At 61.7% G+C, this 55297-nt stretch carries 59 protein-coding genes and 2 tRNA genes (1 of these 61 cut by a window edge); 32 read left to right on the top strand and 29 right to left on the bottom strand.

Annotated elements, in window-relative coordinates; genetic code table 11:
- The 4 genes from KVQ74_RS18035 to KVQ74_RS18050 all read right to left on the bottom strand — a co-directional run.
- Positions 1–684, bottom strand: a 684-nt coding sequence (locus KVQ74_RS18035; protein WP_217832534.1) for a collagen-like triple helix repeat-containing protein, incomplete at its 3' end; no start/stop codon positions are given.
- Positions 677–955 carry a DUF1145 domain-containing protein gene (locus tag KVQ74_RS18040; protein WP_217832535.1) on the bottom strand — a complete coding sequence of 93 codons (279 nt, stop codon included), beginning with the start codon at positions 953–955 and terminating at the stop codon, positions 677–679. The genes KVQ74_RS18040 and KVQ74_RS18035, both read right to left, overlap by 8 nt.
- A 163-nt stretch (positions 956–1118) precedes the next feature.
- Positions 1119–1841, bottom strand: coding sequence for an OmpA family protein (locus tag KVQ74_RS18045; RefSeq protein ID WP_217832536.1), 723 nt, complete (start codon positions 1839–1841; stop codon positions 1119–1121).
- A gap of 89 nt (positions 1842–1930) precedes the next feature.
- Complete coding sequence (locus KVQ74_RS18050) at positions 1931–2626, bottom strand: OmpA family protein (RefSeq protein WP_217832537.1); 696 nt, start codon at positions 2624–2626, stop codon at positions 1931–1933.
- A 190-nt stretch (positions 2627–2816) separates the two neighbouring features.
- Between KVQ74_RS18050 and KVQ74_RS18055 the strand changes: the two genes are divergently transcribed.
- The 4 genes from KVQ74_RS18055 to KVQ74_RS18070 are packed head-to-tail and all read left to right on the top strand — an operon-like array spanning position 2817 to position 4552.
- The gene (locus KVQ74_RS18055) at positions 2817–3314 is read left to right on the top strand and encodes a DUF6231 family protein (RefSeq protein ID WP_217832538.1); all 498 of its coding nucleotides are present in this window, start codon (positions 2817–2819) and stop codon (positions 3312–3314) included.
- A 4-nt stretch (positions 3315–3318) separates the two neighbouring features.
- On the top strand, positions 3319–3795 hold the full coding sequence (locus KVQ74_RS18060; RefSeq protein ID WP_217832539.1) for a YchJ family protein: 477 nt from the start codon (positions 3319–3321) through the stop codon (positions 3793–3795).
- Between the two features lie 59 nt (positions 3796–3854).
- Positions 3855–4340, top strand: coding sequence for an LEA type 2 family protein (locus KVQ74_RS18065; protein ID WP_217832540.1), 486 nt, complete (start codon positions 3855–3857; stop codon positions 4338–4340).
- A gap of 5 nt (positions 4341–4345) precedes the next feature.
- Positions 4346–4552 (top strand): SEC-C metal-binding domain-containing protein, encoded by a 207-nt coding sequence (locus tag KVQ74_RS18070; protein WP_217832541.1) that lies wholly within the window; start codon positions 4346–4348, stop codon positions 4550–4552.
- Between the two features lie 131 nt (positions 4553–4683).
- Here the strand turns inward: KVQ74_RS18070 and KVQ74_RS18075 are convergent, their stop codons facing one another.
- Complete coding sequence (locus KVQ74_RS18075; protein ID WP_217832542.1) at positions 4684–5241, bottom strand: cysteine hydrolase family protein; 558 nt, start codon at positions 5239–5241, stop codon at positions 4684–4686.
- A gap of 215 nt (positions 5242–5456) precedes the next feature.
- On the opposite strand from KVQ74_RS18075, the gene KVQ74_RS18080 reads away from it, so the two are divergent.
- From KVQ74_RS18080 to pdeM, 10 genes are all read left to right on the top strand, one after another.
- On the top strand, positions 5457–7907 hold the full coding sequence (locus KVQ74_RS18080) for a penicillin acylase family protein (protein WP_217832543.1): 2451 nt from the start codon (positions 5457–5459) through the stop codon (positions 7905–7907).
- Between the two features lie 177 nt (positions 7908–8084).
- Positions 8085–9119: a ligase-associated DNA damage response exonuclease gene (locus KVQ74_RS18085; protein ID WP_217832544.1), complete on the top strand. Its 1035-nt coding sequence runs from the start codon at positions 8085–8087 to the stop codon at positions 9117–9119.
- Positions 9116–10804: an ATP-dependent DNA ligase gene (locus KVQ74_RS18090; RefSeq protein ID WP_217832545.1), complete on the top strand. Its 1689-nt coding sequence runs from the start codon at positions 9116–9118 to the stop codon at positions 10802–10804. The genes KVQ74_RS18085 and KVQ74_RS18090 overlap by 4 nt, the downstream gene beginning before the upstream one ends.
- Before the next feature lie 201 nt (positions 10805–11005).
- Positions 11006–11788 (top strand): transporter substrate-binding domain-containing protein, encoded by a 783-nt coding sequence (locus KVQ74_RS18095; protein ID WP_217832546.1) that lies wholly within the window; start codon positions 11006–11008, stop codon positions 11786–11788.
- Positions 11789–11846: 58 nt separating this feature from the next.
- A complete protein-coding gene (locus KVQ74_RS18100; protein WP_217832547.1) occupies positions 11847–12575 on the top strand; it encodes an ABC transporter permease in 729 nt (242 codons plus the stop codon).
- A complete protein-coding gene (locus KVQ74_RS18105) occupies positions 12572–13282 on the top strand; it encodes an ABC transporter permease (RefSeq protein WP_217832548.1) in 711 nt (236 codons plus the stop codon). The genes KVQ74_RS18100 and KVQ74_RS18105 overlap by 4 nt, the downstream gene beginning before the upstream one ends.
- A gap of 12 nt (positions 13283–13294) precedes the next feature.
- Positions 13295–14413 (top strand): succinylglutamate desuccinylase/aspartoacylase family protein, encoded by a 1119-nt coding sequence (locus KVQ74_RS18110; protein WP_217832549.1) that lies wholly within the window; start codon positions 13295–13297, stop codon positions 14411–14413.
- Between the two features lie 13 nt (positions 14414–14426).
- Positions 14427–15191 (top strand): ABC transporter ATP-binding protein, encoded by a 765-nt coding sequence (locus KVQ74_RS18115; RefSeq protein WP_217832550.1) that lies wholly within the window; start codon positions 14427–14429, stop codon positions 15189–15191.
- A 125-nt stretch (positions 15192–15316) separates the two neighbouring features.
- The gene (locus tag KVQ74_RS18120) at positions 15317–17803 is read left to right on the top strand and encodes a ligase-associated DNA damage response DEXH box helicase (protein ID WP_217832551.1); all 2487 of its coding nucleotides are present in this window, start codon (positions 15317–15319) and stop codon (positions 17801–17803) included.
- On the top strand, positions 17803–18459 hold the full coding sequence (pdeM, locus tag KVQ74_RS18125; protein ID WP_217832552.1) for a ligase-associated DNA damage response endonuclease PdeM: 657 nt from the start codon (positions 17803–17805) through the stop codon (positions 18457–18459). The genes KVQ74_RS18120 and pdeM overlap by 1 nt, the downstream gene beginning before the upstream one ends.
- A 46-nt stretch (positions 18460–18505) precedes the next feature.
- On the opposite strand, the gene KVQ74_RS18130 is transcribed toward pdeM, so the two are convergent.
- Together KVQ74_RS18130 and dcd are read right to left on the bottom strand one after the other, a co-directional pair.
- On the bottom strand, positions 18506–18715 hold the full coding sequence (locus KVQ74_RS18130; RefSeq protein ID WP_217832553.1) for a hypothetical protein: 210 nt from the start codon (positions 18713–18715) through the stop codon (positions 18506–18508).
- Positions 18716–18822: 107 nt separating this feature from the next.
- Positions 18823–19389, bottom strand: coding sequence for a dCTP deaminase (gene dcd / locus KVQ74_RS18135; RefSeq protein ID WP_007954988.1), 567 nt, complete (start codon positions 19387–19389; stop codon positions 18823–18825).
- A gap of 352 nt (positions 19390–19741) precedes the next feature.
- Between dcd and KVQ74_RS18140 the strand changes: the two genes are divergently transcribed.
- Positions 19742–19951 (top strand): cold-shock protein, encoded by a 210-nt coding sequence (locus tag KVQ74_RS18140; RefSeq protein ID WP_002554837.1) that lies wholly within the window; start codon positions 19742–19744, stop codon positions 19949–19951.
- 132 nt (positions 19952–20083) lie between these two features.
- Here KVQ74_RS18140 and KVQ74_RS18145 read toward each other — a convergent pair whose 3' ends face one another.
- Positions 20084–21091 carry a DUF481 domain-containing protein gene (locus tag KVQ74_RS18145; RefSeq protein WP_217832554.1) on the bottom strand — a complete coding sequence of 336 codons (1008 nt, stop codon included), beginning with the start codon at positions 21089–21091 and terminating at the stop codon, positions 20084–20086.
- A gap of 175 nt (positions 21092–21266) precedes the next feature.
- Here KVQ74_RS18145 and KVQ74_RS18150 point away from each other — a divergent pair, with 175 nt between their 5' ends.
- The 4 genes from KVQ74_RS18150 to KVQ74_RS18165 all read left to right on the top strand — a co-directional run bounded on the left by KVQ74_RS18150 (position 21267) and on the right by KVQ74_RS18165 (position 26039).
- Entirely contained in the window at positions 21267–21620 is a 354-nt protein-coding gene (locus KVQ74_RS18150) for an MGMT family protein (protein ID WP_217832555.1), read from the top strand.
- Positions 21621–21663: 43 nt separating this feature from the next.
- Entirely contained in the window at positions 21664–23223 is a 1560-nt protein-coding gene (locus KVQ74_RS18155; protein WP_217832556.1) for an AmpG family muropeptide MFS transporter, read from the top strand.
- Positions 23224–23352: 129 nt separating this feature from the next.
- The gene (locus tag KVQ74_RS18160) at positions 23353–25068 is read left to right on the top strand and encodes a proline--tRNA ligase (RefSeq protein WP_217832557.1); all 1716 of its coding nucleotides are present in this window, start codon (positions 23353–23355) and stop codon (positions 25066–25068) included.
- A 17-nt stretch (positions 25069–25085) separates the two neighbouring features.
- The gene (locus tag KVQ74_RS18165; RefSeq protein ID WP_217832558.1) at positions 25086–26039 is read left to right on the top strand and encodes a hypothetical protein; all 954 of its coding nucleotides are present in this window, start codon (positions 25086–25088) and stop codon (positions 26037–26039) included.
- 132 nt (positions 26040–26171) lie between these two features.
- On the opposite strand, the gene dinB is transcribed toward KVQ74_RS18165, so the two are convergent.
- A complete protein-coding gene (gene dinB, locus KVQ74_RS18170) occupies positions 26172–27233 on the bottom strand; it encodes a DNA polymerase IV (protein WP_217832559.1) in 1062 nt (353 codons plus the stop codon).
- 281 nt (positions 27234–27514) lie between these two features.
- Here dinB and KVQ74_RS18175 point away from each other — a divergent pair.
- From KVQ74_RS18175 to KVQ74_RS18190, 4 genes are all read left to right on the top strand, one after another.
- Positions 27515–27591 (top strand) — tRNA-Met (locus tag KVQ74_RS18175).
- A 216-nt stretch (positions 27592–27807) separates the two neighbouring features.
- Positions 27808–27884, top strand: a tRNA-Met gene (locus KVQ74_RS18180).
- 279 nt (positions 27885–28163) lie between these two features.
- Positions 28164–30803: a bifunctional lysylphosphatidylglycerol flippase/synthetase MprF gene (mprF, locus tag KVQ74_RS18185; RefSeq protein ID WP_217832560.1), complete on the top strand. Its 2640-nt coding sequence runs from the start codon at positions 28164–28166 to the stop codon at positions 30801–30803.
- Complete coding sequence (locus KVQ74_RS18190; protein ID WP_217832561.1) at positions 30803–32098, top strand: virulence factor family protein; 1296 nt, start codon at positions 30803–30805, stop codon at positions 32096–32098. The genes mprF and KVQ74_RS18190 overlap by 1 nt, the downstream gene beginning before the upstream one ends.
- Before the next feature lie 265 nt (positions 32099–32363).
- Here KVQ74_RS18190 and KVQ74_RS18195 read toward each other — a convergent pair whose 3' ends face one another.
- Complete coding sequence (locus KVQ74_RS18195) at positions 32364–34205, bottom strand: potassium transporter Kup (protein WP_404822702.1); 1842 nt, start codon at positions 34203–34205, stop codon at positions 32364–32366.
- Between the two features lie 349 nt (positions 34206–34554).
- Here KVQ74_RS18195 and rimO point away from each other — a divergent pair, with 349 nt between their 5' ends.
- The 6 genes from rimO (at position 34555) to tsaA (ending at position 39568) form a co-directional block, all read left to right on the top strand.
- Positions 34555–35892: a 30S ribosomal protein S12 methylthiotransferase RimO gene (rimO, locus tag KVQ74_RS18200; protein ID WP_217832563.1), complete on the top strand. Its 1338-nt coding sequence runs from the start codon at positions 34555–34557 to the stop codon at positions 35890–35892.
- A 151-nt stretch (positions 35893–36043) separates the two neighbouring features.
- On the top strand, positions 36044–36517 hold the full coding sequence (locus KVQ74_RS18205) for a GNAT family N-acetyltransferase (protein ID WP_217832564.1): 474 nt from the start codon (positions 36044–36046) through the stop codon (positions 36515–36517).
- A gap of 99 nt (positions 36518–36616) precedes the next feature.
- Positions 36617–37327 carry an rRNA pseudouridine synthase gene (locus KVQ74_RS18210; RefSeq protein ID WP_217832565.1) on the top strand — a complete coding sequence of 237 codons (711 nt, stop codon included), beginning with the start codon at positions 36617–36619 and terminating at the stop codon, positions 37325–37327.
- A gap of 64 nt (positions 37328–37391) precedes the next feature.
- Positions 37392–37859: a YehS family protein gene (locus tag KVQ74_RS18215; RefSeq protein ID WP_217832566.1), complete on the top strand. Its 468-nt coding sequence runs from the start codon at positions 37392–37394 to the stop codon at positions 37857–37859.
- Positions 37860–37986: 127 nt separating this feature from the next.
- Entirely contained in the window at positions 37987–38757 is a 771-nt protein-coding gene (locus tag KVQ74_RS18220; RefSeq protein WP_217832567.1) for an SDR family oxidoreductase, read from the top strand.
- A gap of 112 nt (positions 38758–38869) precedes the next feature.
- Positions 38870–39568 carry a tRNA (N6-threonylcarbamoyladenosine(37)-N6)-methyltransferase TrmO gene (gene tsaA / locus KVQ74_RS18225; protein ID WP_217832568.1) on the top strand — a complete coding sequence of 233 codons (699 nt, stop codon included), beginning with the start codon at positions 38870–38872 and terminating at the stop codon, positions 39566–39568.
- A 95-nt stretch (positions 39569–39663) separates the two neighbouring features.
- Here tsaA and fpr read toward each other — a convergent pair whose 3' ends face one another.
- Positions 39664–40443, bottom strand: a complete 780-nt coding sequence (gene fpr, locus KVQ74_RS18230) for a ferredoxin-NADP reductase (RefSeq protein ID WP_007908723.1) — start codon at positions 40441–40443, stop codon at positions 39664–39666.
- A gap of 144 nt (positions 40444–40587) precedes the next feature.
- Between fpr and KVQ74_RS18235 the strand changes: the two genes are divergently transcribed.
- A complete protein-coding gene (locus KVQ74_RS18235) occupies positions 40588–41514 on the top strand; it encodes a LysR family transcriptional regulator (RefSeq protein WP_217832569.1) in 927 nt (308 codons plus the stop codon).
- On the opposite strand, the gene KVQ74_RS18240 is transcribed toward KVQ74_RS18235, so the two are convergent.
- The 3 genes from KVQ74_RS18240 to KVQ74_RS18250 form a co-directional block, all read right to left on the bottom strand.
- Positions 41511–41873: a diacylglycerol kinase gene (locus tag KVQ74_RS18240; protein WP_042607041.1), complete on the bottom strand. Its 363-nt coding sequence runs from the start codon at positions 41871–41873 to the stop codon at positions 41511–41513. The genes KVQ74_RS18235 and KVQ74_RS18240 overlap by 4 nt on opposite strands.
- 75 nt (positions 41874–41948) lie before the next feature.
- Positions 41949–42599 (bottom strand): response regulator transcription factor ErdR, encoded by a 651-nt coding sequence (erdR, locus tag KVQ74_RS18245; protein WP_217832570.1) that lies wholly within the window; start codon positions 42597–42599, stop codon positions 41949–41951.
- A 222-nt stretch (positions 42600–42821) separates the two neighbouring features.
- Entirely contained in the window at positions 42822–43568 is a 747-nt protein-coding gene (locus KVQ74_RS18250) for a tRNA-uridine aminocarboxypropyltransferase (protein ID WP_217832571.1), read from the bottom strand.
- A gap of 189 nt (positions 43569–43757) precedes the next feature.
- Here KVQ74_RS18250 and KVQ74_RS18255 point away from each other — a divergent pair, with 189 nt between their 5' ends.
- Positions 43758–44183: a PA3611 family quorum-sensing-regulated virulence factor gene (locus KVQ74_RS18255; protein WP_217832572.1), complete on the top strand. Its 426-nt coding sequence runs from the start codon at positions 43758–43760 to the stop codon at positions 44181–44183.
- On the opposite strand, the gene KVQ74_RS18260 is transcribed toward KVQ74_RS18255, so the two are convergent.
- Positions 44184–44378, bottom strand: coding sequence for a hypothetical protein (locus KVQ74_RS18260; RefSeq protein WP_217832573.1), 195 nt, complete (start codon positions 44376–44378; stop codon positions 44184–44186).
- Between the two features lie 353 nt (positions 44379–44731).
- Here KVQ74_RS18260 and KVQ74_RS18265 point away from each other — a divergent pair, with 353 nt between their 5' ends.
- Entirely contained in the window at positions 44732–45850 is a 1119-nt protein-coding gene (locus KVQ74_RS18265; RefSeq protein ID WP_217832574.1) for an LOG family protein, read from the top strand.
- 59 nt (positions 45851–45909) lie between these two features.
- Here the strand turns inward: KVQ74_RS18265 and recX are convergent, their stop codons facing one another.
- The 14 genes from recX to KVQ74_RS18335 form a co-directional block, all read right to left on the bottom strand.
- The gene (recX, locus tag KVQ74_RS18270; RefSeq protein ID WP_217832575.1) at positions 45910–46380 is read right to left on the bottom strand and encodes a recombination regulator RecX; all 471 of its coding nucleotides are present in this window, start codon (positions 46378–46380) and stop codon (positions 45910–45912) included.
- Positions 46381–46388: 8 nt separating this feature from the next.
- Positions 46389–47447, bottom strand: a complete 1059-nt coding sequence (gene recA, locus KVQ74_RS18275) for a recombinase RecA (protein ID WP_217832576.1) — start codon at positions 47445–47447, stop codon at positions 46389–46391.
- A gap of 83 nt (positions 47448–47530) precedes the next feature.
- Positions 47531–48031 (bottom strand): CinA family protein, encoded by a 501-nt coding sequence (locus KVQ74_RS18280; RefSeq protein WP_217832577.1) that lies wholly within the window; start codon positions 48029–48031, stop codon positions 47531–47533.
- 68 nt (positions 48032–48099) lie between these two features.
- Complete coding sequence (locus KVQ74_RS18285) at positions 48100–48618, bottom strand: lysis system i-spanin subunit Rz (RefSeq protein ID WP_217832578.1); 519 nt, start codon at positions 48616–48618, stop codon at positions 48100–48102.
- Entirely contained in the window at positions 48597–49163 is a 567-nt protein-coding gene (locus KVQ74_RS18290; protein ID WP_217832579.1) for a glycoside hydrolase family 19 protein, read from the bottom strand. The genes KVQ74_RS18285 and KVQ74_RS18290 overlap by 22 nt, the downstream gene beginning before the upstream one ends.
- A gap of 33 nt (positions 49164–49196) precedes the next feature.
- Positions 49197–49451 carry a hypothetical protein gene (locus tag KVQ74_RS18295; protein WP_217832580.1) on the bottom strand — a complete coding sequence of 85 codons (255 nt, stop codon included), beginning with the start codon at positions 49449–49451 and terminating at the stop codon, positions 49197–49199.
- Positions 49451–50611, bottom strand: coding sequence for a glycine-rich domain-containing protein (locus KVQ74_RS18300; protein ID WP_217832581.1), 1161 nt, complete (start codon positions 50609–50611; stop codon positions 49451–49453). The genes KVQ74_RS18295 and KVQ74_RS18300 overlap by 1 nt, the downstream gene beginning before the upstream one ends.
- Positions 50612–50639: 28 nt before the next feature.
- Positions 50640–51080, bottom strand: coding sequence for a phage tail assembly chaperone (locus KVQ74_RS18305; RefSeq protein ID WP_217832582.1), 441 nt, complete (start codon positions 51078–51080; stop codon positions 50640–50642).
- A gap of 2 nt (positions 51081–51082) precedes the next feature.
- Entirely contained in the window at positions 51083–52003 is a 921-nt protein-coding gene (locus tag KVQ74_RS18310; RefSeq protein WP_217832583.1) for a gp53-like domain-containing protein, read from the bottom strand.
- Between the two features lie 26 nt (positions 52004–52029).
- The gene (locus KVQ74_RS18315; RefSeq protein WP_217832584.1) at positions 52030–52485 is read right to left on the bottom strand and encodes a phage tail assembly chaperone; all 456 of its coding nucleotides are present in this window, start codon (positions 52483–52485) and stop codon (positions 52030–52032) included.
- A complete protein-coding gene (locus KVQ74_RS18320; RefSeq protein WP_217832585.1) occupies positions 52485–53411 on the bottom strand; it encodes a glycine-rich domain-containing protein in 927 nt (308 codons plus the stop codon). Before KVQ74_RS18320 ends, KVQ74_RS18315 begins: the two co-directional genes overlap by 1 nt.
- A gap of 21 nt (positions 53412–53432) precedes the next feature.
- Positions 53433–53999, bottom strand: coding sequence for a tail fiber assembly protein (locus tag KVQ74_RS18325; RefSeq protein WP_217832586.1), 567 nt, complete (start codon positions 53997–53999; stop codon positions 53433–53435).
- Positions 54000–54006: 7 nt separating this feature from the next.
- Complete coding sequence (locus KVQ74_RS18330; protein ID WP_217832587.1) at positions 54007–55101, bottom strand: phage tail protein; 1095 nt, start codon at positions 55099–55101, stop codon at positions 54007–54009.
- Positions 55102–55237: 136 nt separating this feature from the next.
- Positions 55238–55297: the 3' end of a phage tail protein gene (locus tag KVQ74_RS18335; RefSeq protein WP_217832588.1), read on the bottom strand. It continues 456 nt past the right edge of the window; only the last 60 of its 516 coding nucleotides appear in the window; its start codon lies off the right edge, out of view; its stop codon occupies positions 55238–55240.

A 55297-nucleotide genomic window follows, 5' to 3' on the forward strand; every position in this document is an offset into this window, starting at 1 on the left:
CTTGCCGCCATCGGCCTGATACACCAGGCAGCCCTTGGCCTTCCCTCCCGCCCCCGGTTTACCGCCAGGCCCTGCCGCGCCACCGGCACCGCCGGCCACTTCGACCTTGATCAGCTCGGCCGGAAACTCACGCGGCACCTCGAGACGCACCAACGCTCCCGGCGCGCCCGGCTGGCCGTTGCTGCCGTCGCTGCCATCAAAACCGCGCCCGGCCTGGCCCCAGGTGCAGCCCGGCGCCTCGCCATTGGCCCCGTCGAGGCCGACAAACCCTGGCGCGCCAGTGCCGCCACGGGCATCGACCAGCAATTTCGGTGCATTCAGCGCCTTGAACTGCAGATTCAGATTACGTCCGGCACGCGCCGCCTTTTCGTAAGTGCCCGGTGCACCGCGCGCGGTGATCTGGCTGCCTTCGGCCAGTTGCGCGCGGCTGACTTTGAGGTCCAGAGGCTGTTCGCTCGGCACGATGGCGATGCGCGCCTCACGCCCCAGTTGCAGCTCGCCCACACTCAGTTCGGTGACGTTCGAGGGCACCAGCAAGGTGCCGTAATCGGCGACCACCAGTTTTTCCAGCTGCAAGGTGCTGGCGGTGTTGGGCAGGCGCATCAGGGAGTTGGTTTCGACGCTGACCACCTGGGCGCAGGCCAAAGGACTGATGAATGCAGCGAGCAGGCAGAGTTTACGCATGGGAAGCCTCCGGAGCGGCCGGGGCCGGGATGGTTTGCAGGTGGAAAACGCCGAACAGCAGGATACGGCCACGGTCACGCCACGGGTGCGGACGGCCCTTGAGGCTGCGATTGCACAGCAGCACTTCAAGTACATGGATGCTCAGCAACAACACGCCGGCCAGATTGACCAGCAGATGCAGCGGATGGACGAACGGCACCAGTTGATTGGCCAGCACCACACAGCAGAACAGCAGGGTCAGCAACCGCCCCAGCCCCCAGAAAACCTTCATACGTGCCCCCGTGTTGCGAATTATTCTTTGGGCGCACAGTAACGGCTTCCGCACGAGATAAGCCAGAGGGGCAAATGAAATATTTGCACCCGACCGCCGGATGGCTGCCGGCGCGACGCCCATCGTCACCCGGCAGCTCTAGTCTGCGGACTACAGACACTTCCTAGCGGTTGATGTGCAACTCCACACGACGGTTCTGTGCACGCCCCTCGTCGGTGTTGTTGTCGGCAACCGGTTCGCGCTCGCCACGTCCTTCGCTGGTGAGTTTGTCCGGCGCCAGCCCCTGGCTCAGCAGATACTCCGCCACGCTGCTGGCGCGACGCTCTGAAAGTGCCTGGTTGTAGGAATCAGAACCCTTGCTGTCGGTGTGGCCGATGACTTTGATGCTGACCACATCGGCGTTGCGCAGCTTGTCCATCAGCCCGTCGAGCTGGCTCTTCGCCGCCGGGGTCAGGTTGGACTTGTCGAAGTCGAACAGCACGTTGCCGGCGTCGTTCAGGGTGATGACTTCGGTTTGCGGGGCCGGTTCGGCGGCTTTTTCCGTGACCGGATATTGTGGCAACGGGCAACCACGGTGGTCGACCGGGGTATTGGCCGGGGTGTCAGGGCAACGGTCGCGGCGGTCGAACACGCCATCGCCGTCTTCATCGCCATCCTGGGCGTAGCAGATCAGTCCGCCGGTGAGGATCCCCAGCGCCGCGCCGCCTCCGGCCCAGCCGCCACTTTCAATGGCGCCAAGACCGCCGCCGACCAGTCCGCCAATAAGGCTGCAGATCGGCCACGTACGTTGATTGAGGGGGGCAGTGCCATCGCTGTGGGTGGCGCAACCGGTGAGCACGCTGCCAAGCAGCAACACCGGCAAGACGGACCTTGTGAAAACACTCATCGTGAAAGCTCCTGTGTCACCGGGCCATACCGGTTACACAGGAGTAAAGACCCGCATCCGCGACTGCACAAGCCGCGGATGCGAGGGGACTAGCGGACGATTTTGATTTCCGTGCGACGGTTCTGCGCGCGGCCATCGGCGGTTTTGTTATCCGCCACTGGCTGGCTTTCCCCGGCACCGGTCACCGAAACGAAGCTGGAACGAGGCACACCTTGCTGGATCAGGTATTCCACCACCGAATGTGCGCGACGATCCGACAGTTTCTTGTTGTAGGCATCGCTGCCCACGCTGTCGGTGTGGCCGGTCACGGTCAGTTGCGCGGTGGAAGACTCTTGTTTCAGGCGCGTGGCGACCTTGTCGAGCACCTGTTTGTCGGAAGCAGTCAGCGCCGCCTTGTCGAACTGGAAGTGAACATCGCGGATGACGATGGTTTCTTCCTTGACCACTACAGCTTCTTCTACCACTGGCGCAGGGGCTGGTGGAGGGCAGCCGTCGGCATCGACCTGAACGCCTTTAGGCGTGTGCGGGCACTTGTCGCGACTATCCGGCACACCGTCGCCGTCCTCGTCGCCATCACCGTGAACCCAGCAATAGGCTGCCGCCGTACCACCGACCAACAACGCGCCGTAGCCGGCCCACGAGGAACTCTCGGTCGCCCCGAGACCCGCACCGACAACGCCGCCGACTGCCGCACAGGTCGGCCAGTCGGTTTTCTGCAAACCTGCGCAACCAGTCAACACACTGGTTAGCAGAACCAAGGGTAATGCTGTCCGAACTATGCTCATCTAGTTTTCTCCTGAGGGATCGGCTTAGAACCGATTCAGGGAGTAAAGACCGGAGTTTTAATCTCCGCCAGCAATAGGCCAGCGGTGTTTGCGACCGTGTTCACAGGACTTCGGCGCTTTTGCCGCAAACCCGCTCTAGGCTCGAACGATGGGGCAGGCTAGTCTTGGCGATCTGATTTGAGGAGTTTCGATGAACGTCGCCCTATCTTCACGCACGCCGCAACAGGCCCTGGCCGCGTTGCTCGATCGCTACGCCCCGGCGCGTCTGCTGCTGATCGGCGCCAGCGAGTTCCCGGCACTGGCCGCTTTCAGGCAGGCGCACCCGGACACCTGCGTGGCCCACGCGGCGCCTGGCGCCCTGCCCGCCGAGCTGGCGGCACGACGTTTCGACCTGGCGCTGGCGGTCGATTGCTTGGAGCATTTGCCCAAGCGCGACGGCCTGAATCTGCTCGGCGGGATCCGTAATCTCAACGCCAGCCGCATCGCGGTGTTGACGGATCTGTCGGCCAGCGGCTGGCAGGAGACGGATTTCTACTCCCTGGCCCTGCAAGCCAGCGAGCGCTTTCAGCGGGACGAGCAGGTGCTGACCCTGTTCACCTACGATCTGCTTGAATACAAACAAGTCCCCGACTGGCTCAACTCGCGGTTCTGGGCCAATCCGGAAAATTTCGGGAAATACTGGTGGTAATGCAATGAGTACAGCCATTTGCCCGTGCGGCAGCGGCAATCTGCTGGAGGCCTGCTGCGGCCACTATCACGCCGGCCACCCGGCCCCCTGCGCCGAAGCGTTGATGCGTTCGCGCTACAGCGCTTATGTGCTGGGCCTGATCGATTACCTGGTGGCAACCACCCTGCCCGCCCAGCAAGCGGGCCTGGATCGCCAGTCGATCAGCGCCTGGAGCGCGCAGAGTACCTGGCTGGGCCTTGATGTCGAAAGCTCGGAAGTCCTCGGCGGCCAGCCGGAGCACGCCTTCGTCACCTTCACCGCGCGCTGGCACGACACCCAGGGCGAACACAGCCACCGCGAGCGCTCGTCATTTGTGCAGAACAGCGGCCGCTGGTACTTCATCGACCCGACCGTGCAGATGAAGCTGGGCCGCAACGACGCCTGCCCATGCGCCAGCGGCCAGAAGTTCAAGAAATGCTGTGCGGGATATTTCGGCGCCTAGGAGGGGGCCGAAGGTTGTGACCGTTTAGCGACTAGACTGGCGTCAAAGGGAGCAAAACCATGGTCGGTCGCAGGCGCACATTCCAATCCTTGATTCTGATGCTGGTCCTGAGCCTCGGCGGCTGCGCCTCCTGGTTCAGCGATGACTTGCCCGATCCCGCCGTGCATCTGGTGAAAGTCGAAGTCGTGCGGGCCAAATTGCTCGAACAGAAGTTCATCCTGCACTTTCGCATCGACAACCCCAACGACAGCGAGCTGACCGTGCGCGGCCTGGAATACCGCGTGCATCTGGGCGGCATGCTCCTGGCCGAGGGCGAGCACGAACACTGGATCACGGTCGGGGCCAGACGCAGCGCTTTCTACAACGTGCCGATCCGCACCAACCTGTGGCCGAAAGTCAAAGAGGTGGTCAAGCTGCTGAAAAAACCCGAGCAGAGCATTCCCTATCGGCTGGAAGGCGAGATGGAAACCGGTTTATTCATCGCTCACTACGTGCACCTGGCGCGCAATGGCGTGATAATCCCCGCCGATTTAATTCCGGAGTGACCCCGATGACCCAGCAACCTCATGTCCATGGCCCTGACTGCAACCACGATCATGACCATCACCACCATGATCACGACCATGGCCATGTCCACGGCCCGAACTGCGGCCATGCCCACCAGGAACCGGTGCGCAACGCCTTGAAAAACGTCGGCCGCAACGACCCGTGCCCATGCGGCAACGGCAAGAAATTCAAGAAGTGCCACGGCGCTTGATGCGCCAGGCGTAGAAAGCTCCACGCCAGTCGGATCACCTTCGCGGGCAAGCCCGCTCCCACATTGGATCAAGTTGCCGTTGTGGGAGCAGGCTTGCCCGCGAAGGCTTCAGCCCATGCAGCCTCGACGTGTCAGACCGCCGCCAGAATCTCGCGACTCCCCGTCACCGTCGCATATTCCCCATGCAGGTTCCCCAGCGACATGGCGTGTACCTCTTCTGCTGAATGCGCAGTGCCGAAATAGTCGGCCTTGTCGAAGGTAAAACACGCATCTTCCGCCACCCAGGCCTCGAACCCCAGATTCCCCGCCGTACGCGCGGTGGACTCCACCGAGTTGTGGGTCGCCACGCCGACGATGACCAACTGAGCGATATCCGCCTCGCGCAGCTTCGCCTCCAGTCCCGTGGCGCAAAACGCATCCGGCACCTGCTTCTGGATCAGCCACTCGCCGTCCAGCGGGAAAAACCGCTCCTGAAACTCCACCCCGGATTGCTCCGGCCAGAACACCGATTCCGGCGAGCGCGACAAATGCTGCACCTGAATCACCGGCCGCCCGCTGCGCCGCCAGGCCCCCAGCAGATCAAGGATGCGCAGCTCGGCCTGCGGATTGTTCCTGCGCCCCAGTCGGGGATGAAGGATGCCTTTCTGCTGGTCGATGATGATCAGCGCGGCGTTGGCCTGAAGCTCCATGGCAATTGTTCTCTTGAGTGGTTGAAGGCTTGCGCACTTCAACATCCCCGCCTTCACCCGTGCAACCCGTCAGCACATGCTCATCGAGCATTCCGTGCACATTCATCGACATATCCAGAAATAACCGCGCGCCCCGCTTGCGCGGCCAACGCCCGCTCACTAACGTAGCGCCTTTATTGCGCCCCCAGCCTCTACACCCCCGCAGGAGCTTTGCCATGGCCTCGCCAGCCCTCACACATTTTCTTCCCCGGTTCGGCGTTGCCGCAGCAGTGGCCGGTGTCCTGAGTCTGGCCGGTTGCCAGACCTGGAACGCTCAGGATTCTCTGCCGCCCACCTCCGGTGTACAGCCGCTCAAGGGCCTGGCGCAGAACGTTTCGGTACGCCGAAATGCCATGGGCATGCCGCTGATCGAGAGCAACAGCTTCCACGATGCGCTGTTCGCCCTCGGTTACGTCCACGCCAGCGACCGCATCAACCAGATGGTCACCCTGCGCCTGCTGGCCCAGGGGCGGCTGGCGGAAATGTCCGGCGCGTCGATGCTCGATGCCGACCGCTACATGCGCGCGGTCAATCTGAAGAAAAGCGCCGACGAGCTGTACAAGGCTTCGTCGCCACGCCTCAAGCGTTTCTTCGAGGTCTATGCGCGGGGCGTCAACGCTTACCTGTTCCGCTACGCCGACAAGCTGCCGGGGGATCTCGCCAGCAGCGGTTACAAGCCTGAATACTGGAAGCCGGAAGATTCGGCGCTGATTTTCTGCCTGCTGAACTTCAGCCAGTCGGCCAACCTGCCGGAAGAAATCGCCTCGCTGGTGCTGGCGCAGACCGTCGCCACCGACAAACTCGCCTGGCTGACGCCGTCCGCGCCCGACGAAAACCTGCCGCTGGCCGAGGCCGACAAGCTGCAAGGCATCAAGCTCAACGGACAGATCCCCGGCCTGAGCGAACTGAACAATGCCAGCGAACAACTGGCGGCGCTGAACCTGCTCGGCACCCCGTCGTCGAACAACTGGGCGATCGCCCCGCAGCGCAGCCGCAGTGGCAAGAGCCTGTTGGCCAGCGACAGCCATGGCCCGCTGGCCGCGCCGTCGCTGTGGAGCTTCGTGCAGATCCGTGCGCCGAAATATCAGGCCGCCGGCGTGACCGTGGCCGGTCTGCCGATGGTGCTGGGCGGTTTCAACGGCAAAGTGGCGTGGAGCCTGACCAGTGTGCTCGGCGACAACCAGGATCTGTTCCTGGAAAAAATCCGCCGCCAGGGCAGCAGCCTGACCTACGAGGTCAACGGCAAATGGCAACCGCTGGGTGTGCGCAACGAAACCTATTTCGTCAAAGGCCAGCGGCCGATTCGCGAAGCGGTGTACGAAACCCGCCACGGTGCGCTGCTCAACAGCGCCCAGGCTGCGGCTCAGGGCGCCGGTTTCGGCCTGGCCTTGCAGACCCCGAGCTTCACCGACGACAAATCCCTCGACGCGTTCTTCGACCTGAGCCGCGCGCAAAACGTTGAACGCGCGTCGGACGCCAGTCGGGAAATCCGTGCCATCGCGCTAAACCTGGTGTTTGCCGATGCCAGCAACATCGGCTGGCAAGTCACCGGACGCTTCCCCAACCGCCGTGAAGGCGAGGGCCTGCTGCCGTCGCCGGGCTGGGAGGGTCGCTACGACTGGGACGGCTACGCTGACCCGATGCTCCATCCCTACGATCAGGATCCGGCCCAGGGCTGGCTCGGCACCGCCAACCAGCGGGTCATTCCCCACGGCTATGGCATGCAACTGTCCAACTCCTGGGCGGCGCCGGAGCGTGGCGAACGTCTGGCCGAACTGGCCGGCGCCGGCAAGCATGACAGCCGCAGCGTGATCGCCATGCAGTACGACCAGACCACCACCTTCGCCGCCAAACTGAAAAAGATGTTCGAAGCGCCGGGCATGGCGCAGCCGTTGAAGCAGGCCATCGAAGCCCTTCCAGACGCCGAACGCAGCAAGGCGCGCGAGGCCTACACCCGCTTGATGGCGTTCGACGGCAAACTCAGCCCGACCTCCGCCGATGCGGCGATCTACGAGTTGTTCCTGCAAGAAAGCATGAAGCAGATCTTCCTAGACGAACTCGGCCCGCAGAGCAGTCCGGCGTGGAAAGCCTTTATCGCCAACGGTGACTTGTCCTACGCGGCGCAAGCCGATCACTTGCTGGGCCGCGAGGACAGTCCGTTCTGGGACGACGTCCGCACGCCGCAGAAAGAAGACAAACCGGCGATCCTCGCTCGCAGCCTGGCCGCCGCGATCAGCGCCGGCGACAGTCAGTTGGGCGGCGATCACCGGGCCTGGCAGTGGGGCAAGCTGCATCGCTATGAGTGGAAAAACGCCAGCGGCCAGACCGTGCGCGGCCCGCTCGCAGCCGGCGGCGACCACACCACCCTCAACGCCGCTGCGTTCGCCTGGGGCCAGGACTTCAACACTACGCGGGCACCGTCGATGCGCTTCATCGTCGACTTCGGCCAGAGCGAGCCGCTGATGGCGCAGAACGGTGCGGGGCAATCCGGCAACCCGGCCAGCCCGAACTACCTCAACGGCATCGATGCCTGGCTCAAGGGGCAATACATCGGCCTGCCGATGCAACCGCAGAACTTTGACCGGGTGTACGGCAAGACCCGTCTGACCCTGACACCGGGCAAGTAAAGCCCCCTCCGTCGGCCTGAAAATCCATAATCGACTGGTTTTTTCAGGTCGACGCATGACGCCAGACACCGCGTTCGGCCCCCTCTCTCTCCGGGAGAGGGGATCTCCAAAAAATCGATAGAACTTCTCAACCCGCGCCAGCCTCATAGCTAACAAGTCCTCCATCCGGGTCACGACATGGACCTTGTTATCGCGCGCCCCGAAGGCTTGTACTGCCCCGCCGGGGATTTCTATATCGATCCCTGGCGACCGGTCGAGCGCTCGGTCATCACCCATGCCCACGGCGATCACGCCCGCACCGGCAACGGGCATTACCTGGCCAGCAGCGCCAGCGAAGGGATTCTGCGCGCGCGTCTGGGCCAGGACATCAATCTGCAGACCCTGCCCTACGGCCAGCGCCTGACTCACCAGGGCGTCACCCTGAGTTTCCACCCGGCCGGGCATGTGCTCGGCTCGGCCCAGATTCGTCTGGAGTACGGCGGCGAAGTCTGGGTCGCCTCCGGTGACTACAAAATCGAGCCCGACGGCACCTGCGCGCCTTTCGAACCGGTGCGTTGCCACACCTTCATCACCGAATCGACCTTCGGCCTGCCGATCTACCGCTGGCAGCCGCAGGCGCAGGTGTTCGCCGAGATCAACCAGTGGTGGCAGGCGAACATCGCGCTCGGCAAGGCCAGCGTGCTGTTCTGCTATTCCTTCGGCAAGGCCCAGCGGATTCTCCACGGCATCGACGAAACCCTCGGCCCGATCCTCAGCCACGGTGCGGTCGAGCCGTTGAACCGGGTGTACCGCGACGCCGGGGTGTACCTGCCGCCGACGCTCTACGCCGGCGACGTGAAGAAGAACGACCCGCTGCTGCGCCAGGCGCTGATCATCGCCCCGCCCTCGGCCGGTGGCAGCAGCTGGATGCGCCGTTTCGGCGACTACAGCGACAGCTTCGCCAGTGGCTGGATGCGCTTGCGTGGCACGCGACGGCGGCGCGGCGTGGATCGCGGTTTCGTGCTCTCGGATCACGCCGACTGGCCCGGCCTGCTGTGGGCCATCGAACAGACCGGCGCGGAACGGGTGATGGTCACCCACGGCTCGATCGGCGTACTGGTGCGGCATCTGCGCGAACGCGGACTCGACGCCCAGGGTTTCAACACCGAATACGGTGACGACGAAGAGGACAACACCACCGCCGAACCGGCCATTGCCGAGGTGCAACCATGAAGGATTTCGCCGGGTTGTACGCCGAACTCGACGCCACCACGTCCAGCAACGCCAAACTTGCGGCCATGCAGGCCTATTTCGCCCAGGCCGCGCCGCAAGATGCCGCGTGGGCGGTGTACTTTCTGTCGGGCGGGCGGCCACGGCAATTGGTGCCGGTGCGAATCCTGCGGGAGTTGGCCGTGGAGGTGTCCGGGTTGACGCCCTGGCTATTCGAGGAAAGTTATCAGGCGGTGGGCGACCTGGCGGAAACCATCTCGCTGGTGCTGCCGGAAAATCCACACACTTCCGAAGCCGGCCTGGCGCAGTGGATCGAAGACAAACTGCTACCGCTGCGCGGTGAAACCCCGGACTACCTCTCCCGCCAGTTACCGCTGCTTTGGGCGCAACTGGACCGGCCGAGCCTGATGCTGTGCATCAAACTGATCACCGGCAGTTTTCGCGTCGGCGTCTCGAAACTGCTGGTGACCCGTGCCCTGGCGTCCATGGCCGGCCTCGACAGCAAACGCGTGGCGCAGCGGCTGGTGGGTTACACCGACCTGTCGAATCGCCCGGACGCCGCCAGCTATCTGAAACTGATCGCCCCCGAATCCAGCGACGAACACGCCCAACGCGGTGGCCAGCCTTATCCGTTCTTCCTCGCCCACGCATTGGCGCAACCGGTGGAACAGTTCGAAGCCCTCCTTGGACCAGCCAGCCACTGGCAGGTGGAATGGAAGTGGGATGGCATCCGCGCGCAAGTGGTCAAACGCGACGGACGGCTGTGGGTCTGGTCGCGGGGCGAAGAACTGGTGACCGAACGCTTTCCCGAACTCGACAGTCTGGTCCACGGTTTGCCCGACGGCACGGTGATCGACGGCGAAATCGTGGTCTGGAAAACTGCCCGGCCGAGCACCGAAGATGCCTTCGACCCGCAATCGTCAGCGCCACCGGCGGTGCAACCATTCGCCCTGCTCCAGCAGCGCATCGGCCGCAAGACTCTGGACAAGAAGATCCTCGAAGAAGTGCCGGTGGTGGTACTCGCCTACGACTTGCTGGAATGGCAGGGCGAAGACTGGCGCAACCAGCCCCAGGCCAGGCGTCGCACGCAACTGGAGCAGGTCATCGCCCGCTGCAATAATCCGGTGCTGCTGCCCTCGCCCGTGCTGACCGGTGAAGACTGGTTCGATCTGGCGCGCCAGCGCGAGGCGTCACGGCGCCTTGGCGTCGAGGGCATGATGCTCAAGGCCCGGGATGCCTTATACGGTGTGGGCCGCACCAAGGACATGGGCGTGTGGTGGAAATGGAAGGTCGACCCGTTCAGCGTCGACGCGGTGTTGATCTACGCCCAGCGTGGACACGGCCGGCGCGCCAGCCTGTACAGCGATTACACCTTCGCCGTGTGGGACGGCCCGCCCGAATCCAGCCAGCGGGCGCTGGTGCCGTTCGCCAAGGCCTATTCAGGGCTGACGGACGCGGAAATGCGCGAGGTCGACAGCATCGTGCGCAAAACCACGGTGGAAAAATTCGGCCCGGTCAGCAGCGTGAAACCGAGCCTGGTGTTCGAACTCGGCTTCGAAGGCATCGCCCTGTCCCGCCGCCACAAAAGCGGTATCGCCGTGCGCTTCCCGCGCATGCTGCGCTGGCGTCAGGACAAGACCGTCGACGAAGCGGACAGTCTGGCGACCTTGCAAGACCTGTTGGCCTGATCCTCACGCGCCATTCCAGGGCATGGATTTTTCCGTGCCCGTTTTCGTGCACTCACCCCGCTGCACCCTCCCTTCCTACACCTTTTAAAACACTTGTTCGGGACTCTGGTTCGGAAATTGCTACTTTCTATAAGTCGTAAGCGTTCCAGTAACAATAATTCTGCGCCACAAGCGCTCATATTGGTTCTTAGGGATTGAATAATGAAAAAAGCATTGCTGACCCTTTCTGCACTGGCGTTGTGCATGGCCGCCGGCTCCGCGCTGGCCAAGGAATACAAAGAGCTGCGTTTTGGCGTTGACCCTTCCTACGCACCGTTCGAGTCGAAAGCGGCCGATGGCAGCCTGGTGGGCTTCGACATCGATCTGGGCAACGCGATCTGCGCCGAGTTGAAGGTCAAGTGCAAATGGGTCGAAAGTGACTTCGACGGCATGATTCCGGGCCTGAAAGCCAATAAATTCGACGGTGTGATCTCGTCGATGACGGTGACCGAAGCTCGCGAAAAAGTCATCGACTTCTCCAGCGAACTGTTCTCCGGCCCGACCGCCTACGTGTCGAAAAAAGGCTCCGGCATCACTGATGACGTCGCGTCCCTGAAGGGTAAAACCGTCGGTTACGAGCAAGGCACCATCCAGGAAGCATACGCCAAGGCCGTGCTAGACAAGGCCGGGGTGAAAACCCAGGCCTATCAGAACCAGGATCAGGTGTACTCCGATCTGACCTCCGGCCGTCTCGACGCCGGTATCCAGGACATGCTGCAAGCCGAACTGGGCTTTTTGAAGTCGCCGCAGGGCGCCGACTATGACGTCAGCAAGCCTGTCGACAACCATTTGCTGCCCGCCAAAACCGCTGTCGGTATTAAGAAAGGTAACACTGAGCTGAAAGCGCTTTTGGATAAAGGTATCAAAGCGTTACACGATGATGGCACCTACGCCACCATCCAGAAGAAACACTTTGGCGATCTGAATCTGTACAGCGGCAAATAATGCCCTGGCGCCCATCCTTCGATGGGCGCCTTTTTCATCCGATCAGGTTGCGCAATTCATGTTCGAAAACCTCCTGCAAAATCTGGGGCTTTCCGCCTTCAGCCTCAAGGGCTTCGGTCCGTTGCTGCTGGAAGGCACCTGGATGACCATCAAATTATCGGCGTTGTCGCTGCTGGTGGCCGTGTTGCTCGGCCTGCTCGGCGCCAGTGCCAAACTGTCGAAAGTCAAAGTGCTGCGCCTGCCCGCCCAGCTCTACACCACGCTGATTCGCGGGGTGCCGGACCTGGTGCTGATGCTGCTGATCTTCTACAGCCTGCAAAGCTGGCTGACCTCGCTCACCGATTACATGGAATGGGAATACATCGAGATCGACCCGTTCAGTGCCGGGGTGCTGACCCTGGGTTTCATCTACGGCGCGTATTTCACCGAAACCTTCCGTGGCGCGATCCTCGCGGTGCCCCGTGGCCAGGTTGAAGCCGCCACCGCCTATGGCCTCAAGCGCGGCCAGCGCTTTCGCTTCGTGGTGTTCCCGCAAATGATGCGCTTCGCCCTGCCCGGTATCGGCAACAACTGGATGGTGATGCTCAAGGCCACTGCGCTGGTATCGATCATCGGCCTCGCCGATCTGGTCAAGGCCGCGCAGGACGCCGGCAAAAGCACCTATCAACTGTTCTACTTCCTGGTACTCGCCGCGTTGATCTACTTGCTCATCACCAGTGCCTCCAACTTCATTCTGCGCCGGCTCGAACGCCGCTACGCCGCCGGTGCCCGGGAGGCCGTCCGATGATCGAACTCCTGCAGGAATACTGGAAAGCCTTCCTTTATACCGACGGTAACAACATCACCGGCCTGGCGATGACGATGTGGCTGCTCAGCGCGTCGATCTTCTTCGGTTTCATCGTGTCGATCCCGCTGTCGATCGCCCGCGTCTCGCCGCACTTCTACATCCGCTGGCCGGTGCAGTTCTACACCTACCTGTTTCGTGGCACGCCGCTCTACATCCAGTTGCTGATCTGCTACACCGGGATCTACAGCCTGGCCGCCGTGCGCGCCCAGCCGATGCTCGACAGTTTCTTTCGCGATGCGATGAACTGCACGATCCTGGCCTTCGCCCTCAACACCTGCGCCTACACCACGGAGATTTTCGCCGGGGCGATCCGCAGCATGCACCACGGCGAAGTCGAAGCGGCCAAGGCCTATGGCCTGACCGGCTGGAAGCTGTATGCCTACGTGATCATGCCGTCGGCGCTGCGTCGTTCGTTGCCTTATTACAGCAACGAAGTGATCCTGATGCTGCACTCGACCACCGTGGCCTTCACCGCGACCATCCCGGACATCCTGAAAGTCGCACGGGACGCCAACTCCGCGACCTTCCTGACCTTCCAGTCGTTCGGCATCGCCGCGCTGATCTACCTGACCGTCACCTTCGCGCTGGTCGGCCTGTTCCGCCTCGCCGAACGCCGATGGCTGGCCTTCCTCGGGCCGACCCACTAGGACACCTTTGTAATGCGCCACCAGATCCATGACTTGCTGGCCCCGCTGCCAGGGACCGCACGACAGATTCACAGCTTCCACTTCGGCCCCGAGAAGGCCAGGGGCAAGATCTACATTCAGTCTTCGCTGCACGCCGACGAACTGCCCGGCATGCTCGTGGCCTGGCACCTCAAGCAACGCCTGGCGGAGCTGGAAGCCGCCGGACGCCTGTGCAGCGAAATCGTCCTGGTGCCGGTCGCCAACCCGGTCGGCCTCGAACAGGTGCTGATGGATGTGCCGCTGGGCCGCTACGAACTGGAGAGCGGACAGAACTTCAACCGCTGGTTCGTTGACCTCAGCGAGGAAATCGGCAACGACATCGAGGCGAAACTGGGCGACGACCCGCAGCGCAACCTCGACCTGATCCGCGCCAGCCTGCGCGCCGCCCTCGAACGCCAAACCGCCAGCACCCAACTGCAATCCCAGCGCCTGATCCTGCAACGGCTGGCCTGCGATGCGGACATGGTGCTGGACCTGCACTGCGACTTCGAAGCCGTGGCCCACCTCTACACCACGCCCGAGGCGTGGTCACAGGTCGAGCCACTGGCGCGCTACATCGAGTCCCAGGCGAGCCTGCTGGCGACCGACTCCGGCGGCCAGTCGTTCGATGAATGCTTCACCCTGCTGTGGTGGCAATTGAAGGAGCGTTTCGGCGAACAGTTCGAGATCCCGCTCGGCAGTTTTTCCGTGACCGTGGAATTGCGCGGCCAGGGGGACGTCAGCCATCCGGTTGCCAGTCGCGACTGTCAGGCGCTGATCGATTATCTGGTTCACTTCGGCGCCATCGTCGGCGAGGCGAAACCGCTGCCGGCGCTGCCCTTTCCCGCCACGCCACTGGCCGGGGTCGAACCCGTCGCCACGCCGGTCGGCGGCTTGCTGGTGTACACCGCCACGCCCGGCCAGTACCTGGAAGCGGGGCAGCAGATCGCTGAAATCATCGATCCGATCAACAATCGGGTCACCCCTGTTCACTGCACCGCCGCCGGTCTCATGTACGCCCGCTCGCTGCGGCGCATGGCCACTGCCGGCATGGTGATCGCCCACGTCGCGGGCGCCGAAGCCTATCGCAGCGGCTACCTACTTTCGCCTTGAGGATGCCTGTCCCATGTACAAACTGACCGTTGAAGGCCTGCACAAAAGCTATGGCGACCATCAGGTGCTCAAAGGCGTTTCGCTCAAGGCCAAGACCGGCGACGTGATCAGCCTGATCGGCGCCAGCGGCTCGGGCAAAAGCACCTTTTTGCGCTGCATCAACTTTCTCGAACAACCCAACGACGGCGCCATGAGCCTCGACGGCCAGCCGATCCGCATGGCCACCGACCGCCACGGCATGCACGTCGCCGATCCGAATGAACTGCAGCGTCTGCGCACGCGTCTGGCGATGGTGTTCCAGCACTTCAACCTGTGGAGCCACATGACCGTGCTGGAAAACATCACCATGGCCCCGCGCCGGGTGCTGGGTTGCAGCAAAGCCGAGGCCGACGAGCGTGCGCGGCGCTATCTGGACAAGGTCGGCCTGCCGGCGCGGGTCGCCGACCAGTACCCGGCATTTCTTTCCGGTGGTCAGCAGCAACGGGTGGCCATCGCCCGTGCGCTGGCGATGGAGCCGGAAGTCATGCTGTTCGACGAACCGACCTCGGCCCTGGACCCGGAACTGGTGGGCGAAGTGTTGAAGGTGATTCAGGGCCTGGCCGACGAGGGCCGTACCATGATCATGGTGACCCACGAAATGAGCTTCGCCCGCAAGGTGTCGAGCCAGGTGTTGTTTCTGCACCAGGGCCTGGTGGAAGAGGAAGGCGCGCCGGAGGATGTGCTGGGCAATCCGAAAAGCGAACGCCTGAAGCAATTCCTCAGCGGCAACCTCAAGTAACACCGGACGCCGCCTCAGTGGGAACGGGCTTGCTCGTTCCCACATGCAATTGCCCATCGAAAATTAAACTTGTCCTGCCGCCGCGCGGTCACTGAAGGAACACCTTCGGAGCGCAAACGGCCGGCATGGGCACATCTACCGACTTCGCCAGACTCTGGTTCAGCGCCCGCGACTGGAAGCCGTTCGTCTTCCAGAAACACGTGTGGGCAGCGGTCAAACGCGGCGAGTCGGGGCTGCTCCACGCCAGCACCGGCGCCGGCAAAACCTATGCGGTGTGGTTCGGCGCGCTCAATCGCTTCGCCTACCCCTCGCCTCCCGTTGAATCCACACGCAAGCGCAAGACCCCGGCCGAACCGCTGACCGTGCTGTGGATCACTCCGATGCGAGCCTTGGCCGCCGATACCGCCCGCGCCCTGCAAGCGCCGCTGGACGACCTGCACATCCCCTGGAGCGTCGGCCTGCGCACCGGTGACACCGGCAGCAGCGAGCGCGCCCGGCAGAACCGACGCCTGCCTACCACGCTGATCACCACTCCGGAAAGCCTGACCCTGATGCTCGCCCGCGCCGACGCTCACTCCGCGTTATCGACCTTGCGCATGGTGGTGGTCGATGAATGGCACGAATTGCTCGGCAACAAGCGCGGCGTGCAACTGCAACTGGCCCTCGCCCGCCTGCGTCGCTGGCATCCGCAGTTGATCGTCTGGGGAGTGTCCGCAACCCTCGGCAATCAATCTCACGCCGAACAGGTGCTGATCCCACAGGGCGGTGGCGTAAGTATTCAGGGCCAGAACGAAAAATCGCTGAAGGTCGACACCCTGCTCCCACCGGCCATCGAGCGTTTTCCCTGGGCGGGGCACATCGGTCTGAAGATGTTGCCGCAGGTGGTCGCCGAGCTGGACGCCTGCGCCAGCAGCCTGGTGTTCACCAACACCCGGGCGCAGTCGGAAATCTGGTATCAGGCGTTGCTGGAGGCGCGACCGGACTGGGCCGGGTTGATCGCTCTGCATCACAGTTCACTGTCCCGCGAAACCCGCGACTGGGTCGAGCAGGCGTTGAAGAACGGACAGCTCAAGGCCGTCGTCTGCACCTCAAGCCTGGACCTGGGCGTGGACTTCCTGCCGGTGGAGCGAGTGCTGCAAATCGGTTCGGCCAAAGGCGTCGCCCGGTTGATGCAACGCGCCGGGCGCTCCGGCCATGCCCCGGGCCGCACCTCGCGGGTGACTCTGGTGCCGACTCACAGCCTGGAGCTGATCGAAGCGGCGGCGGCCCGGGATGCCGTGGCACAGCGGCGGATCGAACCACGCCTGTCACCGCACAAACCACTGGATGTGCTGGTGCAACATTTGGTGAGCATGGCGCTGGGTGGTGGATTTTTACCCGATGAGCTGTACGAAGAAGTCCGTGGCGCTTGGGCGTATCGTGATCTGACTCCAGCGGACTGGGCCTGGGCGCTGGCTTTCGTACGTCATGGCGGGATGTCGCTGACAGCGTATCCGGATTATCGCCGGGTCGAACCGGACGAGCACGGTGTCTGGCGCGTGCCCGACGCGCGATTGGCACGCCGACACCGGATGAGCATCGGCACCATCGTCAGCGACGCCAGCATTCATCTGAAGTTCTGGAGCAAGGGTGGCGGCGGCAAGCAATTGGGCAGCGTCGAGGAAGGTTTTATCGCCCGCCTCAAACCCGGTGACGGCTTCCTGTTCGCCGGACGCCTGCTGGAACTGGTGCGGGTGGAAAACATGACCGCCTACGTCAGGCGCAGCACCGCGAAGAAAGCCGCGGTGCCGCGCTGGAACGGCGGACGCATGCCGCTTTCCAACGAACTGGCCGAAGCGGTGGTCAGACGTTTCAGCGCGGCGGCCCAGGGTGAGTTCGCCGGCCCGGAAATGCACGCCCTGCGCCCATTGCTGGAAACCCAGGCGCGCTGGTCCGGCCTGCCCGGCGCCGACAGCCTGCTGGTGGAGGTGTTGAAGTCCCGCGAAGGCTGGCACCTGTTTCTCTACCCGTTTGCCGGGCGCCAGGTGCATCTGGGGCTGGCGAGCCTGCTGGCCTGGCGGATCAGCCAGCGCCAGCCACTGACCTTCTCGATTGCGGTCAACGACTACGGCCTTGAGCTGCTCAGTGCCACGCCGATCGATTGGTCGCAGCAACTCGATGCCGCGCTGCTCAGCCCCGAGCGACTATTAATGGACGTGCTCGCCAGCCTCAACGCCGGAGAACTGGCCTTGCGGCGCTTTCGTGAAATCGCGCGGATCGCCGGCCTGGTGTTCAGCGGCTACCCCGGCGCGCCGAAAAGCACCCGCCAGGTCCAGGCCTCCAGCGGTCTGTTCTTCGAAGTGTTCAAGCAATATGACGCCGACAACCTGTTGCTGGCCCAGGCCGGGGAAGAAGTCCTGCGGGACGAGCTGGATATCCGTCGACTGGAACAGACGCTGGAGCGGATCAACCGGATGAAACTGGACATGCATCTGATTAAACGTCCCACACCACTGGGGTTTCCGCTGCTGGTGGAACGCATGCGCGAAAGCATGAGTTCGGAAAAACTCGCCGACCGTATCAGGCGCATGGTCGGTGACCTGGAGAAAAGCGCCGACGCGGGTAAATCCTGATGAGCGCGCCCTACCCCGTGCGCCTGGCCGGCGAAGAACTCTGGTTGCTGCCGGAGAAAGCCCTGTACTGGCCTGCGCAACAGGCCTTGTTGATCGCCGACGTGCATTTCGGCAAAGCGGCCGCCTATCGCCGCCTCGGCCAGCCGGTGCCGCAGGGCACCACGGCGAGCAATATGGCGCGGCTCGACGGTTTGCTGGAGACGCTGGCGTGCCGGCAACTGATCTTCCTCGGCGACTTCCTGCATGGCCCCGGCTCCCACAACCCCGGCACTCTGGACGCTCTGGAGCAATGGCGGGCGCGACATGTCGATCTGCCGATGACCCTGATTCGCGGCAACCACGACAAGCGCGCGGGCGATCCACCCGCAACCTTGAATATCCGCGTGGTGCCGGAGCCGCTGCTGCTCGGGCCATTCGCCCTGCAACACGAACCGGATCCCCATCCGGAGCGGCATGTGCTGGCCGGCCACGTGCATCCGGTCTATCGCCTGAACGGCAAGGGTCGGCAGAGCCTGCGCCTGGCCTGTTTCCGCCTCGGCGAGGACATCAGCCTGCTCCCGGCGTTCGGGGCGTTTACCGGGGGCTATCAGGTGGACAGGGACGACAGTTGCAGGATTTTTGTCATCGGCGATAACGAAATATGGCCAGTCAGTTGAAGTCCTTTTCGGGCTTCAACCGACTGGCCATACGTTCGACAGCCGATCAGGCGACGGGCGCGGGTGGCGGCTCGTCCGGCAGGGTTGGCTCGCCAGGTTCGGTCGGCTGCTCGTTGGGGCTATCGGGATCGGGCTGACCGGGAATCCCGCCGGCCGTACTGACCGGTGGGTGTGCCAACAGGGACCAGGCCAATACGCCAACCTGATTGGGCTCAAGCCGTGCCAGTTCGGCAGTGATTTGCGGATCGATCTTCATGGGGCACTCCTTCGGCGAAGGCCCGCCCCGCTGTTCGCGGAACGGGCAGTACACTCCATAGAGTGTCTACCCGCTGAAGAATTCCCGGTAATTGCCGGATGGACGGATCAGGTGCGCGGCAGGGTCACGCCACGCTGGCCCTGGTACTTGCCGGCACGGTCCTTGTAGGACACTTCACATTCCTCGTCGGATTCGAGGAAGAGCATCTGTGCCACGCCTTCGTTGGCATAGATCTTCGCCGGCAGGTTGGTGGTGTTGGAGAATTCCAGGGTCACCTGGCCTTCCCACTCAGGCTCGAGCGGGGTGACGTTGACGATGATGCCGCAACGCGCATAGGTGCTCTTGCCCAGGCAGATGGTCAGGACATTGCGCGGAATACGGAAGTATTCGACGGTCGTGGCCAGGGCGAAGGAGTTCGGCGGGATGATGCACACATCGCTGTGGACATCGACAAAGCTGCCGGCGTCGAAGTTTTTCGGGTCGACGATGGCCGAATTGATGTTGGTGAAGACCTTGAAATGATTGGTGCAACGCACATCGTAGCCGTAGCTCGACACACCGTAGGAGATCACACGGCTGTCGTCGCTGCCGCGTACCTGACGCTCGACGAACGGCTCGATCATGCCGTGTTCCTGCGCCATGCGGCGAATCCACTTGTCCGATTTGATGCTCATGGCGGGTGTCCTGAATAGCGAGGTGGAAAAATCTGTCCGGCATCTTACCGGGCGCGCCGCCGGGTTCAAAGTCCGGGCTGTAAATCTCGCCGATCATGCAGGAACTACGGGGCTTGGCGACGAACCGTCACACCGCCGATCCTTAAAACGGAGAAACCTTGAGCAGAAGCATTGGCACGTTCCGGAAAAACAGTTAAGGTGGCGCCACTGTGCTGCTTGTGTCACTGAGAATCTCTACACGATATGTTGAATTTCGATCCAACCGTCTACAAGAATTTTTCCTGCTCTTTGCACTCAGTCTCGGCCAGGGTTCTTCCTGAGTCGCAGTTATCTTTGTTCAAGGAGTTACACCATGTCTAATCGCCAAACCGGTACCGTTAAGTGGTTCAACGATGAAAAAGGCTTCGGCTTCATCACCCCACAATCCGGTGACGACCTGTTCGTTCACTTCAAAGCTATCCAGTCCGACGGCTTCAAAAGCCTGAAAGAAGGCCAACAGGTTTCTTTCATCGCTACTCGCGGTCAGAAAGGCATGCAAGCTGAAGAAGTACAAGTTATCTAACTTGTAGCTTCCCAGCTAAAAAGCCCCGCCCTTAAAAGCGGGGCTTTTTTGTGGGCGAGTGTTTTGTGCAGGCAAAAAAAATCGCAGCCTCACCTCGCCCGAGCGAAGAGTGGCTGCGATTGTCTGGCTTTGTTACCAGGCCACGCCGAAACCGGCGGTGTAGCGGGTCTTGTTCAGATCCGCATCATTGGTGCCGCTGATGATGTCGCGCTCGGCCTTGAGGTTGAGCGATGCCCAGTCGGTCACCTTGTAGCGCAGGCCCAACTCGGCATCCAGCGCGTAATCAGCGACGCCGGACAGCGGTTTGCCGAGTTCACCATTAGTGAAGAACTCGACCTTCTTGCCGATCAGGTAGCGGTTGTAGTCCCACTTCATGGCGACGGAATAGAAGTTGTCCTTGCCGCCATCACTGTATTCGTAGTCGGTGCGGTTAAGCAGTGAACCCAGCGAGAACGCCCCCAGTTCGTCATCCCAGAACTGATAACCCGGACCCGTACCCACCACGCGCTGACGAGACAATTCCTCGACATAATCGCGCTTGTAGTTCAAACGCCCCTGCCAGAACCATTTGTCCGTCAGAAAGCGGTCGAGCGCGTATTCGGCACGCCAGTTATTGGTGGTCACCGCGTCATCCTGAACCTCGCGGTTGTACTCGCCCTCGGCGGTGTGGCGCCAGCGGCCATGGCGCGCGGATGTCTTGAAGCCGATGTCGTAATCGTCGGTGTCTTTCTCGGCGCGCTGATAATCCAGCGCCAGGTCAACATTGCCCTTCCATACCAGATCCTCGACCACCGGCTTGGGCTTGAGAATCTGCTGAATGCTCGCCAGCTCCACGGTTTTCGGCGCGTCACCGTTGGCCAGGGTGACCTTGCCGTCCTCGGCCGCTGTCAGCGACTTGGACACCTCACCCGTGTAGGCATCCTGCTTGACCAGCAAGTGCTGATCACTGTCCAGCGTCTTGACCTCTTTCCAGTCAATCGTGACCGCACCGGCGTACTTGGTCTGAATCAACAGCTTGCCGCCATCGAACACGGTGATAGTGCCGCTCAGCTTGTCACCGTTCTTCAACCAGACGGTATCGGCAAGCAGGGGCGTGGACGCACTGAAAACAGCAAGGCACAGCAAGGTTCTGGACAACATAAGCGAATCGAGAGCTCAAGTTTGCGAAAAAAAGTCGGCATTATCCGTAGGAATAAGACCCTGACAAGGACTGACCCGACTATTTCTATTGAGTTCATTTCTCATCTGCCCGAGCAAGGATTACGCTTGAAGGCATCCATGGGACTTTCCCGAGAACCGTTCAGGAACCGCGTACGTGACAGAACCGATCCCTGCCTGCGAAGACGATGCGCAAATCCGACGCACGGCACTCTACTCGACCCTCGCGCAGGTGCCGGAAGGCAAGGTCGTCAGCTATGGTCAGTTGGCCGAACTCGCCGGGTTGGGGCGCGCCGCCCGCTGGGTCGGCCGTACCTTGAGCCAATTGCCCGGCGACACCCGACTGCCATGGCATCGGGTGCTGGGTGCCGGCGGGCGGATCAGCCTGCCGGTGGGCAGTCCCTCGGGGGATGAACAGCGGGCACGTTTGCGTATGGAGGGCATCACCATCCTGAACAATCGTGTGGATATTCGGCGCCATGGCTGGCGTCCGGTAGAGCACAGCGGTTAGAGTGCGCGCTTTGTTTTCGCAATCTTGAGGCAGACTTCAGCCCATGCCCCGTAAAACCTGGCGCGCCGCGCTCGCCGCCTATGCCAGTCCTTCGACGCTCGTGCTGTTGTTGCTGGGTTTCGCCGCCGGCCTGCCGTACATGCTGGTGTTTTCAACGCTTTCGGTCTGGCTGCGTGAAGCCGGTGTGGCCCGCGAGACGATCGGCTATGCCAGCCTGATCGGTCTGGCCTATGCCTTCAAATGGGTCTGGTCGCCGCTGCTCGACCAATGGCGCCTGCCGCTGCTGGGCAAGCTCGGTCGACGTCGCTCGTGGCTGGTACTGGCGCAGACGCTGGTGATCCTCGGCCTGATCGGCATGGGCTTTTGCGACCCGCAGAAGCACCTGTCCTGGTTGATCGCCATCGCCGTGGTCGTGGCCTTCGCCTCCGCCACTCAGGACATCGCCGTCGACGCCTATCGCCTGGAAATCGCCGACGACAGTCGCCAGGCCGCCCTCGCCGCCAGCTACATGTCCGGCTATCGCGTGGCCGCCCTGCTGGCGACGGCCGGTGCGCTGTTCTTCGCCGAAGGCTTCGGTTCGACCGGTTTCAACTATCAGCATTCCGCATGGACCGGCACCTACGTGCTGTTCGGCGTGCTGATGGTGCCCGCCCTGCTCACCACCCTGCTGATGCGCGAACCGCCCGTGCCGCTGCGCACGCAGTTGCAGGCCGGCCGCTACACTTTCATGCATCAACTGATGTCGGTATTCGTGCTGATTATCCTGCTGGTGTCCGTGCCGGCGATGTTCACCCAGCTGTACAACACCGACTTCGCCAGCGTGCTGTTCGGCAGCATGAGCCCTCTCGACCTGCTGCTGGAAGACCGCGCGTTCCTGCGCGCCATTCTCTACACCCTGCTGACTTTCCTGTGTCTGTCGGGCATGGGCCGTCGAGGCCTGGCGCCGGTGCTGACCCCGGTCAACGACTTTATCCTGCGCTACCGCTGGCAGGCGCTGCTGCTACTCGGGCTGATCGCCACCTATCGGATGTCGGATACGGTGATGGGCGTGATGGCCAACGTGTTCTATATCGACCAGGGCTTCACCAAGGACCAAATCGCCGGAGTCAGCAAGATTTTCGGCCTGATCATGACCCTCGTCGGTGCCGGCATGGGTGGCCTGTTGATCGTGCGTTTCGGGATCCTGCCGATCCTGTTCATCGGTGGCGCGGCCTCGGCCGGCACCAACCTGCTGTTCCTGATGCTCGCCGACATGGGGCCGAACCTGCAGATGCTGATCGTGACCATCTCCCTGGACAACTTCAGCTCCGGCATGGCGACGTCGGCATTCGTGGCTTACCTCTCGAGCCTGACCAACCTGAAGTTCTCCGCCACCCAATACGCCTTGCTCAGCTCGATCATGCTCCTGCTGCCGCGCCTGATCGGCGGTTACTCCGGGGTGATGGTGGAAAAATTCGGCTATCACAATTTCTTCCTGATCACTGCGCTGCTCGGCGTGCCGACCCTGGTGCTGATCGCCCTGCACTGGTTCCAGGAAAGCCGCCGCGAAGGCCCGACACCGACGCCCGAGCCGGTGCCGACCTCGGTCGCGGAAGAGTCGTAAGACATTTCGCAGATGGCGGGAGGAATCCCGCCGTACTGCCCAACCGCCGGCCGCCCTTCTGTACGTCAGCGGATCTCGCCGGTACACTGCTCCGTCATTTCCAGTCTCAGCAACCGACAACGGCCAACCATGCGCACCAGTCAATTTTTGCTCGCCACACAGAAAGAAACGCCTTCCGACGCGGTCGTGATCAGCCATCAGCTGATGCTGCGCGCCGGCATGATCCGCAAACTCGCTTCGGGCCTGTACACCTGGCTGCCGATGGGCTTGCGGGTAATGCGCAAGGTGGAAGCCATCGTTCGCGAAGAAATGAACGCCGCCGGCTCTCTGGAAGTGTTGATGCCGAGCACCCAACCGGCCGAGTTGTGGCAGGAATCGGGACGCTGGGAAGAATACGGCCCTGAGCTGCTGCGCATCAAAGACCGTCACGGTCGCGACTTCTGCGCAGGCCCGACCCACGAAGAAGTGATCACCGATCTGATGCGCAACGAGTTGAGCAGCTACAAGCAGCTGCCGATCAACCTGTACCAGATCCAGACCAAATTCCGTGACGAAATCCGTCCACGCTTCGGTTTGATGCGCGGCCGCGAATTCATCATGAAGGACGCCTACTCGTTCCACGCCGATCAGGCGTCGCTGCAGGTCACCTACGACCGCATGCACGAAGCGTACTGCAACGTGTTCACCCGTCTGGGCCTGAAATTCCGTCCGGTTGAAGCCGACAACGGCTCGATCGGCGGCGCTGGCTCCCACGAGTTCCACGTACTGGCCGAGTCCGGCGAAGACGACATCGTCTTCAGCAACGGCTCCGACTACGCGGCGAACATCGAGAAGGCCGAAGCCGTGCCGCGCGAAACGTCGCGTGCCGCACCCGCCGAAGAGCTGCGCCTGGTCGATACGCCAGATACCAAGACCATCGCGGCCCTGGTGGAAAAATTCAATCTGCCGATTGAAAAGACCATCAAGACCCTGATCGTCCACGCCGAAGAGAAAGGCAAGCTGATTGCCCTGATCATCCGTGGCGACCACGAACTCAACGAAATCAAGGCCGCCAACCAGCCTGGCGTCGCCAGCCCGCTGGTCATGGCCAGCGATGCCGAACTGCGTGACGCCATCGGCGCCGGCGCCGGTTCCCTCGGCCCGCTGAACCTGCCACTGCCGATCATCATCGACCGTTCGGTCGAGCTGATGAGCGACTTCGGCATCGGTGCGAACATCGACGACAAGCACTACTTCGGCGTGAACTGGGAGCGCGACCTGCCGGTTCCGACCGTGGCCGACCTGCGTAACGTCGTGGCCGGCGACCCGAGCCCGGACGGCAAGGGCACCCTGGAAATCAAGCGCGGCATCGAAGTCGGGCACATCTTCCAGCTGGGCAACAAGTACAGCAAGGCGATGAAGTGCGAAGTGCTGGGCGAAAACGGCAAGCCTGTGACCCTGGAAATGGGCTGCTACGGCATTGGCGTGTCCCGCGTGGTTGCGGCGGCCATCGAGCAGAACAACGACGAAAAAGGCATCATCTGGAGCGACACCCTGGCGCCGTTCCAGATTGCTCTGGTGCCGCTGCGTTATGAAACCGATCTGGTACGCGAAGCCACCGACAAGCTGTACGCGGAACTGACCGCCGCCGGCTTCGAAGTGCTGCTGGACGATCGCGACAAGAAAACCAGCCCGGGCATCAAGTTCGCGGACATGGAACTGATCGGCATTCCACACCGGATCGTGGTCAGCGACCGTGGCCTCGCCGAAGGCAACCTGGAATACAAGAGCCGCTCCGAGGCCGAGGCGCAAGCGCTGCCGGTCGCTGACGTGCTGTCCTTCCTTCAGGCCCGTATCCGCCGCTGAAACCAGATAGAGACGTCATGTTCAAGCGAAACACCATAGGCCTCGGTGGTGCCGCCCTGTGCGGCACTCTGCTGGTCAGCGGCTGTGCCAATCACATGTCACAACGCAGCGAGCACGAGGAACGGGTCGAGCGCAAACTGCTCGACCACAGCCTGCAGATCGATGTCGGCGAGCCCAAGGTGCTGGAACTGCCGCAACGGCGGGTGAAGATCCACGAGCAGAAGACTTTTGAAGTCACCGAGTTCGAGGTCACCCGGCGTTACGACCGCTACACGCCCTACCAACCCTGGCGGGAGATCTATGAGATTCCGCTCGGCGCAGTGGCCGTGGTGGGTGGCATTGGCGCCAACGTGGTCAACGTGTTCGCACTCGGCAATCTGCCGGACAGCATGACCAGGGACTGGTTCAGCTACGGTTTCGCCGGGCTCAACCCGTTCATGAACGTGCAGTCCAACGGTCGCGCGCAACAGAACCTGGCCGGTATCGACGAAGTCCAGCGTGACAAGCGCACGGAATACTCGAGCCTGCCGTGGAGCGAGCGCCCGGTGCAGGTCAAGGCCGGCAAGCAGACCTTCGACATGACCACCGACCGTAACGGTGTGCTGCGCCTGAACCTGCTGGACAGCCCGTTCGCCGAACATGACCTCAATCATCTGGGCAAATTGCAGATCAGCGTCGAGGACGCCAAGGACGACGTACACAGCGACTCGTCCCTGGCGATCAGCAACCACTTGCGCGGCAAGCTGCTGGAAGCCCACGGCCTGATCTACGACGATCTGGAAGACGACGAAGTGAGCCAGTGGGTGCACCGGGTCAAGCGTCTGTCAGAGCTGGGTCTGGAAGAAGAAGCCAGCGAGCTGGAACAAAGCCTGATCGAACTGACCCGCAACGATCCTGAGTTGCAGGCCGAGTTTCTCAAGTCGCTGACCAAGGATGCCGGCCGTCTGGTTGCCGATCCGGGGCCAAACTAAAAGCCGGAAAGCTTCGCGAGCAAGCCCGCTCCCACGTCGACCGAGTTCCAGCAGATGGAATGCGGTCAACCGTGGGAGCGGGCTTGCTCGCAAAAGCGCTCTTGGTTTCAAAGCTGATTTCAGCCAATACCACTACCGCTCAAACAACTCCATCTGCTCGAACCCGCCCCGCAAGTCCTCCAGCCGCACCCCCACCCCAAGCAACCGCACCGGTTTACCCCCGCGATTGAACGCCTGCGTCAGCATCAACTGATAACTGCCCAGGTCACGCCCTGCCCCGGCCTGCTCCAGAGTGGTCTGGGTAAAGTCATGGAACTTCACTTTGACGAACGGTTTGCCCGGCCGGTAGCTGCTGTCGATCCGCTCCATGCGGGTCTTCAGGGTTTCCAGCAGCTCCGGGAGCTTGTCCAGGCAACTGCGCAGATCCGGCAGATCGACGTCGTAGGTGTTTTCGACACTGATTGACTGACGGCGGCTGTCGTTATGCACCAACCGCTCGTCGATCCCACGGGCCAGACTCCACAATCGCTCGCCGAAACTGCCGAATTCCCGCACCAGCGCCAACTTGTCCCACTCGCGCAATTGCAGGCAGTCGCTGATGCCGAGCTTGCCGAGTTTGTCGGCGGTGACCTTACCGACTCCGTGCAACTTGCTCACCGGCAAGCCGCTGACGAAATCCTCCACCTGATCCGGGGTGATCACGAACAGGCCGTTGGGTTTGCGCCAGTCGCTGGCGATTTTTGCCAGGAACTTGTTCGGCGCCACCCCGGCAGACACGGTGATGTGCAACTGATTGGACACCCGCCGGCGGATGTCCTGAGCGATCCGTGTGGCGCTCCCGCCGAAATGCGCGCTGTCGGAAACGTCGAGGTAGGCTTCATCCAGCGACAACGGCTCGATCAGGTCGGTGTAGTCGCTGAAGATCGTGTGAATCTCCTTCGACGCCGCCCGATAGGCGTCCATTCTCGGCTTGACGATGGTCAGGTCCGGGCACAGCTTCAGTGCATGCCCCGATGACATCGCCGAGCGCACGCCATAAGCCCGGGCTTCGTAGTTGCAGGTCGCGATCACCCCACGCCGGTCTGCCGATCCGCCCACCGCCAGCGGCTTGCCGGCCAGGCTCGGGTTGTCCCGCATCTCGATGGCGGCGTAGAAACAGTCACAGTCGACGTGGATGATTTTTCGCTGGGTCATGGCAGAAAAGGAAACGTGGCAAGCCGGATCGGCAGTATCTCACTGACACCTGTATATAGCACCAGTAGTCTGAATGTTCTTTTCAGAGCGTAGGAAAAGGCGATTGAATTTATTTTCTCAATCGAAATTTGCTAACCGATAGACCTGAAACCCTTGTCCTACCTGCCCTGCGGCCTTCCCCGCCCGTATCCAAAACCGCTAACCAATTGAGCCAGAACATATTTTTTCCAAATTCAAGGTTGACACCCCGCGGATCCTCTGTAGAATGCCGCCACATCAGACGCGGGATGGAGCAGCCTGGTAGCTCGTCGGGCTCATAACCCGAAGGTCGTCGGTTCAAATCCGGCTCCCGCAACCAAACATCAGAAAAGGCCAATCGAAAGATTGGCCTTTTTTGTGCGCGTCTGTTTTTCAGGACGAAAACGCAAAGCGTCGAGCCAAACGGGAATTCGTTTCAATTCCGAAACTTAAGGTGTTCGCTGCGACCGTTTGCCGCGATTGCACACTTATTTGACCCTTATCGGGATTATCGGTTGACACCCCGCCGTTCGCCTGTAGAATGCCGCCTCACAGACGCGGGATGGAGCAGCCTGGTAGCTCGTCGGGCTCATAACCCGAAGGTCGTCGGTTCAAATCCGGCTCCCGCAACCAAACATCACAAAAGGCTACTCGAAAGAGTGGCCTTTTTTGTGTCCGTGGGAAAAGTCCTTTCGCAACAATGATCTGTCACGCTGCAGCCAATCGTTCAGAAACTTCAGACCTGCCGGGTTGCGACTATGCTTGAGTCGCAGGCAAGAGGTCTGCAAGTCAGGAACTGCCCTCGCCGATGCCGGTTGAGAGGCGTAGTATTTTGTGATTATTTTTTCCTACAGGGATTGGTAACTTGGCTCGATACCTCCATCCTGTCGCGCACGATCCAAGAGGTGATTGATGCGCGCCAACTCGTCTGATCCACAAGACACCCTCACAGCGAACCCACCGATCAAAACCGAGCGTTTGCGCTTGCTGGATCGACTCAGCAAATACCGGCAACCGATCGGGCTGGCCGTCACGTTGCTGCTGTTCGCCATCGCGTTGATTGCCTGTCGCCACCTGCTCAGTGAACTCGATCTCGATGCGCTGCACGACTCGATCCTCGATGTGCCGAAAGCATCGCTGCTCGGCGCTTTTGCCGCGACCGCCGTCGGCTTCATTATTCTGCTGGGCTACGAATGGTCCGCCAGTCGCTATGCCGGCGTGACACTGGCGCCACGCACCCTCGCCCTCGGCGGCTTCACGGCATTCGCCATCGGCAACGCCATTGGCCTGTCGCTGCTGTCCGGCGGCTCGGTGCGCTACCGTTTATATGCACGATATGGTCTGGGGGCGTCGGAAGTCGCGCACATGACCCTGTTCGCCAGCCTGTCGCTGGGCTGCGCCCTGCCACCGCTGGCGGCCCTCGCGACGCTTAGCGACCTGCCCTCCGCCTCCCAGGCCCTCGGTCTGTCCGAGACGCTGCTTGGCAGCATTGCCGGCGTGGTGCTGCTGCTCGGCGCAGTGCTGGCCATCGGCATCTATCGCCGGCGTCTGCCGGAACAGCCTTACCGCGACAACCTGCTGGTCCGTGTCGGCCGTCGTACATTGCGCCTGCCGGGTCGACGCCTGACCTTCCTGCAACTGGTCATCACCGCCCTCGACGTGGCTGCGGCCGCTACCGTGCTGTATCTGCTGCTGCCGGAGGCGCCGCCGTTTGGCGCGTTCCTGCTGGTGTACCTGCTGGCCCTCGCCGCTGGCGTGCTCAGCCACGTGCCGGGTGGCGTCGGGGTGTTCGAAGCGATTCTGCTGGCCGCGTTCGCCGACAAACTCGGCGCCGCGCCACTGGCTGCCGCCCTGTTGCTGTATCGGCTGATCTACGTGGTGCTGCCGATGCTGGTGGCCTGCGTGCTGCTGCTGATCAATGAAGGCCAGCGCCTGTTTCAATCGCAGACGATGCGCGCGGCCTCCGGTCTGGCGGCGCCGATCCTTGCGGTCCTGGTGTTCCTATCCGGCGTGGTGCTGCTGTTTTCCGGGGCGACGCCAGAAATCGACACCCGTCTGGAACACATCGGTTTCCTCATTCCCCATCGTCTGGTCGATGCCTCGCACTTTGGCGCCAGCCTGATCGGCGTGCTGTGCCTGATGCTTGCCCAGGGCCTGCGTCGCCGGTTGTCGGCGGCCTGGATGCTGACCACCATTCTGCTGCTGGTGGGCGCCCTGCTCTCGCTGCTCAAGGGTTTCGACTGGGAAGAAGCCACCCTGATGACCCTCACCGCCGCGCTGTTAGGGGTGTTCCGTCGCTCGTTCTATCGCCCGAGCCGCCTGACCGAGCTGCCGTTCTCGCCGCTGTATCTGGTCGCCAGCCTCTGCGTGCTCGGCGCATCGACCTGGCTGCTGCTGTTCGCCTATCAGGACGTCCCTTACAGCCATCAACTGTGGTGGCAGTTCACCCTCGATGCGGATGCCCCGCGTGGCCTGCGCTCATTGCTTGGCGCTGCCGTCCTGTTGCTGGTGATCGCCCTGACCTGGCTGCTGCGCACCGCACGCCCGGTGATTCATCTGCCGACCCCGGATGAGCTGGAGCGCGCCTCGAAGATTCTGATGGCGTCCTCGCAACCGGACGGTGGGCTGTCCCTGACCGGTGACAAAGCCCTGCTGTTTCATCCCAATGACGAAGCCTTCCTGATGTACGCCCGCCGCGGCCGCAGCCTGGTAGCGCTGTACGACCCGATCGGCCCCGGCCAGCAACGCGCGGAAATGATCTGGCAGTTCCGCGACCTGTGCGACGTTCATCACACCCGCCCCGTGTTCTACCAAGTGCGCGCCGAGAACCTGCCGTACTACATGGACATCGGCCTGACCGCGATCAAGCTCGGCGAAGAAGCCCGGGTCGATCTGCAGCGCTTCGACCTGGAAGCCAAGGGCAAGGAGATGAAGGATCTGCGCTACACCTGGAACCGTGGCACCCGCGACGGCCTGTCGCTGGAAATCCATGAGCCGGGTCAGGCGCCGATGGATGAACTCAAGGTGATTTCCGATCTGTGGCTGACCGGCAAGAACGTGCGCGAGAAAGGTTTCTCCCTCGGTCGTTTCAGCGACGATTACCTGAAGCATTTCCGCATCGCGGTGATTCGCTTCGAAGGCCGCCCGGTGGCGTTCGCCAACCTGCTCGAGACCTACAGCCATGACCTGGCCAGCCTCGACCTGATGCGCTCGCACCCGGACGCCCCCAAGCTGACCATGGAATTCCTGATGGTCGGCCTGATTCAACACTATAAGAGTCACGGATACGCGCGCTTCAGCCTGGGCATGGTGCCGTTGTCGGGGTTGCAACCTCGGCGCGGAGCACCGCTGACCCAGCGTCTGGGCTCGATGGTTTTCCGCCGTGGTGAGCAGCTGTACAACTTCCAAGGCTTGCGCCGCTTCAAAGACAAGTTCCAGCCTGACTGGGAACCCCGTTATATGGCCGTCCCCGCCGGACTCGATCCGCTGGTGGCGCTGGCCGACACTGCTGCCCTGATCGCGGGCGGCTTGACTGGATTGGTGAAACGCTGATGATTCAACGCTCCCTGAAGTACATCCTGGCCGCACTGATCGTGCTGGCCGCGATTGCCGGCGGCGGTTTCTGGTATCTCAAACGCCCGGCACCGGAACCGACCCTCGAACAACTGACCCCGACCGATGGCCCGGCCATGACCCGGGTCATCCCCGGCACCAAGCCCAAGGCCCAGGTGCTGGTAGCGGTCAATGACGACCAGAAACTCAGCGACAAGCAACTGAGCACCCTTAGCCGCAGCGCCTCGGCGCAGATCGTCCAGGTGATTCTGCCCAAGGACTGCCTGCTGCAAAGCCGCGCCCTGCAAACCGGCCTGCGCGAACTGAACGGCCCGGCCACCCTGGTCAGCGGCATCGGCCCTGGCGCCGTGCTGGCCTGGCGCTGGTTGTCGGAGCAGAAGGACGACAAGGCTCAGGCCGTCTCTGTGGACCTGGCGCTGGAAAAGGCTGGCTGCACTCACCTGCTGCCCAAATCCGCCGCCCATGGCCACTGGCTGGTGGCGTGGAACGACAACCCGGACGACACCAGCGCCGGTTTCGTGCGCGACCAACCGAACGCCGAAACCAGCATCAGCGACTACGACATCAATCTGCCGCAAGTGCTGAACAACGAACTGCGCAAGATCCTCGTCGGCGGCGACAAGGCCAACGGCGGTCTGCAAATCCCGGTGGTGGAAGTCCCGGCCGGCCAGGCCAAGGATACCGTGACCCTGTTCCTCTCCGGTGACGGCGGCTGGCGCGACCTCGACCGCGACGTGGCCGGCGAAATGGCCAAGATCGGCTACCCGGTGGTCGGCATCGACACCCTGCGCTACTACTGGCAGCACAAGAGCCCGGAACAGAGCGCGCTGGACCTGACCGAACTGATGCAGCACTACCGGCAGAAATGGGGCACCAAGCGCTTCATCCTCACCGGTTACTCGTTCGGCGCGGATGTCCTGCCGGCGATCTACAACCGTCTGCCAGACACCGAGCAGCAGCGCGTCGACGCAATCATCCTGCTGGCCTTCGCCCGCACCGGCAGCTTCGAAATCGAAGTCGAAGGCTGGCTCGGCAACGCCGGCAAAGAAGCCGCCACCGGCCCGGAAATGGCCAAACTGCCGCCCGCCAAAGTGGTGTGCATCTACGGTGAAGAAGAAACCGACGAAAGCGGCTGCACCGACAAAACGGCGGTGGGCGAAGCGGTGAAACTGCCCGGCGGACACCACTTCGACGAGAACTACCCGGCGCTGGCCAAGCGCTTGGTGGACTTGATCGAGAAGCGTCAGAACACGGCGCAGGTGGCGGAAGAGTGATCTGAAGCGTAGTACCCAAAAGCCCCCGCAACTTCGCAGTTGCGGGGGCTTTTTACATTTTTCAAGAACTGTACCAATCCCTGTGGGAGCGAGCTTGCTCGCGAAAGCAGCGGGTCAATTGACGGATTCATCGACTGACACTACGCCTTCGCGAGCAAACTCGCTCCCACAGGGGATTCGCGGTGGTTTTGAGGTTTATGCACAGCCAGAAAAAAGCCCCCGCCAGCCACAAGGCTGACGGAGGCTTTTTCAATTGAGGCGGGGCTTACATCTCCACCTGCGTCCCCAACTCGATCACCCGGTTCAGCGGCAGATTGAAGAACCGAAGATTACCGTTGGCATTCTTCAACATGAACGCAAACAACGCTTCGCGCCAACGCGCCATGCCTTCGAGTTTCGAGGCGATGACCGTTTCGCGGCTGAGGAAGTAGGTGGTGCGCATCGGGCTGAAGTCCAGGTCGTCCAGGTGGCACAGCTTCAGCGCCTGCGGCACGTCCGGCTCGTCAGTGAAACCGAAGTGCAGGATCACCCGGAAGAAGCCTTCACCGTGAGCCTCGACTTCGAAACGGCGCGATGGCGGCACACGCGGGATGTCTTCGTAGACCACGGTCAGCAACACCACTTGCTCATGCAAGACCTGGTTGTGCAGCAGGTTGTGCAACAGCGCGTGGGGCACGGCGTCTGAGCGCGCGGTGAGGAACACGGCGGTGCCCTGCACTCGATGCGGCGGCTGCACACGGATGCTGCTGATGAAGATCGGCAGCGGCAAGGCGCCCTCCGCCAGACGCTCGACCAGCAGTTGCTTGCCGCGTTTCCAGGTGGTCATCAGCACGAACAGTGCAATACCGGCGATCACCGGGAACGCACCGCCCTGCACGATCTTCGGCACGTTGGCGGCGAAGTAGAGACCGTCCACCAGCAGGAAACCGAGCAGCACCGGCACGGCCAGGATTGGCGGCCATTTCCACAGCAGCAGCATCACCGCCGACACCAGAATGGTGGTCATCAGCATGGTGCCGGTCACCGCCACGCCGTAGGCCGAGGCCAGGGCGCCGGAGGACTCGAAACCGAGCACCAGCAACACCACGCCGACCATCAGCGACCAGTTCACGGCGCCGATGTAGATCTGGCCCTGCTCATCGCTGGAGGTGTGCTGGATGTACATGCGCGGAATGTAGCCGAGCTGGATCGCCTGACGGGTCAGGGAGAACGCACCGGAAATCACCGCTTGCGAGGCAATCACCGTCGCCAGGGTCGACAGGGCCACCAGCGGGATCAGCGCCCAGCTTGGCGCCAGCAGGTAGAACGGGTTGCGCGCGGCATCCGGGTTCTCCAGCAGCAGCGCGCCTTGACCGAAGTAGTTCAGCACCAGCGCCGGCAACACCAGGATGAACCACGCGCGGGCAATGGGTTTGCGGCCGAAGTGGCCCATGTCGGCGTACAGCGCTTCGGCACCGGTCAGGGCCAGCACCACGGCGCCGAGGATTGCCACGCCCATGCCGGCATGCACCATGAAGAAGCGCACCGCCCACATCGGGTTCAGCGCATGCAGCACTTCCGGGTAATGGCTGATGCCATACGCCCCGAGGGCACCGAGCACCAGGAACCAGGTGACCATGATCGGGCCGAACAGAATGCCGATCCGCGCCGTGCCGTGCTTCTGGATCAGGAACAGCGCCACCAGCACCACCAGCGACAGCGGCACCACCCAATGGTCGATGCCGTCGAATGCCAGGCCCAAGCCTTCAATCGCCGAGAGCACGGAAATCGCCGGGGTAATCATGCTGTCGCCGTAGAACAGCGCCGCACCAATCAGTCCGCAGACCACCAGCAGCGTGCGTAATTTCGCCCGTCCACCGGCCGCGCGCCGCGCCAGCGCGGTGAGCGCCATGATCCCGCCCTCGCCCTGGTTGTCGGCGCGCAGGACGAACATCATGTACTTGATCGATACGACCCAGATCAGCGACCAGAAAATCAGAGACAGAATGCCCAGCACTCCGTCGTGATTGACGGGCACGCCATAAGCGCCGGAAAACACTTCTTTGAGGGTGTACAACGGGCTTGTGCCGATGTCGCCGTAAACTACCCCGACCGCCGCGACCAGCATGCTCAGCGGCCTGCTGGCCGAACCCTCGGCGCCTGCCGCGTGACTACTTGCCTGACCCATCCAACACTCCTGATTCTCGAACCGGCTTCTTTGAATGAAGCACTATGCTTTGTGGTGCAGCATGCGCTGTTTTACCTGCTGTTACAGTCGATTTGTTGACTGTAAAAAAAAGGTAAAGCGTAACGGCGCGAAGCATAGCGCAGCACTCGTCGCATTTCCCTCCATAAAGCTGGTCAAGTGCGCTGCTCATCGCTAGAATTGCGCACTTTTTGACCAGAGGCGCAGTTCAAGCGCCCGTCCGTCGGCTTCCGAACCAGGCAAGCGACGTCACAAAACACCGAGGTTAGACATGTCCACCACTCCTGCGCCGGCCAATCCCAAGGTTGGCTTCGTATCCCTGGGTTGCCCGAAAGCACTGGTCGACTCCGAGCGCATCCTGACCCAGCTGCGCATGGAAGGCTATGACGTGGTGTCCACCTATCAGGACGCCGATGTCGTGGTGGTCAACACCTGCGGTTTCATCGACTCGGCCAAGGCCGAATCGCTGGAAGTGATCGGCGAAGCGATCAAGGAAAACGGCAAGGTCATCGTCACCGGCTGCATGGGCGTGGAAGAAGGCAACATCCGCGACGTGCATCCGAGCGTGCTGGCCGTTACCGGTCCGCAGCAGTACGAGCAAGTGGTCAGCGCGGTTCACGAAGTCGTGCCGCCGAAGCAGGATCACAACCCGCTGATCGATCTGGTGCCACCACAAGGCATCAAGCTGACTCCGCGCCACTACGCCTACCTGAAGATTTCCGAAGGCTGCAACCATAGCTGCAGCTTCTGCATCATCCCGTCGATGCGCGGCAAACTGGTCAGCCGTCCGGTCGGCGACGTCCTCGACGAAGCCCAGCGTCTGGTCAAATCCGGCGTCAAGGAGCTGCTGGTAATCTCCCAGGACACCAGCGCCTACGGCGTCGACGTGAAATACCGCACCGGTTTCTGGAACGGCGCGCCGGTGAAAACCCGCATGACCGAACTCTGCGAAGCCCTGAGCACTCTGGGCGTGTGGGTCCGTCTGCACTACGTCTACCCGTACCCGCATGTCGACGAGCTGATCCCGCTGATGGCCGCCGGCAAGATCCTGCCGTACTTGGACATCCCGTTCCAGCACGCCAGCCCGAAGGTCCTCAAGTCGATGAAACGCCCGGCGTTCGAAGACAAGACCCTGGCGCGGATCAAGAACTGGCGCGAAATCTGCCCGGACCTGATCATCCGTTCGACCTTTATCGTCGGCTTCCCCGGCGAAACCGAAGAAGACTTCCAGTACCTGCTGGACTGGCTGACCGAAGCCCAGCTCGACCGCGTCGGCTGCTTCCAGTACTCGCCGGTCGAAGGTGCACCGGCCAATGATCTGGATCTGGAGATCGTGCCGGACGACGTCAAGCAGGATCGCTGGGAGCGCTTCATGGCGCACCAGCAGGCAATCAGCTCGGCACGCCTGCAAATGCGCATCGGCCGTGAAATCGAAGTGCTGGTGGACGAAGTCGACGAACAAGGCGCGGTCGGACGCTGCTTCTTCGACGCTCCGGAAATCGACGGCAACGTGTTCATCGACAACGGCAGCAACCTCAAGCCGGGCGACAAGGTCTGGTGCAAGGTGACTGACGCCGACGAATACGACCTGTGGGCCGAGCAGATCTGAAAGCAGATCAAAAGCCCCTCTCCCGGTGGGAGAGGGGACTGAATCCCCCGCCGGTCACCGCAACAAACCCGAAAGCCCCGCTCTCTCGACAAGATGCGGGGCTTTTTTAGGTCTATCGTTTGTTGATTCATTGATGAGGAGGCAAACGGAGATGCGTCACCATTCGGTCATCCACACACCGAAACTGAGCGACTATCAGGAACTGACCCGGGTCTGGGAGGCCTCGGTTCGCGCCACCCATGACTTTCTGCCAGACGCCTATATCGAGTTGCTGAAAAACCTGGTGCTGACCCGCTACCTCGATGCGGTCATGCTCATCTGCACCCGGGACAGGCGCCAGCGCATCACCGGGTTCGCCGGGGTGGCGGCGGGCAAGATCGAAATGCTGTTCATCGATCCGGAACATCGCGGCCAGGGCCTGGGCAAACAATTGTTGCGCTACGCCATGGAACACCTGAACGCCGATGAACTGGACGTCAACGAACAGAACCCGCAGGCCCTGGGCTTCTACTTCAAACAAGGCTTCGAAGTGATCGGCCGTTCGGACGTCGACGGCATGGGCCAGCCGTATCCGCTGCTGCACATGCGCCTGCGGCAAAACCAGCCATTGGCACGCAACGCCTGATCCGATCCAGAGCGCCCGGTCCGACAAATCCAAATCGGACCGGGCTTAACCGGCCCCAGGCAGGTACAATGCCCACCCCTTTTTTGTTACGGCCCTGTCATGACTGACCCGATTCGCCTCTCCAAACGCCTCATCGAACTGGTGGGCTGCTCCCGCCGCGAGGCCGAGCTGTTCATCGAGGGCGGCTGGGTCACCGTGGACGGTGAAGTCATCGACGAGCCGCAGTTCAAGGTCGCCGACCAGAAAGTCGAGCTCGACAAAGACGCCAAGGCTACCGCGCCAGAGCCGGTAACGCTGCTGCTCAACGTCCCGGCCGGCCTCGACGCCGACAGCGCCATGCAGTCGCTCGGTGCCGACAGTCTCAGCGAAGAACACCGCTTCGGCAAACGCCCGTTGCGCGGCCACTTCCTGCGCCTGACCGCCAGCGCCGACCTGCAGCCCGGCGCCAGCGGCCTGTTGGTGTTCACCCAGGACTGGAAGGTGTTGCGCAAACTCACCGCCGACGCCGCAAAAATCGAACAGGAATACGTCGTCGAAGTCACAGGCGAAATCATCGACCACGGCCTCAACCGCCTGCAACACGGCCTCAGCTACAAGGGCAAGGAGCTGCCGCCGGTCAAGGCCAGCTGGCAGAACGAAAACCGCCTGCGCTTCGCCCTGAAAAACCCGCCGCCAGGCGTAATCGCCCAGTTCTGCGAGGCGGTCGGCCTGAAGGTTATCGGCATCCGCCGTATCCGCATCGGCGGCGTGTCGATCGGCAAGGTGCCGGTGGGCCAGTGGCGCTATCTGTCCGGCAAAGAGAAGTTCTGAGGCCGCCCCCACATTCCGGCATCGCCCGTGCGGTGCCCACAGCGAAACGATCAGGATTGCACACATGGTTCACAACGACGTACTGCGCAGCGTGCGCTACATGCTCGACATCAGCGACAAGAAAGTCGTCGAGATCATCAAGCTCGGCGGCATGGACGTGACCCTCGCTGACGTAATCGCCTGGCTCGACAAGAAAGAACAGGACGACGAAGGTTTCGTGCGCTGCCCGGACGAGGTCCTGGCGCATTTCCTCGACGGCCTGGTGATCTTCAAGCGCGGCAAGGACGAAAGCCGTCCGCCGCTGCCGATCGAAGTGCCGGTGACCAACAACATCATCATGAAAAAACTGCGGGTCGCCTTCGAACTGAAGGAAGACGACCTGCACGCAATCCTCAAGGCCGCCGACTTCCCGGTGTCCAAGCCCGAGCTGAGCGCGCTGTTCCGCAAGGTCGGCCACAACAACTACCGCGAATGCGGCGACCAGCTGCTGCGCAATTTCCTCAAGGGGCTGACCCTGCGCGTTCGCGGCTGATCCCGGTCAGCGGCGGTGACTCATTCGCCGCCGCTGCGCATGACCGTCCATTCCTTTCGAAAATAGTGGCTCCGCTTTTCGCGGCTGACGACTAGGGTGTACTGAACCCTCATCTTCAGGATTCGCCATGCACCCGTACTTTTCCCTGCAAGGCCGCACCGCCCTGGTGACCGGCGGCACCCGTGGCATTGGCAAGATGATCGCCAAGGCCTTTGTCGAGGCCGGTGCGAAGGTCTATGTCTGCTCTCGCGACGCCGAAGCCTGTCACCAGACCGCCGAAGAACTCGGGGCCGTGGGTATCTGCCACGGGGTCGCGGCCAACCTCGCCACTGAGGAAGGCGTGCAGCAACTGGCCACACGGCTTGGCGAGCAGATCAGCCATCTGGACATTCTGGTCAACAACGCCGGCACCACCTGGGGCGCACCGCTGGAAAGCTACCCGGTCAAGGGCTGGGAGAAAGTCATGCAGCTCAACGTGACCTCGGTGTTCAGTTGCATCCAGCAACTCCTGCCACTGCTGCGCAAGTCCGGTTCAGCGACCAACCCGGCGCGGATCATCAACATCGGCTCGGTGGCCGGGATTTCGTCTTTTGGCGAACAGGCTTACGCCTACGGGCCGAGCAAAGCGGCGCTGCATCAACTGTCGCGGATTCTCGCCCGGGAACTGGTGAGCCAGCACATCAACGTCAACGTGATCGCGCCGGGACGGTTTCCGAGCAAGATGACCCAGCACATCGGCAACGACCAGCTGGCACTGGCCGAAGACACCGCGCTGATCCCGATGAAGCGCTGGGGACGCGAAGAAGAGATGGCGGCGCTGGCCATCAGCCTGGCGAGCACGGCGGGCGCATACATGACCGGCAACATCATTCCGCTGGATGGCGGGTTCAGTCTGTAGACTGGCGGCGCGGCCTTCGCGGGCAAGCCCGCGCAGGCGTTTGCTCAGTCACCAGCAGACTTGAAGCCGGCCGGGTTATCATGCCCGCCCGCTCCCGCTTCGATTGCAGATCATGACTTACAGCGTCTCCCCCATCGGCTTCGTGCGCTCCTGCTTCAAGGAGAAATTCGCCATCCCCCGCCAACCGCAACTGGCTCCCGCTGCCCGTGGCGTGCTGGAACTGGTGGCGCCGTTCGATCAGGGTGACGCCGTGCAGGGGCTGGAGCAGGTCAGCCATGTCTGGCTGCTGTTCCTGTTCCATCAGGCCCTGGAAGACAAGCCACGGCTGAAAGTGCGTCCACCACGGCTGGGCGGCAACAAGTCCATGGGGGTGTTCGCCACCCGCGCCACCCATCGCCCGAACGGCATCGGCCAGTCCGTGGTGAAACTGGACAAGGTCGAGGCCCATCGCCTGTTCATCTCCGGCATCGACCTGCTGGACGGCACGCCGATTCTCGACATCAAACCCTACGTGCCCTACGCCGACATCATCGGCGAAGCCTCCAACAGCATCGCCAGCGCCGCGCCGGTCCTGATCGACGTGCAGTGGACGGACGCAGCCTTGCAACAGGCCCACGGGCACGGGCAGCGCCTTGGCGAACCGTTGGTTGAGCTGATCGAGCAATGCCTGGCCCAGGACCCGCGCCCGGCGTATCAGACGCCTGCGCCTGAGCGCGAGTACGGCGCGCAGTTCTGGGATCTGGACGTGCGCTGGCACTACCCGACGCCGCAGCAGATTCGGGTGCTGGAAGTGATTCCCGCCGGGGCGTGACCCCGAAAACGAAAAAGCCCGCGCTGCCTGTTCAGGCAACGCGGGCTTTTTCCATTGTGGGAGCCGGCAAGCCCGCTCCCACCGATTACCGCTGCTTACTTCTCGACGAACGCACGCTCGATCAGGTAGTCACCCGGCTCGCGCATGCGCGCCGAGATCTTCAGGCCGAAGCTGTCGAGCACTTCGCTGGTCTCGTCGAGCATGCTCGGGCTGCCGCAGATCATCGCGCGATCGTCCTGCGGGTTGATCGGTGGCAGGCCGATGTCGCTGAACAGCTTGCCGCTGCGCATCAGGTCGGTCAGACGACCCTGATTCTCGAACGGTTCGCGGGTCACGGTCGGGTAGTAGATCAGCTTGTCACGCAGCGCTTCGCCGAAGAACTCGTTCTGCGGCAGGTGCTCGGTGATGAACTCGCGGTAGGCGACTTCGTTGACGTAACGAACACCGTGGACCAGGATCACTTTTTCGAAGCGCTCGTAGGTTTCCGGGTCCTGGATCACGCTCATGAACGGCGCCAGACCGGTGCCGGTGCTCAGCAGGTACAGATGCTTGCCCGGGTTCAGGTCGTCCAGCACCAGGGTGCCGGTAGGCTTCTTGGAGATGATGATCTCGTCGCCTTCCTTCAGGTGCTGCAACTGGGAAGTCAGCGGGCCATCTTGTACTTTGATACTGAAGAACTCGAGATGCTCTTCCCAGTTCGGGCTGGCGATCGAGTAAGCGCGCATAAGCGGGCGGCCGTTGGGCTGTTGCAGGCCGATCATCACGAACTGACCGTTCTCGAAGCGCAGGCCCGGATCGCGGGTGCACTTGAAGCTGAACAGAGTGTCGTTCCAGTGGTGAACACTGAGGACACGCTCGTGGTTCATGTTGCTCATGTACGTGGGACTCCTGGATATTGGGTCTGCGCTTGCACTGCTCGTAGGGAGAGCGCCGACGGTGCGCAATTGCATCGCATTCTAATAGCGCCGACAATATCTGTTAACTGGATTATTAAGATAAGGGTTATCGGTTATATCGATATGCGATTTACTCTCCGTCAACTGCAAGTCTTTGTCGCCGTCGCCCAGCAGGAAAGCGTCTCCCGTGCTGCGGGGCTGCTCAACCTGTCGCAATCGGCGGCGAGCACTTCCATCACCGAACTGGAGCGCCAGTCCAGCTGCCAGCTGTTCGATCGCGCCGGCAAACGCCTGAGCCTCAACGCCTTGGGCAAGCAATTGCTGCCGCAGGCGGTGGCGATGCTCGATCAGGCCAAGGAAATCGAAGACCTGCTCAACGGCAAGTCCGGTTTCGGCTCGCTGTCGGTGGGCGCAACCCTGACCATCGGCAATTACCTGGCGACCCTGTTGATCGGTGGGTTCATGCAGCGTCATCCGGAAAGCCAGGTGAAACTGCATGTGCAGAACACTGCCAATATCGTGCAACAAGTCGCCCACTATGAAATTGATCTGGGTCTAATCGAAGGCGATTGCAGCCACCCGGACATCGAAGTGCAGAGTTGGGTCGAGGATGAGCTGGTGGTGTTTTGCGCCCCGCAACATCCGTTGGCCAAGCGCGGCAGCGCGACCATGGAGGAATTGACTCACGAAGCGTGGATTCTGCGCGAACAGGGCTCCGGCACGCGCCTGACCTTCGATCAGGCCATGCGTCACCATCGCAGCGCACTGAATATCCGCCTGGAGCTGGAACACACCGAAGCGATCAAACGCGCGGTGGAATCAGGTTTGGGGATTGGCTGCATCTCGCGCCTGGCGCTGCGCGACGCTTTCCGGCGTGGCAGCCTGGTGCCGGTGGAAACGCCGGATCTGGACCTGGCGCGGCAGTTTTATTTCATCTGGCACAAACAGAAATACCAGACCTCGGCCATGCGCGAATTCCTCGATCTGTGCCGCGCCTTCACCGCCGGGGTGCAGCGCAGCGACGAGATCGTGTTGCCGAATATCGCTTAAAGCAGAATCACTGCCCACACCAGGGCAATCATGCTCAACGCCACGAATTGCGCGGCGCTGCCCATGTCCTTGGCGTTCTTGGACAGCGGGTGCAGCTCGAGGGAAATGCGGTCGATGGCCGCTTCCACCGCCGAGTTCAGCAACTCGACAATCAGTGCCAGCAGGCACACGGCGATCAGCACCGCCTGTTCAACGCGGCTGACATTCAGAAAGAACGTCAGCGGAATCAGCACCACATTGAGCAACACCAGTTGACGGAACGCCGCTTCGCCGGTGAAGGCCGCACGCAGGCCGTCCAGCGAATAACCGGAAGCGTTGAGGATGCGTTTCAGGCCCGTCTGGCCCTTGAAAGGTGACATAAAGTAGATAACCGACCAAAAAGAAGTGGGAAAGCTAGATCAACGAAAGTCAAAAAAGCGTGAAGATGCCAGCCGTTATTGGCTCGGAATTGACTCAAGTTGTTGCAGCAACAAAGCCGCCTGGGTACGGGTGCGCACATTCAGCTTGCGGAAAATCGCCGTGACGTGGGCCTTGATGGTCGCCTCGGAGACGTTCAGCTCATAAGCGATCTGCTTGTTCAGCAGTCCTTCGCACACCATGGTCAACACGCGGAACTGTTGCGGCGTCAGGCTGGCGAGGCCATCGCTGGCGGCCTTGGCTTCCTCGGAAACGCTGACCGCTTCGAACGCCTGGGGCGGCCAGAACACGTCGCCATCCAGCACTTTGCGCACCGCTTGCTGAATCACGCTCAAGTCGCTGGACTTGGGAATGAAGCCACTGGCCCCGAACTCCCTGGACTTGACCATCACCGAAGCTTCTTCCTGGGCCGACACCATCACCACCGGAATCTGCGGGTATTGACCGCGCAGCAGCACCAGCCCGGAAAATCCGTAGGCGCCCGGCATGTTCAGGTCCAGCAGCACCAGATCCCAATCGGCCTTTTCCGTCAGGCGCGCTTCCAGTTCGGCAATGCTCGCCACCTCCACCAGACGCACCTGCGGGCCGAGGCCCAGCGTCACCGCCTGGTGCAGTGCGCTACGAAAAAGAGGGTGATCATCGGCAATCAGGATGTCGTATGTGGCCATTTTTCAAATGATCCTGTTTTTGATGGCTGGCCCGTGCATTCGGGCCGTGCCAAGGCAACTCGAGACACCGCCGGGCAGCGGTGTCCACAGGGGCGCGTTCAACGCCAATCACAAGCGAATCGCGGCGTATCAAACCTTGGCCGCACCCCAATCGGCGCCAAGCATGCCCAGCGAAGCCGGGGTGGTCAAGCAACAAGGCCCCTGCTTTAGCAGTATGGGCCACTATCCGGCCTGTATCGCCTGCGTGTTACCTATAAAAGGCAGCAACTCGGCGTGGGCCGGGGTCGCCAGGTTCACGTCCAATTGCTGCTTGGCGCCCAGATAATGCTGGCTGAACACGTCGAAATAGGCGTCGAGCGCCGAGGCGGCAGCGGTATCGCCCGCCAGCTCCAGGCACAACGCCGCCACTTCGGCGGTGCACAAGTGCTCGCTGCGGGTCGAACGGCGCAGGCGATAACGCGACAGTCTGTCGGGCAACAGGCTGAGGATCGGCAACCGGTCGAAGTACGGACTTTTGCGAAACATCTTGCGCGCTTCGGTCCAGGTCGCATCCAGCAGAATGAACAACGGCCGCTTGCCGTTATCCAGATCCACCGTGTTGGTAACCCGCGACGGCTCGACATATTCACCGGGGAACACCAGATACGGCTGCCATTGCGGATCGTTGAGCAGCGCCAGCAACTGTTCGTCGATTTCCGTACGCGACCAGATGAACGCGTGATTATCGCGAACCACGTCGGCGATCAGCCAACCGGTGTTGCTGGGTTTGAACACTTCCTTGCCGGTCATGATCAGGCAGACACCGCTGCGGGTTTCGACCGTCGGACGCCAGGCGCACAGGCAATGGCTGATGATCACCCGACAATCCCGGCAACGCTCGGAGCGAAAACCCCGGGCCTGAATCGGCTTGATACCCTCGTCCTCGCGCTGATCGCGCAGGCGGGCTACGGCGTTGGGGGCATGGCTCATCGCAGGCATGGCCGGCAGACAGGAAAACTCGACACGAACAACACTCGGCAGGGCAATAAAGGCCGGCAGTTTACCAGAGCGACGGGCACAAGCCTGTACCCTCCCGACCGGCTCCCCTATAATTCGCCGCCACTGAACGCACAGCCCCGTGGCTGGTCGAACCACCAGTCACTGAACCAGGAGAGTTTCATGCTGCGCCTTATCGTTCCCACCGCTGCCATTCTGCTGGCGTCGTCCTTCTGCGCTCAGGCTGCCTCCCTGAAAGAGCAAAACCTGAACCGCGAGCTGCGCAATGTCGCAGAACAAAGCAACGTCGGCACGCCACGGGCGATCAGCGAAGACATTCTCGATCAGGGTTATACCGTCGAAGGCACTACGCTGATCAACCACCTGAGCGTGCAAGCCAGTCACGCCGAGCAGATGCGTTCCAACCCCAAGGCCGTGTATTTCCAGCTGGGCGCCTCGGTCTGCAACAACCCGTCGTACCGCAAGCTGATGGCCAAGGGCGCGATCATGCGTTATGACTTCAGCGAAGTGAAAACCAACAAGGCGATCGGCTCGGCAAGCTATCAGGACTCGGATTGCCCGAAAGCCGCCCCGGCGAAAAAGAAGTAATCATCGCGAATTGGCGCGCCGCTGTTCATCCTCGGCGCGCAGTTCGGCCAACAAGGCCTGCAAGTAACGCGAGCGCCGCTCTCCTCCCGCCAGACGGCGGCAGCACTCTTCCTCGAAACTGACATGGTTGGTTTCGGCCGATGCTTTCAGTAATCGATACAGTTGCGTATCGATCTCCAGAGTCACTCTGGTCATGTATCCCGCCTCCTTGCACCCACAATTCCTTGAAAAGCGTGCGTCCTGCGTCCCGTCAGTGACGCAAGGTTGTCTTACAGCGCCTGTAAATTAGTAAATCAGACGCCCCGTCGGCCGGTGCAGCTTCAGACGAGCGGCAACGCCACGTTGCAAAAATGACACAAACGGTTACCTGGAAAGACTTTGGGGCACAAAGATTTAATCAGCGGATAATCCGCCGAGGGTCTAGATTCAAAGTATTCCCGATCACTTTTTCACGGCAGTAAAGGAGCTGCCGGCGAAGGTATTTTTGCAGCGCGGCACTGAAGCCGCCCGACAGGGCCAAAGAGTTCTGTGCAGAAGGAGACAGTTGCATGCCTTACCAACCGAATGACCTGCTCAGCCGTCATTTTCAGGAAAGCGGCCACGACCTCATCAACAAGGTCGAAGAACAACTCAACCTGGTTTCCCCCAACAGCCCGAACATTCCGATCTATCGCGACATGATCCTGACCGTGCTGCGCATGGCCCAGGAAGACCACAACCGCTGGAACGCCAAGATCACCCTGCAAGCGCTACGCGAACTGGAACAGGCGTTTCGTACCCTTGAGCGCTTCCGGGGCCGACGCAAGGTCACGGTATTCGGCTCGGCACGCACGCCGGTCGAACATCCGCTGTATGCAATGGCCAGGCAGCTTGGCAGCGAACTCGCCGGCTCGGACATGATGGTGATCACCGGGGCCGGCGGCGGAATCATGGCGGCGGCCCATGAGGGCGCCGGCCGCGATCACAGTCTGGGCTTCAACATCACCCTGCCCTTCGAGCAGCACGCCAATCCTACGGTGGATGGCACCGGCAACCTGCTGCCGTTCCACTTTTTCTTCACCCGCAAACTGTTCTTCGTCAAGGAAGCCGACGCACTGGTGCTGTGCCCGGGCGGTTTCGGTACCCTCGACGAAGCCCTGGAAGTGCTGACCCTGATCCAGACCGGTAAAAGCCCGCTGGTGCCGGTGGTGTTGCTGGACGCACCCGGCGGCACATTCTGGCAAGGCGCGCTGGACTTCATTCGCCAGCAACTGGAGGAAAACCGCTACATCCTGCCAACCGACCTGAAACTGGTGCGTCTGGTCTACAACACTGAAGAAGCGGTGCAGGAGATCAATCAGTTCTACGGCAACTTCCACTCCAGTCGCTGGCTCAAGCGTGAGTTCGTGATCCGCATGAACCACAAGCTCAGCGATCAGGCACTCGATCACCTGCAGGAAGCCTTTGCCGATCTTTGCCTGAGCGACCGGTTCCACCAACACATCTATAGCGGCGAAGAACACGATGAGGCCCAGTTCAGCCATCTGGTGCGCCTGGCTTTCGCGTTCAACGGCCGCAATCACGGACGTCTGCGGGAATTGGTGGACTACATCAACTTGCCGGAAAACTGGGCTCATTCAAAACCACAGACCGCACAGCGCAGCCACGAGTCGTCGAAGGTAACGTGAAGGCAAAAAAAAACGGCCCGCTATCGAAATAGCGGGCCGTTTTCTTTTATTAGCGAAGCTTAATCGTCCATCCCTCGACCGCTGAACAAGCGATTGATCATCTCCATCGAAAACCCCCTGTACGCCAGAAACCGGCCTTGTTTGGCTCGTTCCTTGGCGTCGACGGGCAGATGTCCGGAGAACTTGCGTCGCCAGGTCTCCTCCAGCTGTTCCTGCCAACGGATACCACTCTCACGCAAGGCGAGTTCGATATCGGTGCGCTGCAAACCTCGTTGGCTCAGCTCTTCGCGTATCCGCAGAGGGCCGTAGCCGGAACGAGCGCGGTAGGAAACAAAACTTTCGAGGTAGCGGGCTTCGGAAAGCAGCCCCTCTTCCGTCAAACGGTCGAGGGCGGTTTCGATCATCTCGGATGGAGCACCGCGCTGACGCAGTTTACGCGTCAGCTCGACTCGACCATGCTCGCGGCGTGCGAGCAAGTCCATTGCGGTTCGCCGCACCGCGACGAGGGTATCGAGTACGGCGGTCGTCATCGGTGCAATCAGATATCAGCATCAGCCAGGTCGTCTTCGGTCTCTTTGACCGCAGAAGCCTTGGCGTCAGCGACCGCTGCTGTCGACAGCAGCTTGTCACGCAACTGTTTCTCGAGTCGTGCAGCGACTTCCGGATTATCCGCCAGAAACTTGGCCGAGTTGGCCTTGCCTTGACCGATCTTGGCACCTTCATAGGCATACCAGGCGCCGGACTTCTCGACGAAGCCGTGCAGCACGCCCAGATCGATCATCTCGCCGTTGAGGTAGATGCCCTTGCCGTAAAGAATCTGGAACTCGGCCTGACGGAACGGCGAAGCCACCTTGTTCTTCACAACCTTAACGCGGGTTTCGCTACCGACCACTTCGTCGCCTTCCTTCACCGCGCCGGTACGGCGGATGTCGAGACGGACCGAAGCGTAGAACTTCAGCGCGTTACCACCGGTGGTGGTTTCCGGGCTGCCGAACATCACGCCGATCTTCATCCGGATCTGGTTGATGAAGATCACCAGGCAGTTGGCGTTCTTGATGTTACCGGTGATTTTACGCAGCGCCTGGGACATCAGACGGGCCTGCAGGCCTACGTGCATATCACCCATTTCGCCTTCGATTTCAGCCTTCGGCACCAGGGCGGCTACGGAGTCGACAATGATGACGTCTACCGCGTTGGAACGCACCAGCATGTCGGTGATTTCCAGGGCCTGTTCGCCGGTGTCCGGCTGGGAAACCAGCAGGTCGTCGACGTTGACGCCCAGCTTGCCGGCGTATTCAGGGTCGAGGGCGTGTTCGGCATCGACGAATGCGCAGGTCGCGCCGGCTTTTTGCGCCTGGGCGATCACCGACAGCGTCAGTGTGGTTTTACCGGAAGATTCAGGACCGTAGATTTCAACAATACGGCCTTTTGGCAGACCGCCAATGCCGAGCGCGATGTCCAGACCCAGAGAGCCAGTAGAGATGGATGGGATCGCCTGACGGTCCTGATCGCCCATACGCATTACGGCACCCTTGCCGAATTGACGTTCGATCTGACCCAGGGCCGCAGCCAAGGCTTTCTTCTTGTTGTCGTCCATTAAAGTCCTCACGTAATCAATAAGGCCTGACGGCCAACACCTGTATAAGTAGACAGTATTACACCACAGCGCTCGAGGATCGCCTACCCCTGATTTTCGATTTCTCGTGCCGCTAGTCGCAGCAGCCCCTCTAGCGCGGCCTTGACCGTTTGTCGGCGGACTTCGTCGCGGTCACCGGCAAAGTGCTGCAGCTCGCTGGAAACCGCGTCACCCACGCCCCAGGCCAGCCACACCGTACCCACCGGTTTGCTCGGTGAACCGCCGTCCGGGCCGGCCACGCCGCTGACCGCCACGGCAAAGCGCGCCAGACTTTCTTGCTGCGCACCGCGCACCATGGCTTCGACCACCTCGCGACTGACCGCGCCGACGCTGTCGAACAGCGGCGCCGGGACATTCAGTTGGCGGGTTTTCTGCCGGTTGGAGTACGTCACATAACCGGCCTCGAACCACGCCGAACTCCCCGGGATCCGTGTGATCGCTTCGGCAATCCCGCCGCCGGTACAGGACTCGGCCGTGGTGACATGGGCGTTGAGCAATTGCAGACGTCGGCCAAGTTCGGCAGCCAGTTGAGTGATCTCTTTCACGACGCTCTCCGGATCGAGTGGAATGAGCACCACCGTACACGAGCCGATTGCGCTTTCAAGACACAGAGTCATTCAAAATGTGCGGGCGCCAGCGCTCTGATATAGGCCTGGCAGGCCTGCAGGGCAATCAATCCACGGTCGCCGGTGTCGGTGATGGCGACAATTCGTTGAGCATGCGCCGGGTCAAGTCGGGCGCGTACGGCTGCATGATCCACGCCGCCGGGGCCGGAGGCGGCGGGCAGGTTGCAGCCCTTGGCAACGTCGCCGGCATCGACGAGGACTGACAGGCGCAGATCAGCAGTGGCAAGACGATCGCGCAGGCGATCCTGATCACGTTGGGCATCGCTCATGGCTCGGTAATGGGTCTGTTCACTGGCCGTGAGCCGTTGCTCCAGGGCCAGACGCTTGTCCTGCTCGGCCTGTTGCGCGCTGGCAGCCGTCAGGGTCAGTTGATTGAGGGTTTCGGCGTGCAATCGGGCCTGCTCGGCCAATTGCCGGCCGTAGCGCCAGTCCTGAAACTGCCACGCCAGGGCAGCAGCCACCACGGCAAGCAACAGGCTGCCGATCAGACGCCAGGGGATTGGCATAGCACCGCCCTCGCCCGCGCCCAGATGTCCAGGCGATCCTGCAAACCGTTCAACCCGCCGTTGATACGCCGGGTGATGCTGTTGAACTGATCACGGTCGGCCAGTTCGTTCAAGCCGTTTTGCGCCCAGAACCACGCGGCGGACTCGGCCGCCCACTGCGGTTGCTCGAGCAGTTCCGGCAACGCCAGCAGACGCTCGTCGCCAAACAGCCCGAGGCTGCACTGGCGATAGTTGTTGCGCCCGGTAATCTGGATCAACCCACGACCACGGTACTTCTGCCCGTCGCCATCGGCTTCAGGGGTGTTGCCCAGACGCAGCGCCAGCGTGCCCGTGTCGTATTTGCTCAGGTATTGGTTGTTGCCCAGTTCGCGCACGTATTGCAGTTGCCCCGACTCATGCCCGACCTGCGCGAGAAACGCCGCGACACGCTTGGGCGTGTCGATGTGATGGCCGGCCATGGCGGTGTTTAGCGCGGAAACAAAAACGCCCGCTTGGGAGCGGGCGTTGGGCAGGATGTTCAAAAGATCCTGTTCAGTTAATTGCATAATTTTTGGTTCTCCCTGGATGCTCCGATTGAATCATGACTGGCCGGAAAACCCCGCCAGCCACTTTTTTGCCAGAGTTTTCAGGGTGCCGTCCTGCACCTGAGACTCAGGGGACGAATACACCCAGCCGAGGGTGCCGAAGTTCGCCGTCCAGTCGATTTGTGGCGCTGGAATGACATCGGTGATGTCGACCCAGAGCAGATCCGGGTGAAACATTTCGCTGATATTGCCTTCGGTGGAAAACAGCTCGGCCACGGTGTTTTCGACGATGCGTGCGTAGGTTTTCATCAGGCGTACTCGTAGATGATCACAATGCCTGGCGCTCCTGCGCCCCCGGGTCTTGCAGGCTGACTGAATGAGTTTGCAATGCCACCCGCGCCCGCTCCGTAACCGCTTCCCGGCGCTGCCAGACTCAATGCGACACTACTACCAAATCCACCGTTACCCAACGCAGTGTTGGCACCGTGACCGGCGAGTATCGAACCGGTGAGGCATATACCTGGGCTGCCTGCGGCTCCGGCAGTATTGACGATATTTCCCCCTGACGGTTTGCCGCTGGGAAAACCTCCGACATACAGACCGAAGCCGGGCAACGTCAGTGGATCGTTGTAAGGGGAGCCGCCCCCTCCGGTCGCGGAAACCAGCGTACCGAGCGAACTGGTCCCACCCGGTCCCCCACTCGTATTGGTCGATCCACCTGCTCCACCCGCTCCCACGGTAATGACCTGACTGGTATTTACCGTTTCGAACGATAACCAAGCCTCGGCGTAGCCACCGGAAGCACCTCCTCCCGCGACCGAGATCTGAGTTGAGTTCGTCGCAGCAATACCCGTACTACCACCACCGCCACCCACCACTTTGACCAGTACATTCCTCATCCCCACCGTGGGCGTATAAACCCCGCTGGCAGTAAATGTCCTGACCCCCAGCAAGCGTCCACTCACAGAGTTGCCACCACTGGCGTACACCAGCAGCCAGCTATCCCGAGCCGCGCTGTACACCACCGAACACAGGCTACCCGCAACGATTTCGGCAGGCCGCAATGCACTGAGCGCCTGGCTCAAGAGCGGCTTGGGCAACAATCCATTCGGCGCGAACGTACTCGCTCCGGTATTGGCATTGCCGGCGGTGAAGCGCAGCACCAGACCATCCTTGAGCGCAGTAATGGCAGGTGCATAGTTGGCCATGTACAGATTGGCCGCGCCGATATCCGCCGCGTGCTTGTCCTCGCCCGCCTGACTGATCTTCTTCACCGCCAGCAGCAATTGTGTGGCGTCACTCTCGCTCGGCTCGAGCCCTGCGGCCTTGACCACATTCAACAGCTCATCGGTCACGCCATTGCCCCAAGTCGCCGGGATCAGCGATCCCGGCAATCCTGCAACCGCGTCTTCGTTTACAAACTTGCCGTTCACCAGCCCGATGCCGGGAACGCTTTTTGGATAGTCCACTTCAATTCCTCATGACAAGGCCGACGCCTCAGCCGTTGGCCTGTAACAAATCTTCAAGCCAGTCCGGCTCGACGGGGCGCGAACGCACCTGCGGAAACTCCGGATCATTCGGCCATTCGCGCAGTGCCTGGCGATAGGCGAGCAGCTGCTTGAACTCTTCGGCGCGCAGCGTCGTACCCTCGCCCATCTCCAATTCCTCGGCGTCGCGCAGCACCAGCCATTGCGTGGCTTGCAGGATGTTGTTGCGCCATGCGCGCTCGCGGGCGGCCAGGATTTCCGGGGAGATGAACGGATCGATCAGCAGCGGCTGCCCACTGGCACTGGCGCTGATGATCTTGCCGGTGGCCTGTCCGGCAAAGAGTTCGGTGTATTGGGCGCGGGTGATTTCCACGGCCCCCTCGGGCAACTCCGGATAGGGGCTGTCGACCAGGTCAAAACCGCGTGTCTGTGCGTAAAAATAAATAGCCATGGTTATCGTCCCCAAACCAATATGCGGCCTGAAATTCCCGGCTCGGCTTTTACGCTCGAGGCGATGACATTTCGAACCCGGGCGGCGGCTGTCGTTGTAGTGGAATTCGCCGCGTCAAACGCCCAGACGGTCACGTTGGAGGAGCCCCAACCTGCCGGATAGCCTTCGTTGGCGACACCGCCCAGCACAGCATTGGGAAACGTCATCGGCAACGACACGGTCATGTTGCCGTTCGCATCGGATCCCCCCGTCACCCACTGCAGGATCAACCCGCCGGGAAACTTCTGATAACCCGACGGGGAAAACTGCGCCGCGAAAAAAGCCGAATACTTCAGCGCTGCCGTGCCATAAACGACCCAGACACCGGACTCGCGCACGAAGGTCGCGCTTTCACCGTTGTTCATCACGATCGAACTCAGATACGCCCCTTGTGGGCTGATCTGCGTACCGGTTTTGCTGGCTACCGTGACCGCTGCGCTGTTTCGGCAATGCAGGCTGATAGTGGCGCCGCTGGGCACCGAAGCGGTGTCCGGCAGCGTCACGGTGTAAGCGGCATTTCCGCCCAAACCGATCGAGCAGCCCACATCCGCCAAGGTCAATTGCGTTGCAGCGGAAATGCTTCGCGCACTGGCGTAATTGCCAAGCGCCCGCTGCACGAATTCGGACGTCGCGGCGGATCGGCTGACATCGAATTGCGCCGCCGTGGCGAACAACGCCGGACTGCGCAACGCGTCGAGCAACTGGTGTGTGTTCGCCTCGTCCGGTGTCATTCCGGCAGCCTGTACAACGCCGAGAATTTCCTGGGTGACGCCGTTGCCCCAGGTTGCCGGGATCAACGAACCCGGAGTACCGGCAAGCGGATCTTCATCCACGAAGCGGCCATTCACCAACCCGACGCCGGGCACACTTTTGGGATAGTCCATCGATCATCTCCTTGTAAAAATTCGCGTCAGCCTTCCAGGGCCAACCACAGCGGCGCTGAAGGCCGGGTTGCCGCGGCCGGAAAACCATCCGTCGCCGGCCAGTCGCGCAGGGCCTGACGATACTCGAGCAGTGCCAGATATTGCCCGGCGGACAGCGTCGGGACGCGACCCAATTCCTGCTCGTCGCGATGGCGGGTCATCAGCCATTGAGTGCCTGACAGCCGGGACTCGCGCCAGGTGCGCGCCGGCTCGTCATTCATGATCGATGTCGCCTGGGTCAACATTGGGGTCTCCGGCACGGGCGCAGGTTCAGCGCGGCGCTGGAGGTCACCCAAGGGAGAGCCAATTTCGACCTCAATACCCTCGGGCACCGGCACCATGGCTTCGACAAACGACGGGGCATACAGCTGGGCAATGTCGAAATCACCGGTATCGATCAGCTCGACCGCTACACCGTTTTCGATTCGTGCATATCGGGCCATTACGCGTACTCCCAGATTTCACAGAAGGCGTTGCCGCCAATGCCACTCACGACCGTAGCGGACGTACTGTTGGAGCAGGTGCCGCTGCTGCCCGAACCTCGAACGCCCGCCCAGCCATTTCCGTTCACACCGGTGAAGGGGCCGCCGCCATCGAACGGACTTGCAGCACCACCACCGGAGAGCACTCCCCAATTGTTGTTGAACATCGCAAAACCTCCGGACACGCCGCGCGCATTGATCAGATTGCCGCCCGTGACCACCTGGCCTCCGGTTCCGCCCTGAACAAACCCGGACGCCGTTGCCGTCACGGCGACAGTCAGGATCTGCCCCCCCATGCCGCCCGCAGCGCTCATGTAGGCACCAAAAGATGCACCACCGCCGGCCTGCCCGATTGCGCTGCGCGCAGCACCGCCGGCACCCAGAGAAATAGGTACGCCGGCGAGTATTTCCGGCGTGACGTCATACAGGCTTTCGGCATAGGCGCCCGATCCACCGCCACCGCCAATGGCTACCGAGTTGGCCGGAATCGGGCCGCTACCGCCCCCCGAACCGCCAGCCCCGACCAACCGCACACGGATCCGTTTGGCCCTGGGATCGGGCCGGTAAACCGTGATCCCGACCGTGTCGAACTGCTTGACCGCCAACAGTCGCCCCGTGGCATCGCTGATGCCATAACCGCTCAACGTGGTCGGGGTGTTTTTCAGTTTGGTGAAGTCGACCAGGGCACCGATGGCCGTCGCCAACTGGTCGGTTTTCGCTTCATCAGGCGTCAGCCCGGCGGCCTTGATGGCGTTGAGAATTTCTTGGGTAACGCTGTTGCCCCACGCAGCGGGGATCAACGACCCCGGCGTTCCGGCCACGGGGTTTTCATCGACAAACCCGCCGTTGACCAGACCGACGCCGGGGATGGTTTTTGGATAGTCCATTACATCGTTCTCCGGAACGTATCAGACGTCTAACACCGCACCGGGCACTGCCGGCCAGGTGATTTCCTCGGGGAAACCGCTCTGTTTTTCGATACGGTTCAACTCCACGCTGTACAGCTTCCAGTCGAGCAGTTGCAGTTGCTCGTCGTGGCTGGCATCACCGATGTCTTCGGCGTATTGCAGCGGGGCGATGCGCAGGACGGCATCGCGCAACAAAGCATCGCGTCGAACGAACGCAAGCCTTTTCGAATCCGCCAACCGGGCCTGCTCATCAAGCTGCCAGGCGCCATCGGACCAGACATGAAAACCACCCGGCCATGGCTCGCGGGTAAAGCCGTCCGGCAACCCGCCCAATGCTGTCCAGGTTTGCCGAGTGCCGGTGTCGGTGCGGTACACGTCACCGCGCAGGTCGGGTTGCTGTTGCAGGGCGCCGCCGACATAGGCCCAAGCGAACCCCTCGGCCGCAGGAGAAAGCTCGACGCCCAGCGTTACAGCGTTGCTCGGCAGTTGCACACCGATACCCGGCACCAGTGGAAACTCGACAGGCCCGGACAACGCACCGCTGTCGTCTATCAGGTAATTGAACATGTACACCTCAGATCAGTTTGATGCGGCCGGGATAAGCGATGTTTCGCGGACGGGTCTCGGCCGAGAAATTACCGATGGTGCCGATGTAGGTATCGGAGTCGAATGCCGGGTTGGGATACGTCGTTGCAACCGTCGTATTGGTTGGCGAGTAGTTGACGTCGGTGAATGCGAATGACGTGTCCGGAATGCAAGGCGCGGGGCGGAACGTCGACCCCGTGCCTGTTGGCAGAAAATGGTTATGGCTTTGCAGGGAATGCCCCTGAAAACTGCCCGAGGCGCGTCCGGTATCCAGGCCTCTGGACTCATCGAGTACCCGCAGAAATTCGCCGCGCACCTCCGGTATGCGAAAGGTCGACGCACCGTCACCGCTGGTCCAGCCACCTTCCCTTCCCGCCCGCCCCGCTTCGGTGGTCAGTGCCCCGGACGCCTGGGCAAAATCCCATAACCACGGCCATTGCGCACGGTTGAACAGCGTGCCGTTGAGGGCACCATAACCACCGGGATTGAGCGCCGTGGTCGTCTCGAAAACCGGACGCCCCAGCGCAGTGCTGTCAAAGCGGCCCAACGGCCACCAACTGCCCGCACCATCGCTGCGCAGATGCCACCAGTCGCCAGCCCCCATCAGCACCAGAAACGCATAACCGCTGGCGGAAAGATGTGTGTGAAAGCGAATCCGGTCTGTACCGGACGCTTGCACCACCAGACGATTACCGCTGTTGTCCACACGACGCACAATCACGTCGCGCACGCCCAGCGCAGGGTTCGCTGCCGGCAGAGTGATGGTCGCGGGAGCGGGGCCGCCATCGATCAGTACCAGACCCAGCTCTTGATCGATCAGTGTTTTTGAAGCCGCAAGCCGGGTGACCACCGAACGCATCGGGCTGGATGTCCCGACAATCGACTGAATTGCCTTGAGCAACTGGCTGGTGTCCGCTTCCGCCGCCACCAATCCACCTGCCGTGATCACACTCAGGATTTCCTGAGTCACGCTGTTACCCCACACCGCCGGAATCAACGAACCGGGCGTGCCCGCCACCGGGTTCTCATCGACAAAGCGGCCATCGACCAGGCCGACGCTGGGGACGCTTTTTGGATAGTCCATAAGTCTTTCGTTCCTCTGAAATAACAAATGCACCGCGCCCCGCTGTCGCCTTGGCAACGCCGCTCACGGTCTGTTTCTGAAAATAAAAAGCCCACGTCAAAGTGGGCTTGGGTGAGGCAGAACGAAGGGGACGCGACTAGGCGCCTTGACTGCCTAGCAGGTCGCGAATGGCAGCCAGTGCTTCATCACCGGCGAT

Source organism: Pseudomonas botevensis (genome assembly GCF_019145475.1).
Taxonomy (GTDB): Bacteria; Pseudomonadota; Gammaproteobacteria; order Pseudomonadales; family Pseudomonadaceae; genus Aquipseudomonas; species Aquipseudomonas botevensis.

Bases quoted from the DNA above. Each gene is read 5' to 3' on its own strand.
- dcd (WP_007954988.1), bottom strand. From the start codon at position 19,389: ATGAGCATCAAATCGGACAAGTGGATTCGCCGCATGGCGCAGGAACAC.
- dinB (WP_217832559.1), bottom strand. From the start codon at position 27,233: ATGACCCAGCGAAAAATCATCCACGTCGACTGTGACTGTTTCTACGCC.
- KVQ74_RS18255 (WP_217832572.1), top strand. From the start codon at position 43,758: ATGCTGCGCCTTATCGTTCCCACCGCTGCCATTCTGCTGGCGTCGTCC.
- KVQ74_RS18320 (WP_217832585.1), bottom strand. From the start codon at position 53,411: ATGGACTATCCAAAAACCATCCCCGGCGTCGGTCTGGTCAACGGCGGG.
- KVQ74_RS18105 (WP_217832548.1), top strand. From the start codon at position 12,572: ATGATCGAACTCCTGCAGGAATACTGGAAAGCCTTCCTTTATACCGAC.
- KVQ74_RS18250 (WP_217832571.1), bottom strand. From the start codon at position 43,568: ATGAGCCATGCCCCCAACGCCGTAGCCCGCCTGCGCGATCAGCGCGAG.
- KVQ74_RS18100 (WP_217832547.1), top strand. From the start codon at position 11,847: ATGTTCGAAAACCTCCTGCAAAATCTGGGGCTTTCCGCCTTCAGCCTC.
- KVQ74_RS18065 (WP_217832540.1), top strand. From the start codon at position 3,855: ATGGTCGGTCGCAGGCGCACATTCCAATCCTTGATTCTGATGCTGGTC.
- KVQ74_RS18260 (WP_217832573.1), bottom strand. From the start codon at position 44,378: ATGACCAGAGTGACTCTGGAGATCGATACGCAACTGTATCGATTACTG.
- fpr (WP_007908723.1), bottom strand. From the start codon at position 40,443: ATGAGCAACATGAACCACGAGCGTGTCCTCAGTGTTCACCACTGGAAC.
- KVQ74_RS18155 (WP_217832556.1), top strand. From the start codon at position 21,664: ATGCCCCGTAAAACCTGGCGCGCCGCGCTCGCCGCCTATGCCAGTCCT.
- recA (WP_217832576.1), bottom strand. From the start codon at position 47,447: ATGGACGACAACAAGAAGAAAGCCTTGGCTGCGGCCCTGGGTCAGATC.
- KVQ74_RS18310 (WP_217832583.1), bottom strand. From the start codon at position 52,003: ATGGACTATCCCAAAAGTGTGCCCGGCGTCGGGTTGGTGAATGGCCGC.
- KVQ74_RS18265 (WP_217832574.1), top strand. From the start codon at position 44,732: ATGCCTTACCAACCGAATGACCTGCTCAGCCGTCATTTTCAGGAAAGC.
- KVQ74_RS18220 (WP_217832567.1), top strand. From the start codon at position 37,987: ATGCACCCGTACTTTTCCCTGCAAGGCCGCACCGCCCTGGTGACCGGC.
- KVQ74_RS18145 (WP_217832554.1), bottom strand. From the start codon at position 21,091: ATGTTGTCCAGAACCTTGCTGTGCCTTGCTGTTTTCAGTGCGTCCACG.
- KVQ74_RS18115 (WP_217832550.1), top strand. From the start codon at position 14,427: ATGTACAAACTGACCGTTGAAGGCCTGCACAAAAGCTATGGCGACCAT.
- KVQ74_RS18210 (WP_217832565.1), top strand. From the start codon at position 36,617: ATGACTGACCCGATTCGCCTCTCCAAACGCCTCATCGAACTGGTGGGC.
- KVQ74_RS18075 (WP_217832542.1), bottom strand. From the start codon at position 5,241: ATGGAGCTTCAGGCCAACGCCGCGCTGATCATCATCGACCAGCAGAAA.
- mprF (WP_217832560.1), top strand. From the start codon at position 28,164: ATGCGCGCCAACTCGTCTGATCCACAAGACACCCTCACAGCGAACCCA.
- KVQ74_RS18195 (WP_404822702.1), bottom strand. From the start codon at position 34,205: ATGCTGGTCGCGGCGGTCGGGGTAGTTTACGGCGACATCGGCACAAGC.
- KVQ74_RS18090 (WP_217832545.1), top strand. From the start codon at position 9,116: ATGAAGGATTTCGCCGGGTTGTACGCCGAACTCGACGCCACCACGTCC.
- KVQ74_RS18050 (WP_217832537.1), bottom strand. From the start codon at position 2,626: ATGAGCATAGTTCGGACAGCATTACCCTTGGTTCTGCTAACCAGTGTG.
- KVQ74_RS18070 (WP_217832541.1), top strand. From the start codon at position 4,346: ATGACCCAGCAACCTCATGTCCATGGCCCTGACTGCAACCACGATCAT.
- KVQ74_RS18085 (WP_217832544.1), top strand. From the start codon at position 8,085: ATGGACCTTGTTATCGCGCGCCCCGAAGGCTTGTACTGCCCCGCCGGG.
- KVQ74_RS18315 (WP_217832584.1), bottom strand. From the start codon at position 52,485: ATGGCCCGATATGCACGAATCGAAAACGGTGTAGCGGTCGAGCTGATC.
- KVQ74_RS18190 (WP_217832561.1), top strand. From the start codon at position 30,803: ATGATTCAACGCTCCCTGAAGTACATCCTGGCCGCACTGATCGTGCTG.
- recX (WP_217832575.1), bottom strand. From the start codon at position 46,380: ATGACGACCGCCGTACTCGATACCCTCGTCGCGGTGCGGCGAACCGCA.
- KVQ74_RS18080 (WP_217832543.1), top strand. From the start codon at position 5,457: ATGGCCTCGCCAGCCCTCACACATTTTCTTCCCCGGTTCGGCGTTGCC.
- KVQ74_RS18055 (WP_217832538.1), top strand. From the start codon at position 2,817: ATGAACGTCGCCCTATCTTCACGCACGCCGCAACAGGCCCTGGCCGCG.
- KVQ74_RS18205 (WP_217832564.1), top strand. From the start codon at position 36,044: ATGCGTCACCATTCGGTCATCCACACACCGAAACTGAGCGACTATCAG.
- KVQ74_RS18165 (WP_217832558.1), top strand. From the start codon at position 25,086: ATGTTCAAGCGAAACACCATAGGCCTCGGTGGTGCCGCCCTGTGCGGC.
- erdR (WP_217832570.1), bottom strand. From the start codon at position 42,599: ATGGCCACATACGACATCCTGATTGCCGATGATCACCCTCTTTTTCGT.
- KVQ74_RS18120 (WP_217832551.1), top strand. From the start codon at position 15,317: ATGGGCACATCTACCGACTTCGCCAGACTCTGGTTCAGCGCCCGCGAC.
- KVQ74_RS18285 (WP_217832578.1), bottom strand. From the start codon at position 48,618: ATGCCAATCCCCTGGCGTCTGATCGGCAGCCTGTTGCTTGCCGTGGTG.
- KVQ74_RS18160 (WP_217832557.1), top strand. From the start codon at position 23,353: ATGCGCACCAGTCAATTTTTGCTCGCCACACAGAAAGAAACGCCTTCC.
- KVQ74_RS18040 (WP_217832535.1), bottom strand. From the start codon at position 955: ATGAAGGTTTTCTGGGGGCTGGGGCGGTTGCTGACCCTGCTGTTCTGC.
- KVQ74_RS18215 (WP_217832566.1), top strand. From the start codon at position 37,392: ATGGTTCACAACGACGTACTGCGCAGCGTGCGCTACATGCTCGACATC.
- KVQ74_RS18130 (WP_217832553.1), bottom strand. From the start codon at position 18,715: ATGAAGATCGATCCGCAAATCACTGCCGAACTGGCACGGCTTGAGCCC.
- KVQ74_RS18290 (WP_217832579.1), bottom strand. From the start codon at position 49,163: ATGCAATTAACTGAACAGGATCTTTTGAACATCCTGCCCAACGCCCGC.
- KVQ74_RS18060 (WP_217832539.1), top strand. From the start codon at position 3,319: ATGAGTACAGCCATTTGCCCGTGCGGCAGCGGCAATCTGCTGGAGGCC.
- KVQ74_RS18110 (WP_217832549.1), top strand. From the start codon at position 13,295: ATGCGCCACCAGATCCATGACTTGCTGGCCCCGCTGCCAGGGACCGCA.
- rimO (WP_217832563.1), top strand. From the start codon at position 34,555: ATGTCCACCACTCCTGCGCCGGCCAATCCCAAGGTTGGCTTCGTATCC.
- KVQ74_RS18045 (WP_217832536.1), bottom strand. From the start codon at position 1,841: ATGAGTGTTTTCACAAGGTCCGTCTTGCCGGTGTTGCTGCTTGGCAGC.
- KVQ74_RS18330 (WP_217832587.1), bottom strand. From the start codon at position 55,101: ATGGACTATCCAAAAAGCGTCCCCAGCGTCGGCCTGGTCGATGGCCGC.
- KVQ74_RS18235 (WP_217832569.1), top strand. From the start codon at position 40,588: ATGCGATTTACTCTCCGTCAACTGCAAGTCTTTGTCGCCGTCGCCCAG.
- KVQ74_RS18240 (WP_042607041.1), bottom strand. From the start codon at position 41,873: ATGTCACCTTTCAAGGGCCAGACGGGCCTGAAACGCATCCTCAACGCT.
- KVQ74_RS18095 (WP_217832546.1), top strand. From the start codon at position 11,006: ATGAAAAAAGCATTGCTGACCCTTTCTGCACTGGCGTTGTGCATGGCC.
- KVQ74_RS18140 (WP_002554837.1), top strand. From the start codon at position 19,742: ATGTCTAATCGCCAAACCGGTACCGTTAAGTGGTTCAACGATGAAAAA.
- KVQ74_RS18305 (WP_217832582.1), bottom strand. From the start codon at position 51,080: ATGGCTATTTATTTTTACGCACAGACACGCGGTTTTGACCTGGTCGAC.
- tsaA (WP_217832568.1), top strand. From the start codon at position 38,870: ATGACTTACAGCGTCTCCCCCATCGGCTTCGTGCGCTCCTGCTTCAAG.
- KVQ74_RS18325 (WP_217832586.1), bottom strand. From the start codon at position 53,999: ATGTTCAATTACCTGATAGACGACAGCGGTGCGTTGTCCGGGCCTGTC.
- KVQ74_RS18295 (WP_217832580.1), bottom strand. From the start codon at position 49,451: ATGAAAACCTACGCACGCATCGTCGAAAACACCGTGGCCGAGCTGTTT.
- pdeM (WP_217832552.1), top strand. From the start codon at position 17,803: ATGAGCGCGCCCTACCCCGTGCGCCTGGCCGGCGAAGAACTCTGGTTG.